Source organism: Agreia pratensis (assembly GCF_900177685.1).
In the GTDB taxonomy this organism is placed as follows: Bacteria; Actinomycetota; Actinomycetes; order Actinomycetales; family Microbacteriaceae; genus Agreia; species Agreia pratensis.
The window spans coordinates 227,554-284,090 of record NZ_FXAY01000004.1; the positions used below are offsets into that span (position 1 = coordinate 227,554).

The window sequence follows — 56,537 nt, forward strand, 5'->3', positions numbered from 1 at the left end:
GCGATGAGCGGGAGTACGAAGCTCTCGAGCGCGTTCTTCGGGCAGTGGTCGGTGTGCAGTGCGACGGTCACCGGGTAGTTCTTGGCGACCTCGTGCGCGAACGCAGCGAACGCGAGGGCTCCCGTGGCGCGGGCGCCGCTGCGGGTGTGGCCGGCGAAGTAGTCTGCGCCGCCCGTGGTCACCTGGATGATTCCGTCGGACTCGGCCTCGGTGAGGCCCTGAAGAACGGCGTTGAGGGTCTGCGACGACGACACGTTGAACGCGGGATAGGCGAATCCCTTCGCCTTCGCGGTGTCGAGCATCTGGGCGTACTGGTCAGGCGTTGCGATGGGCATGATTTCTCCTTGTGTCTACGCGACTTCATCCTAGGGGAGGGTCATCAGATGCCCACCGGTACTCTGGAGGGGCCAGGCGATGACGCGCGACAGGAGCCGTCACGTGGCAACGAATTCTGTGAGGTCTGCAATGACGAATACCGAAAACGACGCTCTCTACCTTCACCCCGACCGCAACCTCGCCATGGAGCTTGTGCGTGCCACCGAAGCCGCCTCCATCCGCGCGTACCCGTTCATCGGTCGCGGTGACAAGCTCGCCGCCGACGGAGCCGCGGTCGACGCGATGCGCGCGTTCCTCACGACGGTCAACTTCGACGGCGTGGTCGTGATCGGCGAGGGCGAGAAAGACGAAGCGCCGATGCTCTTCAACGGCGAGCATGTGGGCAACGGCCGTGGGCCTGCCTGCGACATCGCCGTCGATCCGATCGACGGAACGAGCCTCACCGCGGCGGGCCGCCAGAACGCCCTCTCCGTCATTGCCGTCTCCGACCGAGGCACCATGCTCGACGCATCGAGCGTGTTCTACATGGACAAGATCGTCACCGGTCCTGAGGGCATCGGCGTGATCGACATCGACCGGCCGATCGGCGACAACATCCGCGCACTGGCCAAGGCGAAGGGCAAAGACGTCTCGGACATCAAGGTCGCCGTGCTCGACCGTCCCCGCCATCTCGGCCTTATCGAAGAGATTCGCGCCGCCGGTGCAGGAACCCGCCTGCTGCTGGATGGCGACGTCGCAGGCGGCATCAACGCCGCCCGCTACGAGACCAGAACAGACATGTGCGTCGGAGTCGGTGGCAGCCCGGAGGGCATCGTCACGGCCTGTGCCATCAAGGCGCTCGGCGGGCTCATTCAGGGGCGTCTGCTGCCCAAGACCGACGAGGAGCGCCAGCGTGCGATCGACGCCGGACTCGACGTCGACCGCATCTACGAGGCAGACGACCTGGTGAAGGGCAACAACACCATGTTCGTGGCGACAGGTGTGACGGATGGCGGCCTGGTGGCCGGTGTGCGCAAGAAGGGCCCCGTGATTCGCACAGAGAGCCTGGTTCTGCGCAGCCGTTCGGGCACTATCCGCCGGATCGTGGCCGACCACATCGCCGACAAGTGGTTCTAGGCCTCGACGGTTCTAGCCCTCGACGGTTCTAGCCCTCTACGGTTCTAGGCTGCGGGATCGCTCTTCTCTAATTCGGCGACGAGTTCGTAGCTCGACAGCTCTCGGCGCTGTTCTTCGATCGTGGGGAGCACGCCGAGAACCGTCGATTCGTCGAGAGCGTTGAGCTTTCGCGCGGTCGGGAACACCTGTCGTTCGAGTGAGCCCACGAACGAGTTGTAATCGCGCACACTGCGTTCGATCGAGCGACCGAGCTTCTCAGCATGGGTGGCGGTTGTGGCCAGGCGCGTATACAACTCACGGCTCAAATCGAAGAGCACCTTCGCGTCGTGGGTGAGCACGTCTTGCTGCCAGCTGTAGGCCACCGTCTTCAGCACCGACCACAGCGTGACGGGCGATGCCAGCGCGACTTTGCGCGAGAACGCGAACTCCATGATGCTGGGGTCGGCCTCGAGCGCGCTCGACACGAGCGACTCACTGGGGATGAAGGCGATGACAAGTTCGGGGGAGGCCTCGAGCCCAGTCCAGTAGCCCTTGTTGCTCAGCGTCGTGATGTGGTCTCGCACCGCCTTCACGTGGCGCTTCATCAGTCGGTCTCTCTCGGCGCCGTCGACCCCTGTTGCGGTGGCGGGGATCAGACTCGCCTCGAGGTATGCGTCGAACGGCACCTTCGCGTCGACGGCGATGTTCTTGCCGCCGGGAAGATGCACCACCATATCGGGCCGGCCGGCTCCTGACGTGCCCACGATGCTTGTCTGAACATCGAAGTCGACGCGCTCGATCAGCCCGGCGGCCTCGACAACCCGGCGAAGCTGTGTCTCGCCCCACACGCCGCGCGTGCTGTTCGACCTCAGAGCCGAGGCGAGTGACTCAGCCGTGCTCCTCAGCCTCTCTTCCGACTCGGTCGCGCTGCGCAGCTGTTCGCTGAGTTCGCCGTGCTGCTTCTGTCGCTGCTCCTCGAGCTCGGAGACCTTGCGCTGCACCAGACGCAGGCTCTCGGCGACGGGGCTGAGGGCGACGAGCACACGGCCGTCGGAACTCACCCGCTCGGCCTCGGCCTCGCTCATCTCGCGGATTCGCTGCTGGAACTCGCCGATGCGCCCGACCTGCAACTCGAGCTGTTCGTGCAGACCCGCGATGGTCGCCTCGGCCGCTGCGGAGCGGGCCTGAAGCTCAGCCATGGGCCTGGGGTCGACCTGCGGAATGCGGCTCGCGCGAAGCATCCAGCCGATGGCGCCGCCAAGCGCCACGCCGATGAGCAGACCGAGCACCAGAGCGAATATGGGATCCATGCCGGAAGTCTCGCACCGGCCCCCGACATCGTTGGAAGAATCGGCCGCGCGTCAGCTAACCGGGGCGACGAGCGCCGGTCGCAGCTGCGAGATCTTGACCCCGGCGGCACCGGCAAGCGTCTCGATCGAGTTCACCTCGTGACGTTCGGCCGCATGGATGATGATCGCCGCGCACGCCTCGGCATCCGCCAGCGCATCGTGGTGCCTGAAGTCTTCGAAGCCCGCCGCCATGGCCGCCACGGGCAGACGATACGAGTCGAGTGAGTACGTTTTGCGGGCGATCTGCAGGCTGCAGGCGTAGGCGTTCGGCGGGCATTCCACGCGGGCTGCCGCACTCGCCGCGCGGATGACGGCCATGTCGAACGCCGCATTGTGGGCCACGAAGTGATCGTCTCCGACGAAGTCGACGAGTTCGTCGAGCTGCTCCTCCCAGCCGCGGGCGTCTTGTACGTCTTCGCTGTAGATGCCGTGGATCTTCGTGTTCCAGGGCAAGAACTCGTCGAAGCCGTCTTGCGGCTTGATGAACCACGACGTCTCGTCGACGACCACGCCGTCGCGCACCTTGACCAGACCCACCGAACATGCGGATTCGCGATAGGAGTTGGCGGTCTCGAAGTCGATGGCAGTGAAATTCAGGGGCACATATCGATGCTCTCATGCGGCACCGACCGTCGTTTCGAAGGCAGCCGCGCGCCGGGCAAGTACGATGGATGCTCGTGGCTCTCACTATTGCAATCGTCGGTCTGCCCAATGTCGGCAAGTCCACCCTGTTCAACGCCCTGACCAAGAATCAGGTGCTCGCGGCGAACTACCCGTTCGCGACCATCGAGCCGAACGTGGGTGTCGTCAATCTGCCCGACGCGCGGCTCGCCGCTCTGGCCGAGATCTTCGGAAGCGAGCGCATCCTGCCTGCCCCTGTGTCATTCGTCGACATCGCCGGCATCGTCAAGGGTGCGAGCGAGGGCGAAGGCCTCGGCAACAAGTTCCTCGCGAACATCCGTGAAGCGGATGCGATCGCCCAGGTCGTGCGCGGATTCACCGACGAAGACGTGGTGCACGTCGACGGTAAGGTCGACGCCGCGAGCGACCTCGAGACCATCAACACCGAGCTGATCCTCGCCGATCTCCAGACCCTCGAGAAGGCGGAAGCTCGCTTCGAGAAAGAGGTCAAGGGCAAGAAGGCCGACCCCTCGACTCTCGTCGCCGTCAAGGCTGCGCGCGAGTGGCTCGACACGGGCAAGCCGTTGTCGGCCTCGACGGTCGACCTCGAGCCGATCCGCGAGCTCGGACTGCTGACGGCCAAGCCGTTCATCTACGTGTTCAACATCGACGAGGGTGTTCTGGGCGACAAGGCAAAGCTCGATGAGCTCGCCGCTCTGGTCGCCCCGGCGCACGCGATCTTCCTCGATGCCAAGCTCGAGTCGGAGCTCATCGACCTTGACCCGGCCGACGCTGCTGAGCTGCTCGAGTCGACCGGCCAAGAGGAGAGCGGCCTCGACCAGCTCGCCCGCATCGGCTTCGACACGCTCGGACTGCAGACCTATCTCACCGCTGGCCCGAAAGAGACCCGCGCCTGGACGATTCCGAAGGGCGCGAAGGCGCCTCAGGCCGCCGGCGTGATCCACACCGACTTCGAGAAGGGCTTCATCAAAGCTGAGGTCATCGGCTTCGAAGACCTCGTGGAGACCGGCTCGATCGCCGAGGCCCGCGCGAAGGGCAAGGCCCGCATCGAGGGTAAGGACTACGTGATGCAGGACGGCGACGTGGTGGAGTTCCGCTTCAACGTCTGAGGTTCTGAAGTGACCGAGAACCTCGTGTTTCAGGACATCGAGAGCCCGGTCCTCCTGACACTATGGAGATAATCAAACAGGTCGGGCTGACCTTTCTGCAAGAACGGCTGCGAAGGCCATCCCCGCTGGCATCGGTGTCGTGTTCAGCGGTTCGACCAACTACGTACTGGCGACGGAGTTCCGTCGCCGTCTCAGCGCCATCGAGCTGGGTGGCCTAGCTCGATTGATCGACGTGCCGGAGGATGGAGTTGATAGCGTGGCCCCATGGTTTACGACGTAACGCATCATCGGCAGGAACGACTCCGTGCGATCGCACGATGGACTGAGGTTGGTGTGTTAGAGCGGCGCTCCCAGTTACCGATCGAGAAGGCATTCGCGGATAGGGTTGCAGAGAGGTCCACCACTTTCTTTAAGCCAGTAAATACAAACGACGTCGATTCAGTCACTTTCCATCGTGAGTTGAGCTATCTAATAGACGCCTTCGATTCCCTTCCCTGGCGCGTGGACATTGCTTTCGATTCGACTTGGAAGGCCTTCGAACTTGAGACTAAAGAAGTTTCCAACGGAAACGCCACGGACCGTCTAAAAGCCACCGCCGCGATTCTCGATTCGGAAATAGTCGAGCGGTTGTGCGAGAGCTTCCCAGTCCAGTCTTGTGAGTATCTCTTTGCACGAACCGTTACAGATGTGGTGGATGAAACTGCCGATAATGGGCTTACGAACAGAATGCTCTACTCGACAGACTCGACTATTCGCCAACTCTTGGATCATCTAAAAGGTGCCTACGGGGACGGCGAATTTGATTCGCGCAGGAAGGGTGCGCTTCTCCTCCGGCGTGCTCTGCGAGGTGACACCTTAACTTTGGGCGGCGTCGGTGATTTTCGACTAGATACAACTTCGAGGGCGCGAATCCTGATTTCGCTCTTCCTGTACACCACTCGAAATGAGCGCTTCCACGGCGCCTCTTTTTCACCGTTTCTAAGCAGCGCGGCAAGCCTCCGCACCTACACGCATCCTTTCTTTGCGTTCCTGGCGTCGTACTATCTTCTATTGGCCGTGTGGCTAGAAAAGCGTCCGGAGGCGCTGGGTGTGGATCAGGTTGGCTTGCTGAGGTCGCTCGAAGAGAACTTGAAGACCTCAAACGATGTGTTCGGAGGACATTGGGAAAAGTGACACTGGGAGTGCAACCTGACGCTTTTAGACAAGACGGCTACGTCGTGGAGTTCCGCTTCAACGTCTAGTCGGGGAAGCCCCTCAGTTCCCGAACCGAGCCCCGGTCTCCAGTTCGATGAACCGCCACATCCAGCTGAGGGCGATGGCAGACGTGAGGCCGGGCGCGTGCTGCGACAGCTGTGTGGCCAGGCCATCGCTGTATGCCGCGAGCTTCAGAGCGAGGCCAGCCGGGTCGTCCGTCGCGAAGATGCCCTGGTCGGCGCCGCGCTGCAGGGTGCGGGTGAGGCACGCCTCCCAGATTCGGATGCGCTCCACGTATTCGGCCGCGACCGCCGGCTTGCGGGCTACGGCTGTCCAGTAGTCCGACCACAGGCGCCAGTGGTCGCCGGTCTCTGCCGTTTCGGAGAACAACGGTTCGATGAGAAGCCGTACTCCGATGATGGGGTCGGCCTCGGCGTCGACAGCCTCGATGATCGACGAGTAGAACCGAGCCGTCTCGAGCACGACCACCTCGTTCAGGATCTCGGCGACGCTCTCGAAGTGATAGGTCACCGTGCCGATCGACACGTCTGCCTCACGCGCGATGTCCCGCAGGCGCGTGGCTCCGAGTCCCTCGCGCAGGATCACCCTCCGTGCCGCCTCCACGATAAGCGCTCGGCGTTCCGCGGGCTTTCTGCGTGGTGCGGCGGAACCAGTGTTCGTCATGCCGAGGTCCGAGGCACAATGTCGTCGAAGTGACGCTCGGAGACCAGCTCCACCTCGGCATCCGGACCCCCGTCACGGGCCCACGCGCGCACGGTATTGACGACGCGGAACGTATGCGCATCCGCCGTCACCCGCGAGGTGGTCTCGAGCCAGGCGCGCCAGTCTGGCTTCTCTAGGCCGATCGCCCAGCGCGACTCTGCCGAGGCCGAGAGCGGGTCGCCGTCGATGATGCGGTACGTCTCGCGGCTGTCCTCGGTGAAGACCAGGCCATCGGGGTACTCGCGGCCGCCTCCATAGCCGGGATCGACATCCAGCACCCACTCGCCCGTCTCAACGTCGTAGGAGACGCTGCGTTGGGGCAGTTCTGATGAGTTCGGAAGCCGGTGGATCGCGAGCGGCTCCGCGTGCTCGGGAGGGTCAAACGCGACCCCATCGTCGGTCGCGCGCGTCCATACGGGCAACGAGACCCTGCTGCGTTCCGGCTGCAGCGTGAGGGTCGCCTCGACCGGATGCGGCCAGACCCACGGCCAGTACGCCGACGAGACCGCGATCCGCAGGCGATGCCCGGCCGGGAACCGATGGCCTGTCGAGACCAGGGCGACCCGGGCATCCTCTTCGACGCCCGGCTCGAGGGCGTCGGCCCGGTCGCGACCGTGTCGCTTATCGAGGTTGAGCACGCCGCGGGTGACGAGCGTCGAGCTGCCGTCGGGAGCGACATCGCAGAGCCGCACGATGACGTGTGCGTGAGAGGCGTCGCTCGTCACGGCCAGGTTCACCACCACCGAGCCGAGCACGTCGAACGCCTCGTCGACGGGCAGATCGAAGCAGACGGAGCGGCCATCTTCGGCACGTTGATCGGTGGGCAGATCGGTGGCATTGCCGAACGGAAAGAATCGTCCGGCGTCGAGACCCGTGCTCTGAGGGGACCGAACAATGACGGGTCCGTGAGCGCCTCCGACCAGCGAAGAAAGCGGCACGGCACGATCGCTGGTGGCAGTCGATGGCCAGGCCTCAGCCGCGACCCAGCGGCCAGTTCGTTCGGCGTAGTACGTGGCGGGGGGCTCGGAGTTGTTGATCCAGGCGCGAAGCGCGGGTAGTTCCTCGACCCCGTTCTCGTCGCCGCGGAGCCAGCGGTCCCACCAGCGCAGGCTCTCCTGCAGGAACCCGATGCCGGGTCCCGGGGCGAGACCGCGGTCTGGATACTGGTGCGACCATGGCCCGATGATGCCCTTCACGGGCGCGTCGATATTCTCGACCAGACGCAGCACAGCGTCACGGTAGGGGTCAGCCCAGCCGCCGACGGCCAGGACGGCCGCTCGGATGCTGCCGTAGTCCTCGCAGACGCTCCCGTGCTTCCAGTAGTCGTCGCGCTCCTGGTGGGCGAGCCACACGGGAGTCATCGGCCGGTTGTGTTCGAGGCGCTCGCGCCAGCGCTCGACCCAGTCGGCGCCGACGACCTCCGGCCGCGGTGGCCGCGAGTTGAACGCGAACATGGTTCCACCCCAAGCCGCCATGTCGATGCCGAGAACGGCGCCACCGATGTAATGCACATCGTTGTCGTAGCGGTCGTCGGTCGAACAGACGGTGACGATGGCCTTGAGGGCATCCGGTGCCCGACCAGCGAGTTGCAACGCGTTGAATCCACCCCACGAGATTCCGAACGCGCCCACAGCTCCCGTCGAGAACGGCTGATTCGCGAGCCACTCGATGACCGCGATTCCGTCGTCGAGTTCCTGCACCGAATACTCGTCGTCGAAGAGGCCGTCAGACGAACCGGTGCCACGAATGTCGACGCGCACTGACGCGTATCCGTGGGCCGCGTACCAGGGATGACGCTCGCTGTCGCGGGGAGCAGTCCAGTCGTCGAGCCGGTACGGAAGGTATTCGAGCAGCACCGGCACGGGATGCTCGACGCGAGGCGCCCAGATGCGCGCGTGCAGACGGGTGCCGTCGGGCATCGGGATCCAGTCGTCGCGCACGGACACCTGATGTTGTTCGCGATCGGTCATGCGCTCTCCCATCGCCTGGTTCGGTGCCCGTTGCCGTGGTCGTCCCAGCCGTCTGCGTCTCGCCATGTCTGCTTGGCGTCGTCGACGCCCGGCAGCTCGGTCATGCCCGGATCGAGCGTGGCTTCGAGCAGCTGCCGGGTATACGGATGATTCGGGCTGCGGAAGAGATCCTCGGTCGAGGCGATCTCCACGATCCGGCCGCCGGTCATCACAGCGACCCTGTCGGCGATGCCGCGCACCACAGCGAGGTCATGGCTGATGAAGAGGCAGCTCAGTCCCTTCGCATCGCGCAGCTCGGTGAGCAGGTCGAGCACGCCGGCCTGCACCCTCACGTCGAGAGCTGTTGTGATCTCGTCGGCGATGATGAGGTCGGCGCCTGCGGCGAGGGCCCGCGCGATCCCGACCCTTTGGCGTTGGCCTCCGGAGAGCTGGGCGGGGAGGCGACTGGCGAAATCGGGTGTGAGGCCGACCTCGACGAGCAACTCGGCGACGCGATCCTTGGAGGTGCTGCCGGTGAAGAGCCGCAGTGGTCTCGCGATCGCTGCACCGACGGTGCGGCGAGGGTTCAGCGAGGTGTCGGCGTTCTGAAAAATGAGCTGCACCGAGCGGCGGAGGGCGAGTGAACGGCCCGCGACGGGCTTCGTGAGGTCGCCTTCGAGTCCGTCGGAGCCGTGGAACGCGAAGCTCCCCGACTCTGCCGGGAGGAGCCCGGCCATCGCCATCGCGAGAGTCGACTTTCCGCTGCCCGACTCGCCCACGACCGCGAGCGTCTCCCTCAGGCCGATCTCGAAGGAAACGTGATCGACGGCCGCCGGGAGAGACCGCGCGTAGCGAACCACGAGATCCTGCGCCACGACGACCGGAACGACCTCGGTCTTATCGAGAGTCGTGTCGGCCTCGATCTCGGCGCGACGAGATCGCGGAACGCTCGCCAGCAACTCGCGCGTGTAATCGTGCTGTGGATGAGCGAACAGTTCGGCGGTCGTATTGTGCTCTACGACGATCCCGTCGCGCATCACAGCGATCTCATCGGCCATGGTCGACACCACACCCAGGTCGTGGCTCACGAGCAGGATCGCCATCTCGAGCTCGACCGCGAGATCGCGAATGAGGGTGAGCGCTGCCGCCTGCGTCACGACGTCGAGCGCGGTCGTCGGCTCGTCGAGAACCAGTAATCGGGGCCGGCAGGCGATCGCCATCGCTATGGCGATCCTCTGCTGCTGGCCGCCCGAGAGCTGATGTGGGTAACGGTCGATGATGCTCTCCGGGTCGGGGAGTCGCACGTGGCGAACGAGCTCGAGCACCCTGTCGTGTCCGCCTGGGAGACCATGGCTCTCCAGAGCTTCCCGCAGCTGCCGACCGACGCGCATCGATGGGGTAAGCGCCTGGCCGGCGTTTTGAGCGACGATGGCGGCGGTTCCGCCTCTGAGGGCGCGGCGCTCGCGGTCATTCAGTGAGAAGACGTCTGCGCCGTCGACGGTGACGCTGCCGCCGACGATTGTGGAACCGCGCCGGAGATGCGCCAGCAGGGTGCGTGCAACGGTGGACTTTCCGCTGCCGCTCTCTCCGACGAGCCCGAGCGCCTCTCCGGGCCGGATGGCGAAGCTCACGCCGCGCACGACGGGAACGTCGTGGCGACCGACGGAATAGGAAATAGAGAGGTCGTCGACCTGCACGATGTTCTCGGTGGTGCCGACGGAGATGGCGCTCACGAGACGGCTCCCTTCTGCGCCCGGTCGATGCCGAGCGATTTGCTCAGACCGTCGGCGCTGAGGTTGAGGCCGACTACGAGGGTTGCCAGGGCGACAACGGGTGCAAGGGCGCCCATCGGCACGACAGTCAGCGCTGTCCGGTTCTCCTGCACCATGAGCCCCCAGTCGGGTGTCGGCGGATTGGCGCCGAAGCCGAGAAAGGAGAGGGTCGAGATAAGCAACACGATCCAGGATGCCCGCATCGCGTATTCGACGAGTACGACGTCGGTCACGTTCGGCAGGATTTCGCGAAAGACGATGCTCAGTGGCTTCTCGCCGCGGGCTCGAGCTGCCGTCACGTAGTCCTGCGTGATGACGGTGCGCGCCGCTCCGCGAACGACACGCGTGACCGCCGGCGCGTAGACGACGGTCACGGCGAGCACGATCACCCAGAGGCCGGAGTTGAAGACCGTCACGACGACGAGCAGTGCGAGGATGGAGGGCACCGCCAGCAGAGCATCCACGACGCGCATGACAACCTCATCGAACCAGTTGTCTGCATAGGCAGTGACGCACCCGAGAATGGTGCCGATACTGACGGCGATAGTCGTGGCGAGGAACGTCACGAGCAGCGCGTATCGGCCGCCGTTCAGAGTACGAGACAGGATGTCGCGGCCGTACTGGTCGGTACCGAGCCAGTGCGACCAGGTTGAGCCTGTCAGGGCCACTGAAGGATCGGTCGAGATCGGGTCGTGCCCTGATATCCACGGTGCGACGATCGCGAGAACGATGTGCAGTGCAATGAGGCCGAGGCCGATAGAGAGGGCGGTCGAACCGCTCAGGCTGCTTGTGACGGACGAGGCGATTCCTCGCATCCATCTGGACGGTCTGCCGCGGACCCCGGTCGTGCTTGCCATCATGAGCGGGCCTTCCGTCTGGTGCGGAGTTTCGGATCGAGAGCGAGCGCGATGAGATCGGCCGCCAGATTGCAGACGACATAGACGAGTGCACTTACGACGGCGATGGCTTGGATGGTCGGCAGATCGCGGTTGAATACGGATTCGAGCATGAGCTTGCCCATACCCGGGTAGTTGAAGACGTTCTCCACGACCACCACTCCGCCGAGCAGCCACGCTACGTTCAGCGCGACCACGTTGAGAGTCGGCAGCAGGGCGCTCGGCACGGCGTGACGCCATACGACCTGACGGGTCGTGAGTCCCTTGAGCTCGGCCGTGGTCACGAACTCGCTTGCCATGACGTCGATGGTCGAGGATCTGGCCGTGCGCACGATGTATGCGGCCATGGACAGCGTGAGAACGATGACGGGCAACCAGATGGCGGGCAGGAGCTGGGCTATCGTGGCGCTCTCACCGCGCAGGACCACGGCGGGAAAGATAGGGATGGCGATGGCGAAGAGCAGCACGAGGATGGTGGCGACCATGAACTCCGGCACGCTCATCACTACAAGGCTGACGAGTGAGATCGCGTGGTCGGCGGGGCGCCCGCGACGCACACCGGCGACAACGCCGAGCGTGAGCGAAATGGTCACGCCGATCAGCATGGCGGGCACCGCGATGAGCAGGCTGTTACGGAATGCCACGAGCAGGCCTGGCCCGACGGGATTTCCGCTGACGAGCGATGTGCCGAAGTCGCCGGTGACCGCACCAGACAGCCACTGCACGTAGCGGATCCAGACCTTCTGATCGAGGCCGAGCGTCTCACGAAGCGTCGCCAACGCCTCTGGCGTGGCATTCTGCCCCAGCAGTTGCTGTGCAACGTCGCCCGGCAGAGCCTGAACAGCGAAGAAGACAAAGAACGACGCCAGCAGAACTGTGAGCAGAGCTATTCCGAGGCGCCGGGCGATGAGGAGCATGGCGGGAGCGATCGAGGCCTTCACGCGCGGAGTCCGATCGAGAGGTAGTCGAATTCGAAGCCGTATTCGGAATAGTTGACGACTCGGCGGGAGAGGCCGACGAGCCGGTCCCCGAACATAGGGGTCATATCGGCGGAGTCGTCGATGACGACGCGTTGAGCGTCTTGGTAGAGCATGCGACGCCGGTCATCGTTCATCTCGGCGCGGGCCGAATCGAGGAGCCCATCGAAGGTGGGATTAGACCAGGCGCTTTCGTTGTACGACGATCCCGTGCGGAAGATCTGGTTCAGCAGTTGATCGATCGGCCGGCCGGTGAACCAGTAGCTCACCATGAGCGGTTTCTGCATCCATATCTGCGTGTAATAGGAGTCCGACGAGGCGTTTCGAACCACGAGATCGATGCCTGCATCTTTGACAGCGTCGCGGTACGCGACCGCCAGGGGAGTGAAGACCGACTCGTAACTCGACGTATAGATCTCGGTGCGAAAGCCTTCGCGGCCTGCCTGCTTGAGAAGGAACTTGGCCTTGTCGGGGTCGTACTCGCGTCTCTCATTGAGGAAGACGGACTGGTCGGGTGGCACCGGGTTGTCCCAGCCGGGTGAGCCCGTGCCTTGGAGGGCCGTGTCGACGATGACCTGAGGATCGTAGGCGAGTTTCATTGCCTGCCGCACGCGCTGGTCGCTGAACTCTTCGCTCGTGAAAAGCATAGGGATCGTGTACCACTGGGCGTCGGCTGCGCGAGCGACGGTCGCCGTACTCGACGCCGAGACCACGAGGGCTGTGGCGTAGTCGAGGTTGGTCTGCGAGATGAGGTCGATCTGCCCGGCAAGAAGAGCGTTCACTCGGGCGGTCGTGTCTTGGATCGAGTAGAAGTCGATGCCGTCGAGCACCGGGCGACCCGCGAAATGATCATCGAAAGCCTCGATACTGCCCGTGCCAGCAGGCTCGAACGACGAAAGTCTGAATGGCCCAGTGCCAATCCCTGTACGGCCGATGTCGGCGGCACTGCCCTCGGGAATCATGTAGCACTGATACGCCGTGAGGAGCGAGGGGAATTCGGCGTTGGGTGTGAGGAGGGCGATCCGCAGAGTCAGCGGATCCGGCGCGGTCATTCCGCCGGGGCCGATCATGGCGGCCAGAACCTCGCCCTGCGGTGATGCGGTATCGGGATCGAGGATGTGCTCGATGGAGTAGATCGCGTCGGCGGCAGTGAAGCTGCGGCCGTCGTGAAAAGAGACGCCCGCACGCAGCTTGAATGTCCACACCGTGCCGTCGGCGTTGGCCGACCATTCTGCGGCGAGATCGGGAACCGTCGTTCCGCGCTTGTCGAGCTTGACGAGTCGGTTGTAGAGAGCGCCAAGGTACTCGTAGGCCGATAGAGAACTCGCTGAGTCGAGCGTCTCAGCAGCCGATGCGGCGGGGCGAGCGATCCGGAGGCGCCCACCTCGTGCGGCGGTGCCTACGGCTGCTGACTTGGGGATCGTCGGAGTGCGTCTATCGGGCGCACACCCGGCGAGGGTGAGCAGCCCGAGCCCGGCGAGGCCCGCGGCTCCTGCCAGCACTGCGCGCCGGCTTGCTTCGGGATACTGCGGTGTCATACGGGACGACCTTCCGGATTGTCGTTCACATGAACGATAAGGGAGATGCGCAGCTATGACCAGCTTGTCGATCCGCCCTGAGGGGCGTCCGTTCGGCGGCGAGTGCCTTCGATCAGCCCTGGTACGCGCATCGGTGGACCGATCGATCTGGTCGAGTTTTTACACAGCTGTAACCCGGTATCTCGAATCCTTGCAGCTCGAGTGGCTGCTTTTGACTCGTGATGCTCCGGACCGATCCACACTTTCCATTTCTCACTCCAGTAGGGTGTCGGAGGCGAGCGGGAGCTTCGCCGTCGCACGAAAGGGAGGCCAGACAATGACCGAAAACCAGATCTTCGAACCCGATGCGCACGCGATCTCGTACGCGGTGGAGGGGAACGGACCGACGGTCGTTCTGGTCGCCGACAAGGGGCTTCCCATCGACTATCTCGGCACGCTCGCCCACATCCTCGTCGAAGAAGACTTCCGGGTTCTGCGCATCGCGGCAGGCAGCGCCTCGGTGCACGACCTCGCCAGCTGCGTCGTCGAGATCATGGATGCCGTGGGCATCGAGGATGCATGGCTGGGTGGCCACGGGTTCGGCGGATCCGTTGCTCGCGCCGTGGCCCTGGACTTCCACGACCGCGTCAACGGCGTGCTGCTGCTCGGCGTGGAAGCCGGCGACCCGACGCTGGCCGAGGGTCTGCCCGTTCTGGTCATCCAGGGTTCTGAAGACCAGGTCAACCCGCCTGCGAACGGCGAGGCGCTGCAGGCGGCGGCTCCCGACCGCGTCAGCGTTGTCTCCATCGACGGCGGCGGCCACATGTTCCCCTCCGAGAACGTCGGTGCCACCTCGTGGGCGATCGAGGACTACCTCGACTGGGACTGAGTTCTTCCGCACCGAACGCGGCGGTTCTCGCCGAGAGCGGTGGCCGCACCACCGCGTTCGGCGACAACACCCGCGCTCGACGATGCACTGAAGGAATACCCCATGAGCCTGATCCGCCTGAACGACGTGAGCGTGAAGTTCGAGAACACGCAGATTCTGCGCGAGGCGTTCTTCCGCCTCGAGCCCAAAGACCGCGTCGGTCTCATCGGCCGCAACGGCTCCGGCAAGACCACGCTCCTGAAGCTCGTGCTCGATCAAGTGCAGCCCGACCAGGGAACGGTCACCGTCGAAGCCGGAGTGAAGATCGGCTACTTCTCGCAGTTCTCCGAGCTGAACGGCGAACAGACGATCACCGAGGTGCTGGATGCGCTGTTCGTCGAGGTGCACGCCATTGAAGACGAGCTCGCGTCGATCGACGCGACGATCGCGGTCGAGGCCGCGGCCGGCGGCTCCCTCGACGCGCTCATCGAGCGACAGTCCGAACTCTTCGGCGAGATGGACCGCCTCGACGGCTGGGACTACACCCGCAAGATCGACCAGGCCCTGACGACGCTCGGATTCGACGAAGCGCACCGCACGTGCCCGATCGACGCGCTGTCGGGTGGATGGCGCAACCGCGCTGCGCTGGCGAAGATCCTGCTCGAAGACCCCGACGTGCTGCTGCTCGACGAGCCCACCAACTTCCTCGACGTGGCGGGAGTCGAGTGGCTCGAGTCGTGGTTCCGCGACTTCAAGGGCGCCGCCATCATCGTGTCTCACGACCGGGCATTCCTCGATGTCGTCGTGACCCGCATCATCGAGCTCGAGAACTTTCATCTGCATGAATACCCGGGCAACTTCGCCGAGTACATCATTCAGAAGCAGTTCCGGCTGAAGACGCTCGAGGCACAGTTCGTGCACGAGAACGAGCTGCTGGCCTTCGAGGCCGAGGGCATCTCCGATCGGCGCGAGGCCGCCAAGGCCTCGAGCAAGAAGCTCGACAAGCAGCTGTCGGGAATCAAGAAGTCGCGCGCGCCCCGGCCCGTCGACCAGATCATCACCGAGATCTACGGCGGCCTGCACGTGAAAGACGTTCTCTGCCGCGTCGACGGGCTCGAAAAGGCTTACGGAGAGAAGCTTCTCTTCAGCGGTCTGGGATTCGAGATCCGCCGTGGCAACCGCATCGTGGTGCTCGGCGCAAACGGAAGCGGCAAGAGCACGCTGCTGCGGGTGCTCACGGGCGACGAGAAGCAGGATCACGGCCACGTGGATTGGGCGTCGGGCGCGAAGGTCGTCTCGTACAACCGGATGCTCGATGAGCTCGATCTCGACGATACGGTCACGCACGCCGTCAACGCGCTGCCCGACAGCCTCGCCCTCACGGCCACGCGCAAATCAGTCGGCCGGTTCCTCGCGATGTTCCAGTTCTCCGAGGCCGACCTCAAGAAGCGCATCCGCGAGCTGTCCGGCGGACAACGTGCCCGCGTCGCCATGGCCCAGTGTCTGCTGTCAGGCGCATCCGTTCTTCTGCTCGACGAGCCGACCAACCACCTCGACCTCGCGAGCACCCAGGTCATGGAACGCGCCCTCGTGCACTTTCCCGGCGCCGTCGTCGTAGTGAGCCACGACCGGTTCTTCACTGACAAGATCGCGAACCGGATGCTCGTGTTCGGCGCGACCGGAGCGAGCGCGGGAGAGATCGACGTCACGGCGGCGTAAAGCCCCCGGTGGTGCCGCGCACCGTTCCTGTCGTTAGGTCGTTCTGTTTACCCTGCTGCGTTCTTGAGGAGAAGGGCGTCCGAACCAGATCCAGAGGGCGCGAGCGGTCACGAAGATGATCGCCGCGAACAGGCTTTGACTGACGACTCCGAACACGGAGAGTCCGCCGATCACGACGAAGACGGTCCAGTTCACCGCGATGTCGGCGATGATCACGGCGACGCCGAGTGCGATGCCGGAGCGCCGTCGAAAGATGATCAGCGCAGCGGTGACCGGGTCGAGAAGTGTGAGCGTCACCCAGAACAGCCGGACGCCGAGAGGGAAGCCGCTGTAGATGTCCCATCCGCCGAAGATCAGATCCGCCGTGTGGGTGGTCGTTCCAACGAGAAAGCCGATCACCCACGCCGCTTGGAACGCTCTGGGCGCTCGTGTGGATGCGCTGAGGGCGATCATCCGCTCATCATAACGAGCCGAACTCACTACGCTGTGTAGCACTACGCGCGATTCGACAGAGCTGTCCGAAAGGCTGACCATGAAAGCGTCCCGACCTCGCCTCCGCGATCGTGCCGGCACAACCGCCCTTCTCCTTGCCGTGGTCCTCGCACTGTCGGCGTGCTCGACGACGGCCGACGCACCTGCCGTGACGGCCTCCGAATCGCCCACCGAGTCGCATGCTCCCGTCGAGGCCGTTGATCTCGCGGCGGGTGAACAGGATGCGCCGGTCGAGGTCTCCGTATCCGGTGACGACGGGGTGGGGGTCACCTTTCGCGAGATCACCCTGGCGCCAGGCGCATCCACCGGGGTGCACTGCCACTACGGGCAGCTGGTCGCCGTGGTATCCGAGGGAACGCTCACGCACTATGCCGACATCTATCCGAGTGGCGTGCACGTCTACAAGGCCGGAGACAGCATTATCGAAGGAGTTGGCTATCGTCACGAGGGGCGGAACGAAGGCGACGAGAACGTCGTTCTCTGGGTGACCTACATCATTCCGGAGGGCAAGCCTCTCGCCGAGACCGACCTCTCGCACTGCGACGCGTAGCCCGAGGTGCCCAGCTAGAGAGAACAGTCCAGGGGGAGTACGAACGATGACGCGCCATCCGCACAGAAAGCTCATGCCCGATGTGAGGCTGTGGACGGGAATCGCCGCCGTCGCGGTCGCGTTGCTCACGGTCACCGAGTTCTCGGTGCAGGTCTTCGTCGTGGGCGCACGGCCGAGCCTCGACGACGAGCTGGCCCTCGTCGACTTCATGACGAGAACGAGCAATGGCACACTCCTCACGATTCTCATCGACACCATGCTCATGGCGGCGCTCATCGTCTTTCTCGCGGGCTTCCGTCAGCTGATCACGCACGCCGAGGTCGCCCTGCAGTGGGTCGCCGACCTGGCATACGGCGCCGGGCTCGTCTTCGTGGCGGTGACGCTCGTCGGCGATGCTATGGAGGCGGGCACGGCTCTCGACGTGACCGGAATGGCGGGCGACTACTCCGTTCTGCGTGCCCTGACCGTAGGCCATACCGTTCTCTTCGGGTCGATCGGATGCGTGTTGACGGCTCTGGTCGCGGCCGCAAGCGCCTATGTGACGCTCGGCTCCGAGGCCCTGCCTCGCTGGACTGGATGGCTCGCCTACGCGGTGGCGGCGCTGAACCTGCTCGCCGTTCCGACGATGTTCGGGGGAACCGATCCCGCATCGTTCTTCGCCGCAGGGGGAGCGGGAACAGCTCTGTTCGCCACCTTCCCGTGGCTGGTGTGGGTCACGGCGATCGGAGTCGTGACGATTCGCGATCGGCGCCGACCCTATGACGTTCCCGCCGACGGTGCCGTTGCGGCGACCTGATGTGTTGTATGAACTCGGTGCACTGAGCGGCCAGGCACGTGGCCGCCCAGAAGACCCGCGGTTCTAGACCGAGGTCGTGGAATGACGTCTCACATAGGTGCAGTCGAAGTTCGTTCCGATCACCGTTCCGTCGTCGTAGTACTCGGCGACATCGAGCATGAAGTCGACGGTCTCGTCGATCATCTCGTCGGCCTCGTGCGGCGACAGAGATCGCAGCCACCCGCCGTCAGAGAGACTCGACTCGACAGCCAGTCGCACGTCGTCTTCGCTCAGCGCTGTGTCGCGTACGAGCGCCGTGGTTGTCGCGCGATGCGACGCAAGGCCCGAGAAACCTCGGCTGCACCCGCATCCGTTCTCGGGATCGAGTCGATCTCGATCGCAGATGATTCCGAAGGTGACGATCTCGCCCTCGATGCACCAGTTGTAGTCGTCGCCACGCGCCCCATTGTCGAGACTCGTCGCACGCAGTATTTTCATTCGGCATCCTTTCAATCGATGTGCTGAGACCGTAGACGCACCCTCCGACACCGCGCGCTCGCAGGCCGTCGGCTATCGTGGGGCGCGTGACTCGACGCCTCTTCGCCCTGCCCTCCGCGCTTGCCGCGACCGCCCTTCTCGGCGCGGCCCTCGTGCTTGCCGGCGCATCGAGTGCCTCTGCGCATGACGCGCTCGAGTCGTCGACTCCGGCCGCCGGCGAGGTCGTCACGGCCGATCCGACCGTGGTCTCACTGACCTACAGCGACGAACTCATCACTCTCGGCGGCGACACGAGCGCGTTCGCGATTCAGGTGACGGATGCGTCGGGCGCGTTCCACGAGAACGGGTGCGTCGTCGTCGACGGGACCGTCGCATCCACGGGAGTCGCTCTGGGTGACCCCGGAACGTACACCGCCACGTGGCAGGTCGTCTCGAGCGATGGACACCCCACATCGGGCAGCTACACCTTCGAGTACCAGCCCGTGGACACGGGCAACTCGCTGCCCGGCATGGCGGCTGCCCCCGCCTGCGGTGCGCAGTGGGCTGGCTCGCCGAAAGAGGACTCCGCTCCGGCGCCCGAGGCGACGCCGGAGCCCTCGATGACCACGATGTCCGAAGCGCCCGTACCGGCACTCACCGCGACGGCCGACCCCGCGGGTGACGGCGAACAGGGCGACGATGCCAGCCGAATCGGCGTCGCAATAGCGGTCTCGATCGCCGGCCTTGCGCTGATCGTGACCGTGATTGTGCTCACGGTGCGACGAATCCGGCGAGACCCGTTCGAGAAGCCGCAGGCGCCGAAGGGCGACGACGGAGATTCCGAGCAGTAGTCGGAGCCGGTCACTCCCGTCTGGAGAAGGTGATGACAGGGTGGCCGCGGCGCGCATCACGCGTGATCGAGGCAACGACTCCGTAGACCTCGGAGATGAGGTCTGCGGTGAGTACGTCGCTCGGTGCACCCGCGGCGACCACGCGGCCCTCCTGCAGCACGACGACGACGTCGCAGTACATGGCAGCGAGGTTCAGGTCGTGGATCGCTATGACGGTGGTGACCGGAAGAGCGCACACGAGCTCGAGAAGCTCGAGCTGGTGGCGCACGTCGAGGTGGTTTGTCGGCTCGTCGAGAAGCAGTTCGCGCGGTTCCTGCGCGAGGGCCCTCGCGATCTGAGCGCGCTGGCGCTCGCCGCCCGACAGCGTGTGCCAGAGGCGCCCGGCTTGATCGAGCAGGCCAACGTGTGCCAGAGCGCTGTCTACGGCGTCTTCATCGGCGCTGGTGCCTCCTCCGAGCGCGGTCCGGTGCGGGATGCGGCCGAGCCTCACGATGTCGCGCACGGTGATGTCGACCTCGGTATCGGCGTGCTGTGTGACGGATGCGACCGATCGTGCGACATGGCGACGACCAACGGAGGCGAGGTCGACGCCGTCGAGCGTGACGAACCCCGACGTCGGTCTGACGAGACCGTGCAGCACCCTCAACAGAGAGGACTTGCCCGAACCATTCGGCCCGAGCAGACCGACGGTCTGTCCAGGCTCGGGATGCAGGGTCGCGCCGTCTACGACGAGCACGCCATTGCGGCTCCAGGTCACCTGCTCGGCGTGGAGCGTCATGTGCGCCTCCTCCGCCGGGCCAGCAACGCTATGAACACGGGAACGCCGACGAGAGCTGTGCCGACGCCGACCGGCAGCGGGGTCGGCGAGAAGGCGACCCTCGACCCGGCATCGACCCAGACCATGAAGATCGCGCCGATGATCGCGGTCGCGGGAACGAGCCGCGCGTGCCGAGGGCCGACGAGCAGCCGAGCGGCGTGCGGCAGGACGAGCCCCACGAAGCCGACGGCGCCGGCCACACTCACGAGCGTGGCCGTGATGAGGGCGGTCGCGACCAGCAGCACGGCACGGGTGCGGGTGACGTGGATGCCGAGCGAGGCCGCAACGTCGTCGCCGAACGCGAACGCATCGAGTGCGTGGGCGTACCGCAGGCACACGATAGAACCGACGACGACCACGATCGCGCAGAGTGCGACGTCGTCCCATCGCATTCCCTCAAGCGAGCCCAACAGCCAGAACATCACACCGCGCGTCTCGTCCGAGTCGGCGAAGGCGAAGATGATCAGCGAGGTGACGGCCGAAAAGAGCTGAGTGCTCGCGACCCCGGCGAGCACCACGCGATCTGTGCCGCCGCCAGACAGTCGCGCCAGCAGCAGAACGAGGCCGAACGCGATCAGTGCTCCGATGAACGCGCCGCCCGAGAGTCCTATCGCCGCGCCGCCCAGTCCCAGCACACCGATCACCACGGCGCCCGTCGATGCGCCCGACGAGATACCGAGGATGAACGGATCAGCCAGAGGGTTGCGCAGCAGCGACTGCATGATGACGCCGCAGAGTCCCAGGCCGGCGCCGCACGCGGCGGCGACGAAGGCGCGGGGCAGACGTTCCTCCCAGACGATCGCGTTCTTCGATACCTTGACCGCGATGTCCGTGAACCCGAGATGGTTGGTGACGATATCCCGCACGTTCACGAGCAGGATGTCCGCCGGTCCGAGCGTGATCGCCACACCGACCGAGACCAGCAGGAGAGCCAGTCCGGCAAGCACGAGCATCGCTGCGATCACCGCCCTGCGCGAGCGTGAGGCCGACCGCGTCACGGGCGTCGTCGCGTCGTCGAGTGCCGGAGGCGGGGCGGTGCTCAGAGTTCGTCCTTGTGCTCGCGCAGCCAGGACTGGATCTTCTCGAGGCCGTCGACGAACCGGATCGACGGATTCAGTTCGGCGCCGTGAAGCACGATGTATCGCTTATTGCGCACGGCATCGATCGTCTGGGTGAGCGGGTCCGATTCGAGGAAGCTGATCTTGTCGTCGAGACGGTCGCCGGGAAAACGGTCGCGCTGCAGATCACCGAGCACGAGGACATGTGGATCCCTGTCGGCGACGGCCTCCCAGGTGGTGGCGGGCCAGTCCTCGGGAGAGCTCGAGAACACGTTGTCGAGGTCGACGGTCTTCGCGAGCAGGCCGGCCGCACTGAGTCCGCCGGCCATGTAGGGGGTCTTCGTGTCGGCAAACCAGAAAGCGACCGTCGCGCCGGCGAAATCGACGCCTTCCGTCGCCGCGGCGGCCCGGGTCTTCAACCCGTCGATGAGTGTCGCGGCACGGTCGGGAACGTCGAAGATCGCGCCCAGTTCAGTGATCTCCTCATACAGTGCATCGATCGTGAGCGCATGGGTTCGGGTGCCACCGCCGTTGATGCTGATGCCGTTGTCGCAGTCTGTCGGAGAGAGGTAGCTGCCGATGCCGGTCTCGGCGAAGCGCTCACGGCTGGCGACACCTCCCTGGGCGAAGTGCCGGCCGAACGAGGCGGTCACGAAGTCCGGATCCGTGCCCAGCACGACCTCGTAGCTCGGAGCGTTATCAGACAGACGCGGAACCCCTGAGTTCGCGGCAGCGAGTGAATCGAGCACGGGGTCGGTCCATGAGGCTGTTCCGACCAGGTGATCGGCGAGTCCCAGCGAGAGCAGGATCTCGGTGGAGTCCTGGTCGAGGGAGACGACGCGCTGCGGGGGCGCTGTGACGACGGTCTGGGTGCCGCAATTGTCGATGGTGAGTGGGTAGGTGGTCGATCCTTGTCCGGAGGTAGAGGTCGGGCTGGTCTCGACGGCCTCGGATGCGCCACACCCCGAGAGGCCGATGGCGAGAAGTGATGCGAGGGCAAGGGTGATGGCGGCGCGCTGCTGCACGTCGGGCTCCTTCGTTCGGGTGGGGGAGTCAGGTCAGGGGCCGTATCGAACAACGACGCCCGGCGAGATAAGGATAGCCTTACCTGACTCACCACGCAGAACTCAGCGAGATTGGCGGCGTTTCCCCACCCTCGGGGCTCCCTTGACGACGGGGGTTCGCCCCTTGCCCTTCGAGGCCTTCGCCTTTCCGCCCGCCTGGGGAGCCGTGATGGTGGAGTTTCCCGTCGATTTTGCGAGGTCTGCCGCTGCCTTCTCGGCGAATGCCACGCCCTCGGGGGTCAGAACAGTCGAGTCGGCGTCGTAGTCGAACAGCGGGTAGCCGAGGTTCTGCTCGAGCTGCTTGACCGCGGCGATCATGCTCGAGCGTGGAATGCCCTCGATCTTGGCTGCTCTCGCGAAATGCAGCTCTTTCGCCGCCGTGATGAAGAGCTTGTTCAATCGATGGTCCACGAAATCCGTTCTGACCGCGCGCATCACCCGGTCGCTCCCAGATTACGCGTTGGCGCTTCACAACGCGGGAGTCGTATGTTGCTAGGCTGGCCGCACAAACGAATATCGGGCCGACATCACGCGATGCGGGAGAGCCCGCCGATCATCTCGGCAGGCACCGAAGGAGCAATTCTCCCCACCAATCTCTCAGGTACGTGTACCGCATCGAACAGGCCACTCTGAAAAGCGATTCGCGGAGCGAATCGGATCGAGTAGGCCGCCCGCGGCCGTATAGAGATCTGATAGCGAAGCGAATCCGCCCACGGTGAAAGCCGCTGCCATGCAGCGTCGAAACTCTCAGGCACAGATGACAGAGGGGGAGTTCTTGACTGCTCGGGTCCGCGCCCGGGTCCGCAATGCCCACTGCGCCTTGGAGAACTCGTGACCGATAGACATTCCCCGCTCAACCGCATCCATGTCGCGGCCGGAGCCAGCTTCACCGACTTCGCCGGCTGGCAGATGCCCGTGCGCTACTCGAGCGACCTCGCCGAGCATCACGCAGTGCGCACGGCCGCGGGCATCTTCGACCTCTCTCACATGGGCGAGATCTTCGTCGTGGGACCCGAGGCGTCAGACGCTCTCGACTACGCGCTCGCCGGCAAGCTGTCGGCGACGACGGTCGGGCAGGCGAAATACAGCATGCTGCTCGACCGCTCGGGCGGAATCATCGACGATGTGGTCGTCTATCGCACGGGTGACGACCGCTTCATGGTCGTGGCCAATGCCTCGAATAGAGAGGTCGTCGCCGCAGAGTTGCTCGAGCGCACTTCGCCGTTCGAGTGCGAGGTCTTCGATGAGAGCGACGAGCTCGCCCTCATCGCCGTTCAGGGTCCGCGCTCGCGCGAGATCCTCGTCGCCACAGACGGCTTCGCCATCGAAGGCAGCCACCCTGACGGCCGCGACGTCGGCGAGAAGCTCGGCGAGCTCAAGTACTACAGGGCTCTGTCTGGATCGTTCCGCACGCAGCCCGTGCTGATCGCCCGCACCGGCTACACCGGTGAAGACGGCTTCGAGCTCTACGTCAGCCCGGATCACGCCGAAGAGCTCTGGAACGCGCTCACCGAAGCCGGAACGCCGCTCGGACTCGTTCCCGCCGGGCTCGCGAGCCGCGACACGCTTCGCCTCGAAGCGGGCATGCCGCTCTACGGTCACGAACTCGGAACCGAGACATTCCCCGTGCAGGCGGGCCTCGGCCGCGTCGTCGCCACGGCGACGAAGGGCGACTTCGTCGGTCGCGAGGCGGTCGAGGCCGGCCCCGCTCCGGATGCGCGCACGCTGGTCGGCCTGGTCGCCGACGGCAAGCGGGCCGCGCGTGCAGACTACGAGATCTTCGCCTCCGACGACTCCACCGATGCCATCGGCGTCGTGACGAGCGGCGCCCTGTCGCCGACCCTCGGCATCCCGATCGCCATGGCGTATGTCGACGCGTCGTTCGCGACGCCCGACACTGTGGTCAGTATCGACATCCGCGGCAAGCGCCTGAGCTACCGCGTCACTTCCCTCCCGTTCTACCGCGCGAAGAAAGACTGAACCCATGGCTACCGAAAACGAACTGCAGTACACCAGCGAGCACGAATGGGTGCTCGTCGAGGGCACCACCGCCACCGTCGGCATCACCGCTTATGCGGCCGAGAAGCTGGGTGACGTCGTCTTCGTCGACCTGCCCGACGTGGGAACGTCGCTGGCGAACGGCTCGATCGTCGGCGAGATCGAGTCGACGAAGTCGGTGGGCGAACTCTTCGCTCCCGTCGACGGCACGGTGCTCGAGAAGAACTCCGCCGTCGAAGACACTCCCGAGCTCGTCAATAGCGACCCGCTCGGCGAGGGCTGGCTCATCAAGATCGAATTCACCGAACTGCCGCCGCTGCTGTCGTTCGACGAGTACACCGCACTGCTGGGGGAGTAGCACACCGATGTCGCTTCCTTTCACCGCGCGTCACATCGGTATCGATGACAGCGCGCAAGCCGTCATGCTCGCCCGCCTCGGCTACGACTCGGTCGACGCGCTCGTGCGCGCCGCGATCCCCGGTTCGATCCAGCTGAGCGAGACCCACCGCGCCGAGGCCATCCCTGCCGCCGCTACCGAGCGCGAGACCATCGCCGAGCTGCGCGCGCTGGCATCGCACAACACCGTGAACCGCTCGATGATCGGGCTCGGCTACTACGACACGATCACGCCGGCCGTGATCCGCCGCAATGTGCTCGAGAACCCCAGCTGGTACACGGCATACACCCCGTACCAGCCGGAGATCTCGCAGGGTCGCCTCGAGGCGCTCATCAACTTCCAGACCATGGTGGCCGATCTCACAGGCCTGTCGACGGCCAACGCCTCCATGCTCGACGAGGCGACGGCCGTGGTCGAGGGCATGCTGCTCGCGCGGCGCGCCTCCAAGTCGACCTCCAATATCTTCCTGGTCGACGCCGACGCGCTCCCGCAGACGAAGGCGCTGCTGCGCTCGCGCGCCGACGCCGTGGGCATCGAGATCGTCGAGCTCACCCTCGACCGTGTAGATCACCCGGCGTCGCACGACCACCCTCTCGCCACCGGTTTCGGTGCCTTCATCCAGTACCCCGGCGCATCCGGCCGCGTGTGGGACCCGCGCGACGTGATCGAGGCGGTGCACGCATCCGGTGGTCTCGCGGTCGTGGCCGCCGATCTGCTGGCCCTGACCCTCATCACCTCCCCGGGCGAGCTCGGGGCCGACGTCGCCGTCGGCACGAGCCAGCGCTTCGGTGTTCCGATGGGCTTCGGAGGGCCTCACGCGGGCTACATGGCCGTGCGTAAGGGTCTCGAGCGCCAGCTTCCCGGTCGTCTCGTCGGTGTGAGCCAGGATGCCTCGGGGCACCCCGCCTACCGGCTCAGCCTGCAGGCACGCGAGCAGCACATTCGGCGAGAGAAGGCCACGTCGAACATCTGCACAGCCCAGGTGCTTCTCGCCGTGATGGCCGGCATGTACGCGGTGTATCACGGCCCAGAAGGTCTGCAGCGTATCGCCCTCGACGTCAACGACACCGCGAGGCGACTCGCCAGTGCGCTCGAGGCAGCTGGAGCAGAGCTCGTGCACGAGGACTTCTTCGACACGATCCAGGTGCGGGTGCCCGGCCGTGCCGCCGAGATCGCCGCTCAGGCCCACGCGGGCGGTTACCTGCTGAACGTTGCCGACGACGACACGATCGGCGTCTCTGTCGACGAGACCACGACCTCGGCGGACATCGACACGGTGCTCGGTCTCTTCGGTGTATCACCGGCGAGCGATGCCGAGCAGCTCGCCGAGAGCCTGCCCGAGCACATCCTGCGCACCAGCGACTACCTCACGCACGAGGTGTTCAACACACACCGCTCGGAGACGAGCATGATGCGCTACCTCAAGCGCCTCGCCGACTACGACTACGCGCTCGACCGAGGCATGATCCCGCTCGGCTCGTGCACCATGAAGCTGAACGCTGCCACCGAGATGGAGGCCGTCACCTGGCCCGAGTTCGGTGCCCTGCACCCGTTCGCACCGCGCGCGGATGTCGAGGGTTACCTCACGCTCATCGCGCAGCTCGAGACCTGGCTGGCCGAGGTCACGGGCTACGACTCCGTGTCGTTGCAGCCGAATGCCGGAAGCCAGGGTGAACTCGCGGGCCTGCTCGCGATTCGTGGCTACCACCACGCGAACGGATCGTTCGAGCGCACCGTCTGCCTCATTCCCTCGAGCGCTCACGGCACCAACGCCGCCTCGGCAGTGCTCGCCGGCATGAAGGTCGTGGTCGTCGCGTGCGACGAGAACGGCAACGTCGACGTCGACGACCTGCGGGCGAAGATCGAGCTGCACGCCGAGTCGCTGGCTGCCCTCATGATCACCTACCCGTCGACCCACGGGGTGTACGAGCACGAGGTCGCAGAGATCTGCCGCCTGGTGCACGCCGCCGGTGGGCAGGTCTACGTCGACGGAGCCAACCTCAACGCGCTGCTGGGCTTCGCGCGCTTCGGCGACTTCGGCGGCGACGTGTCGCACCTCAACCTGCACAAGACCTTCTGCATCCCGCACGGTGGTGGCGGCCCTGGCGTCGGCCCGGTCGCGGCGAAGGCCCATCTGGCCCCCTTCCTGCCGGGCCATGCGCAGGCGCAGAACCCATCGCATCCGCTCGCCGACGGCGGCACCGTGGTGCACGCCGGCGGCCCGATCTCGGCCGCGCCGTACGGCAGCCCGAGCATCCTGCCGATCAGCTGGTCGTACGTGCGCATGATGGGCTCGCAGGGTCTCGCGGATGCGACGGGTGCGGCCGTTCTGTCGGCCAATTATGTCGCGGCCCGGCTCTCGGAGCACTTCCCTGTGCTGTACGCGGGGGACAACGGCCTCGTGGCGCACGAGTGCATCATCGACATCCGTCCCCTCACAGCGTCGACCGGAGTGTCGGTCGACGACGTGGCGAAGCGCCTGATCGACTACGGATTCCATGCGCCGACCATGAGCTTCCCGGTGGCCGGAACGCTGATGGTCGAGCCGACCGAAAGCGAAGACCTGACCGAGATCGACCGTTTCATCGACGCGATGATCGCGATCAAGGGCGAGGCGATGCAGGTCGCTGAGGGCGTCTGGCCGGCCGATGACAACCCGCTGCACAATGCGCCGCACACGGCGCAGTCCGTCGTCGAGGGTGAGTGGACGCATCCCTACGACCGCGAGACCGCGGTGTACCCGGTGCGATCGCTGATTCGTTCGAAGTACTGGCCGCCCGTGCGGCGCATCGACCAGGCCTGGGGCGACCGCAATCTCGTGTGCTCGTGCCCGCCGCCGGAGGCGTTCGAGTAAGAGACGGCGTCAGTTTCGAGACGTGCGGTAGCCTCTCAGCATGGCGAGACGATTTGCGATACAACGCGGCCGGATTTCGATGATGGCAGCGGTGGCGCTGGGCTCTCTCGCCCTCGTCATCGCTCCGGCGACGGTCGCAAACGCCGAAGTCTTCTATGACGAGGGCGGGTGTGTGGTGCAGCAGGTCACAGACGGTGCGCCCGCGGGTGGCAGCCAGTGCCCGGGAGTCGACTTCGGTGGAACGAGCATGGGGCAGGCCGCTTTTATGGGTGCCAACCTCGCCGGGGCCAACCTGTCGGGATCGAAGCTGCAGGCCGCGAACTTCACGGGTGCGAACATCGAGGGCGCCGATTTCACCGACGCCCAGATCGAAGGTGCCGATTTCACCGACTCCGGCATCCTGCCCGGAACGATCACCGTCGAGGCGGCCGACGCGAGCGGTGCTCCTGTCGATTTCGCACCGGTGGTGCCGGCCGGTCTGACCGCGGGAGACTGTTTGATCGTCGACGTTCCGGTCGTTTCGGGCACCGTGTTTCCGGTTGGTGATTCCGGCATGGTCTGCAAGTTCTCGTCGTCGAACGGCACCGCGATCGCCGTCGTCAAGATCCAAGTGACTCCCCATCCCGAGCAGACCGAGGCGCCCACGCCGCTCTTCACCGATGAGCCGGGCGCGACGGGGTCTACTGGCCCCGCAGGCACCGCGGCTTCGACGAGGCAGCCGACAGACTGGGGGCTCATCGCCGCAGTCGGTGGAGGCGCCATCGTGGTACTCGCGCTCGGTGTCGCGGCTATGATCATCTCGCGACGCAGACCCGCTGTCGCGACCGGTGACGACGGCGTCGAGTCAGACGAAGACAACGACGAGCCGAAGACGCCCGGAGCCTAGCTCAGCCGAAAGAGTCCCGGAAAGGTCGAGAGCGCCCACGCGTAGCCGACGAACGAGGCGATGTCGATGATCCAGTGGGCGATGACGAGCGGCATCGTGCGGCCCCAACGCGTGTAGCACCAGCCGAAGACGATTCCCATGACGACGTTGCCGAAGAACGGTCCGATGCCCTGGTAGAGGTGATAACTGCCTCGCAGCACCGCCGCCGACAGGATGATCTGCCATTGGCCCCATCCGAGCTGCCTCAGTCGGGTGAAGAGGTAGCCCACGACGATCAACTCTTCCGTGAGCGCTGCCCTGAGTGCTGAGGCGATCAGCACAGGAACCGTCCACCAGTATGCGTCGATGGGAGCGGGAACGACATTGACGGTGATGCCCGCGGCTCGACCGATGAAGTAGAGCGCTATCCCTGGCACTCCGATGACGAGAACGAGCAGAAGCCCGCGGGCGGAGTCTCGAGCGGGAGTGCGGAGATCGAAGCCGATCCGCCGGAACGGGTTCGGTCCGGAGATCGCCAGCAGATACAAGACGAGGGCCACGGGCACCAGGTCGAAAAATATGGCGAGCGACTGGTACGTGAAGTCGAGCCATTCGCGGGTGCTCTGCGCCGAGTTCAGGGCCGTCGACTGGCTCGCTAGCGGGGTGTCGTCGGTGAGTTTGGCGACAAGACTCACGATCGAGTACACGGCGGATGCTCCGAGCGACAGCCCGAGAACGATCGCGATCTCCCAGGTCAGGCGTCGTCGGCGCGTGATACGCCACGGGCGGGGAATCGGTTGAGGCACACGTGCTCTTTCTTGCGTCGGCTGGCCCAGATGGAGGGAAAATTGTGCGTGCGGCACAAAGAATGCCGATTTCACGTTTCTAGTGTGTAACTTTTTCCTGCTGGATTTGGCAGGAACCCAGCCCCCTTTTAGGGTACTGGGTAGTCAGCCACGCGACTGATCACCTTTCGGGTGCCTCCGAGAACGTCGGGCGGGCATCCGGTAGCCCAAGAAAGTCCTCAGGAGGAAAATTGAAAATCAGACGCATTGGCATCGGGGCTATCGCCCTCGCCGCGGCCAGCGCCCTTGTGCTGTCCGGTTGTGCCACGGGTGGAGACACGCCCAGCACGAGCTCCAGCGGTGACAGCTCGGCGATCGTTTCGACCAACGGATCAGAGCCGCAGAACCCCTTGATCCCCACCAACACGACGGAGACAGGCGGCGGCAAGATCGTCGATGCCCTCTTTGCAGGACTGGTCTACTACGACGAGAAGGGTGCGCCCGTCAATGACGTCGCGGAGTCCATCGAGTCAACCGATGCCCAGAACTACACGGTGAAGATCAAGTCCGGCCTGAAATTCACTAACGGTGACCCCGTCGATGCGGCTTCGTTCGTCGATGCATGGCAGTACGGTGCTCTCCTCAGCAATGCGCAGGGAAGCAGCTACTTCTTCGCTGACATCGAAGGCTACAGCGACTCGGCTGACAGCCCCCTGACCGGACTGGTCGTCGTCGACGACACCACGTTCACGATCAAGCTCAGCACCCCGCAGTCCGACTTCCCGCTGCGGCTCGGCTACTCGGCCTTCTACCCGCTGCCCAAGTCGGCCTATGCCGACATGAAGGCGTTCGGCGAGAACCCGATCGGCAACGGACCTTACAAGTTCGCATCCGACACCGCCTGGCAGCACAACGTGCAGGTCGACCTCGTCGCGAACCCCGACTACACGGGAGGACGGGCAGCCAAGAACGGCGGCCTGAAGATCGTCTTCTACGCGAACCAGGATGCCGCGTACTCTGACCTGCTCGGTGGAAACCTCGACGTTCTCGATGCCATCCCTGACAGCCAGTTCGCCAACTACAAGACCGACCTCGGTGACCGTGCGGTCAACCAGCCGGCCGCGATCTTCCAGTCGTTCACGATCCCGAACCGTCTTGCCCACCTCGGTGGCAAAGAGGGACAGCTGCGTCGAGCGGCCATCTCGATGGCTATCGACCGTGAAGAGATCACCAAGGTGATCTTCGAGGGAACGCGCACCCCCGCGTCTGACTTCACCTCTCCCGTCATCGACGGTTGGACCGACTCGCTCAAGGGCGCCGACGTTCTGAAGTTCGACCCGGACGAGGCCAAGAAGCTGTGGGCCGAGGCCGACAAGATCTCCCCGTGGGAGGGCTCGTTCCAGATCGGCTACAACTCCGATGGCGGACACGCGGGATGGGTCGACGCTGTTACACAGGGTCTCAAGAACAACCTGGGAATCGACGCCACAGGGGCGCCGTACCCGACGTTCAAGGAACTGCTGACCGATGAAGACAACCGCACCATTCAGACTGCATTCCGCAGCGGATGGCAGGCTGACTACCCGGGTCTGTTCAACTTCCTCAGCCCGCTCTACCAGACCGGTGCCGGATCGAACTACGGCGACTACTCCAACCCCGACTTCGACGCACTTCTGAAGAAGGGCGCGTCGGAGACGGACGCGGATGCAGCCAACAAGGACTACGAGGCGGCTCAGGAGATTCTCCTGACTGACCTTCCTGTCATCCCGTTGTGGTACTCCAACGTCGTTGGCGGACACAGCGAGCAGGTGTCGAACGTGAAGTTCGGCTGGAACTCGGTGCCCCTCTACTACGAGGTCACCAAGAAATAAGTCTGCTCATCGTGTGGGGCGGCAGCGTTTGCGCTGCCGCCCCACACGCAAGCTGTACCCTTGCTTCGACGTGTGCGGCGACGCACCAGTTAGGTGACTCAACTCGAATGTGCACAATGCCCGAACCGGGGATGTAGCGAAACATGACCGGCTATATCTTCAGACGCGTTCTTCAAGCGATTCCTGTTTTCTTCGGAACCACTTTTCTCATCTACTTCATGGTGTTCGCCATGCCGGGGGATCCCGTACTCGCTCTTTTCGGCGACAAGACACCCAGCCCCGCGGTGATCGAGCAGCTGCGACAGCAGTACCACCTCGATCAGCCCTTTATCGTTCAATACTTCATCTACATCGGGGGAATCTTCCGCGGCGATCTCGGAGTCTCCTTCTCAGGACAGCCGGTCGCGGACATCCTCGCCCGCACCTTCCCTGTGACTATCAGGCTGGCGATTCTGGCCCTCCTCTTCGAGACGGTTGCGGGAATCCTCGTCGGTCTCATCTCGGGTCTGCGCAAGGGCAAGCTCTTCGATGCAAGTGCCCTGACGATCAGCCTCATCCTGATCTCGCTTCCGATCTTCGTCATCGCATTCGTCGCCCAGTTCGTGTTCGGTGTGCAGCTCGGATGGGCGCGCACGACGGTCGGGCCTGGAGCGCCGATCCAAGACCTGGTGCTTCCTGCCTTGGTGTTGGCGAGCATCAGCTTCGCCCAGATCGTTCGTTTGACTCGGTCATCGGTGATCGAGACCAGCGGACTCGACTTTGTTCGCACCGCCTATTCCAAGGGTCTGAGTCGCAAGCGCATCATTCCCGTGCACATCCTTCGCAACTCGCTGATCCCGGTGATCACGTACCTTGCAACCGACTTCGGGGTCCTCCTCGTTGGCGCCACTGTCACAGAGGGTATTTTCAACGTTCCTGGAGTCGGAAACACGCTCTACCAGGCAATCATTCGAGGTGAAGGGCCTACGGTCGTTTCGTTCGTCACCGTGATGGTTTTGCTCTACCTCGTCGTCAATCTGGTTGTAGACCTCTTGTACGGCCTACTCGATCCAAGGATCCGTTTTGTCAAATAACATCTCCGATTCCGGAAGCCCCATGCGGTCAGCCGGACACTTCGTCGCCCCGCTCGAGGAAACCCCGATTGCGGCTATCGATGATGTCAAGGTCGCCGAGAAGCCCAGCAACCTCTGGATCGATGCGTGGCGCGATGCGCGGCGTCGGCCGATCTTCTGGATCTCGGGTGGGCTGATCTTGCTCGTCCTTGTCGTCGCGCTCTTCCCGTGGATATTCACCCAAACTCCGCCCAACGATCAGTGCTTCCTCTCGAACAGCAACGGGGGGCCCGACTCCGGTCACCCGTTGGGGTACACGAAGCTCGGATGCGATGTCTACTCGCGCATCATCAACGGCACCTCGACGTCGCTGTCTGTAGGCCTGCTCGTGATCGTCCTCACGACGGTCCTCGGTGTCTTCTTCGGCGCCTTTGCTGGTTTCTACGGTGGCTGGGTCGACGCGACTCTCTCCCGCCTGGGTGACATCTTCTTCTCGATTCCCTACATCCTCGCGGCGGTCGTGATCATGTCGGTGCTGTCGCAGTACCGCAGTATCTGGACGATCTCACTGGCGATCGGACTCTTCGCCTGGCCTTCGACGGCTCGGGTGCTGAGAGCCGAAATCCTGAGGGTGAAACAGGCTGACTACATCACGGCGTCGGAAGCCCTCGGCGTCTCCAAGCTCAAGATCCTGTTCCGGCATGTGCTGCCGAACTCCATCGCTCCGGTCATCGCGATTACGACGATCTCGCTTGCCGGCGCCATCGTCGCCGAGGCGACCCTGTCGTTCCTCGGTGTGGGCCTCGGCAGTGACGTCATGTCGTGGGGCAACGACATCAACCGTGCCCAGAGCGATCTGCGAACGAACCCCATGACCCTGATCTACCCGTCGGCCGCCCTGTCGATCACCGTGTTCAGCTTCATCCTCTTGGGTGAAGTCGTGCGAGACGCACTCGACCCGAAAGCGAGGGCACTCCGTTGAGCGCCACAGATGCAACTCCCGCGAAGTCGGCAGAGACACCCCTTCTCGAGATCAAGAATCTGCAGGTGGGATTCCAGACTCAACGGGGCATGGTCACCGCCGTCAACGGTGTGAATATCACGCTCATGCCGGGCAAGACGCTTGCCATCGTGGGCGAGTCTGGCTCCGGCAAATCGACCACCGCGCACGCCATCATCAATCTCCTCCCGGGGTCCGGGCGAATCACGGGGGGCGAGGTCCTTTTCGAGGGCCGCAACATCGCCGCTCTCGATGAGGGCCAGATGGAGAAGATTCGCGGTCGCATGATCGGTTTTGTTCCTCAAGACCCGATGTCGAATCTCAACCCCGTCTGGAGCGTCGGTTTCCAGGTCGAGGAAGCGATCCGGGCGAATGGAATCGCGACGGGCAAGCAAGACGTCAAGAAGCGTGCGATCCAGGTGCTTTCCGAGGCCGGGCTGTCGGATGCCGACAAGCGGCTCAAGCAGTTTCCGCACCAGTTCTCCGGAGGCATGCGTCAGCGTGTTCTCATCGGAATGGGGCTGAGTTCCAACCCGAAGCTGCTTATTGCGGATGAGCCCACCTCAGCGCTCGACGTCACCGTGCAGCGACGCATCCTCGACCACCTCGAGAAGCTCACGAGGGAGTCGGGCACCGCTTTGGTATTCATCACGCACGACCTGGGGCTCGCTGCCGAGCGCGCAGAGCAGCTCGTCGTTATGTACAAGGGCAAGGTCGTCGAGTCCGGTCCGTCTCGTGAGATCCTCCAGAACCCGGTGCATCCTTACACTCAGCGTCTCGTCGCCGCAGCGCCGAGCCTGGCATCACGCCGCATCCAGTCAGCATCGAAGCCACTCGAAGACCTCGGCTACGAGGCTACGAGGGTGACCGAAGGTGTCGACCTGATCGCTGCTGCAGAGTCGAGGGTCGATGCCCATGCGGCGGCGGCCACGGCGCCTATCGCCATCGCTGTCAAAGATCTCTCCAAGGTCTACAAGATTCGCGGCGGCAAGGGATCGGCTTCGACCCTGAATGCGGTCGACGGTGTCAGCTTCGAGATCCCACGGGGCACAACGATGGCGCTGGTGGGGGAGTCCGGTTCAGGAAAGTCCACCGTCGCCAAGCTGCTGTTGCGTCTCGAAGACTCGACCAGCGGTGAGATCCGTATCGATGGAACCGACACGGCTCCGCTGAAGGGCAAGAGCCTTCTCGCTCTCCGCCGCAAGATGCAGCCGGTCTTCCAAGACCCCTATGGCTCGCTCGATCCTCTTCGAAACATCGGCAACACCATCGCCGAGCCTCTCGGGGTCTTCAACGTAGGTGACAAGAAGAGCCGTCGGGCCCGCGTCGACGAACTGCTCGACCAGGTCGCGCTGCCCAAGTCGCTGGTCACGCGCTACCCGAACGAGCTGTCGGGAGGCCAGCGCCAGCGTGTGGCCATCGCGCGAGCTCTGGCGCTGAAACCCGAGATCGTCATTCTCGACGAGGCGGTGTCGGCGCTCGACGTGCTCGTGCAAGCTCAAATCTTGCAGCTGCTGAGTGACTTGCAGGCAGAGTTGGGGCTCACCTACCTCTTCATCACGCACGACCTGGCGGTGGTCAGAGTGATCGCCGACAACGTCAGTGTGATGAAGTCGGGGCGCATCGTCGAGGCCGCTACAACAGATGAGGTGTTCGGAAACCCGCGCGAGGAATATACTAAAGAGTTGCTTGATGCCATTCCCGGGGCCAACATACCCCTGGGCGTCTAGCCGTTCAGGGCGTTGTCGCCCGATATCCCACGCTAATAAGAGCCCGTCGAGATTCGGGTTCATCCCGATCCTCAAGGACTTTCTCCATGGCTGAAGCCACCCGCGCCGATCTGCGCAACGTCGCAATCGTCGCTCACGTCGACCACGGCAAGACAACCCTCGTCGACGCCATGCTCAAGCAGACCAACTCGTTCGATGCCCACTTCGAGGGCGACGACCGAATGATGGACTCGAACGACCTCGAGCGCGAAAAGGGCATTACGATCCTCGCGAAGAACACCGCTGTCACGTACAACGGTATTCACGCAGCCGAGCACGGTGCCGGCGGACCCATCGTCATCAACGTGATCGACACCCCGGGTCACGCCGACTTCGGTGGCGAGGTCGAGCGCGGCCTCTCCATGGTCGACGGAGTCGTTCTGCTCGTTGACGCCAGTGAGGGTCCGCTGCCGCAGACCCGTTTCGTGCTGCGCAAGGCCCTCGAGGCCAAGCTTCCCGTGATTCTGCTCGTCAACAAGACCGACCGCCCCGATGCGCGCATCGACGAGGTCGTCGCCGAGAGCCAGGACCTGCTCCTGGGCCTCGCGAGCGACATGGCAGACGACGTTCCCGACCTCGACCTCGACGCCATCCTCGACGTTCCTGTCGTCTACGCCTCGGGCCGCAACGGTGCCGCGTCGATCAACAAGCCGGCGAACGGCGAGCTGCCCGACAACGACGACCTCGAGCCGCTGTTCGAGGCCATCCTCACCCACGTGCCGGCCCCGAAGTACGACGACGAGCACCCGCTGCAGGCGCACGTCACCAACCTCGACGCATCGCCGTTCCTCGGCCGTCTCGCTCTGCTGCGTATCTTCAACGGAAACATCAAGAAGGGCCAGCAGGTCGCCTGGGTTCGTCACGACGGCTCCGTGCAGAACGTGAAGCTCACCGAGCTCCTGATGACCAAGGCGCTCACGCGTTACCCTGTCGACAGCGCCGGCCCCGGTGACATCGTCGCCGTCGCCGGCATCGAGGAGATCACCATCGGTGAGACCCTCGCCGACCCCGACGATGTTCGCCCGCTGCCGACCATCACGGTCGACGACCCGGCCATCTCCATGACCATCGGAACCAACACCTCGCCGCTCGTCGGCAAGGTCAAGGGCCACAAGCTCACCGCCCGCATGGTTAAGGACCGTCTCGACCGCGAGCTCGTCGGTAACGTCTCGCTCAAGATCGTCGACATCGGAAACCCCGCAGCCTGGGAGGTGCAGGGTCGTGGAGAACTCGCCCTCGCCATCCTGGTCGAGCAGATGCGTCGCGAAGGCTACGAGCTCACCGTCGGCAAGCCGCAGGTCGTCACCAAGCAGGTTGACGGCAAGACCTACGAGCCGATGGAGCACCTCACCATCGACGCTCCGGAGGAGTACCTCGGCGCCATCACGCAGCTGCTCGCCGCGCGCAAGGGCGTCATGGACGGCATGTCCAACCACGGCACCGGCTGGGTGCGCATGGAGTTCATCGTGCCGTCGCGTGGCCTGATCGGCTTCCGCACCGAGTTCCTCACCACCACCCGCGGCACCGGAATCGCCAACGCGATCTCGCACGGCTACGGCCCCTGGACCGGACCGATCGTCACGCGTAACAACGGCTCGATCGTGGCCGACCGTTCGGGTGTCGTTACTCCCTTCTCCATCGTCAACCTGCAGGAGCGCATGAGCTTCTTCGTGGAGCCGACGCAGGAGGTCTACGAGGGTATGGTCATCGGCGAGAACTCGCGCGCCGACGACATGGACGTGAACATCACGAAAGAGAAGCAGCTCACCAACATGCGCCAGTCGACGTCTGACACGTTCGAGCGCATGACCCCGTCGCGCAAGCTGACGCTGGAGGAGAGCCTCGAGTTCGCCCGTGAAGACGAGTGCGTCGAGGTCACCCCCGAGTTCGTGCGCATCCGCAAGGTCGAGCTCGACTCGAACGCCCGTGCTCGTGCCACGGCGAACCTGAAGCGCGCCAACCAGGGCAAGAACTAGTCATACAAGAACGAAGCGGGGCAACAGAGTTCGACTCTGTTGCCCCGCTTCGTTGTTGTGCGCGCGTGGCACGAAGCTCGTCTAGACGAACAGCGCAGCTCCGACGTATGAGCCCTGTTTGGCTCCGGCCGGAACAGCGAACAATCCCGACCCCACGTGCCTGATGTACTCGTTCATCAGATCGTTCTTCGCCAGGTTCATCTGAATATCGATGAACTGGGCGGGGGAGCGCTGGTAGCTGATGAAGAACAGACCGGCCTCGAGACGCCCGAGACTATCGTTGCCGTCGACGAAGTTGTAGCCGCGTCGCAGAATCTCGGTACCCGCGTTCGACTCCGGATGCGCGAGACGCACGTGCGAATCGGCGTCGATGAGCGGCTTGTCGGCCCGGCCGAGCACGGCGAAGTCGGGGGCGGTGAATTCGGTGCCTCCCGACAGCGGCGAGCCTTCGCCCTTTGTGCGGCCGATGATCCGCTCCTGCTCGCTGAGCGCCGTTCTGTCCCATGTCTCGATGGTCATGCGGATGCGTCGGGCGACCATATAGGAACCTCCCGCGAGCCAGGAGGGTGTGGCCGAGGCGGGAACCCACACGGAGTTCATGACCTTGCCGAGTTGCTCGGCCTTGATGTTCGCTGTTCCGTCTTTGAATCCGAAAAGGTTGCGTGGTGTGACCTGGGAGGTGCTGGTCGATGACGTTCGCCCGAACCCGAGCTGCGACCAGCGCAGGCTGGCACGGCCGAACGCGATGCGCGACAGGTTGCGGATCGCGTGCACGGCGATCTGGGGATCGTCGGAACAGGCCTGGATGCAGAGGTCTCCGCCCGTTCTCTGGGGATCGAGATCGTCGGCGGGAAAATGCGGAAGCTCGCGCAGTTCGGCGGGCTGCTGGGAGGCGATACCGAAGCGATCGGCTCCTGACGCGTCGACGAACAGACTCGGGCCGAAGCCGAAGGTGATGGTCAGGCCACCGGTGGGCAGGTCGAGCGCCTCGCCGGTGTCTTCTGGCGGAGCGTCGTACGGGCCGTCGACCGCGCCGAACTCTCCTACGGGCTTGCCCTGGCACATCAGTGCCGCCGCGGAGCTCCAGTCCTGCAGGAGCTCGATGAGATCGGCTCTCGAGGCTGTCGACGACATGTCGAAAGCGGCAAAGTGAAGGCGGTCTTGGGCAGGGGTGACGATGCCGGACTGATGAGTGCCGTGGAACGGGTAGCTGGCGTTGCTCGTAGTGGACCCGCTCGTCGACATGGAGTCGGCAGCGGCGAGCACTCCGCGGTCGCCCACGACGCCGACACCCAAGCCCACCACACCGGCCCCGGCCAGCCCGAGCAGTCCTCGTCGTGAGAGCTTCTGCGGGGTGGCCGGGGCTTTCTCCTCGGCGGAGTGTTCGTCGGTCATCGTCTGTTACGCGACGAGAGTAGCGGTGAGCTTGCTGAGCGGCTCGCTCAGGGCGTTGACGCCGTCGGCGAGCTCTTTGACCTGCGCCTGCGTGAGCTCGTTGTAGTAGACGAAGCCACTGTCGAGGCTGCCATACGAAGCGAGCTGCTTCTCAAGGTCGCCGAAGCGTGTATCGAGTGTCTTCACGAGCTCGGGGTCTTTCGCCTCCACGATGTCGCGAACGCCTTCATAGGCGACGCGGGCTCCTTCGAGGTTGGCCTGGAAATCCCACAGATCGGTGTGAGACCAGATCTCCTCTTCGCCCGTGATCTTGCCGCTGGCCACCTCTTCGAGAAGGCCGATCGCTCCGTTCGAGATGGCGTCGATCGACACGGTGTAGTCGCTCGCGTGAACGGCGTCGTAGAGCTGCTGCGTGTTCTCGGCGAGCTTGTCTGCGTAGTACGTGCGCTGGTCGGGGGTGAGGGCTACATAATCGACGCCTCCGTTCTCGGCGGCCGCCGGCGGAAAGAGATCTTTCTCTATACGGTGCCAGCCGGTCCATTCCTTGTCGGGCGCGACGTCGGCCTCACGGAAGTCGATCTCGGGGTCGAGGTCGCCGAACGACTCCGCGACCGGCTCGATTCGCTCGTAATTGGCGCGAGCCGTGGCATAGCTTGCGCGGGCGGTCTCGTCATCGCCGGACTTGTAGGCGGCGAGGAACGCGTCGGTTCCCGTCACCAGCTGGGCGACCTGGTCTTTGACGTAAGCCACGTAGTTGGTGGCTGCGGCGTCGACCTGCTCCTGCTCGTCGCCAGCAAGCTTGACTTTGTCGCCTGTCACAGAGAAGGCGGCATTTCCGACGCCGTCTCCGACCATTCCCGGCTTGCAGACGGTGAAGTAGTCGCCCGGCTGAGCCTGCACGACGAGGTCACGTGAGATGCCGGGTCCGACGTTCTCGACCTCGCCGATGATGCGCAGCCCGTCGTCGGCGAGCAGGTAGAACTCGGTGACCTTGTCGCCGGAGTTCGTGACCTTGAAGCGCAGAGTCCCGCTCGACGCGCTGTTCGTGCTGACCGAGCACGCGTCGGCGCTGGAGTCGACCGCGATGGCCGAGGCATCCGACGACGTGGCGTTCGGAACGCATCCGGTGAGTGCCAGCAGAGTCGCTGCGGCGCCGATCGTCGTGATTACTGCTCTGGCTTTCACCGGGCTCCTTGGGGGGTTGAACGTGCTGTGTTGCTGTCAGACGTGCGTGTCTGGGGGGAGGGCGCCTTTCGGACGACGGCGCGGAGGAAGATGACCATCGTCGGAACGACGTACAGCGTCCACGCCGCCGCTTCGAGCCAGGTCGTGGCCGGCGAGAAGTTGACGGTGCCCTTCAGGAGAGTTCCGTACCAGCTGTCGGGCGGAACAGCGGCCGAGACATCGAATGCGAGGGCGTTCAAGCCGGGCAGGATTCCTGCTTCTTGCAGATCATGAACGCCATACGACAGCACCCCGGCCGCCACGACGATGAGGAACGCGCCCGACCAGGCGAAGAACTTCGCGAGGTTGATGCGCACCAGTCCGCGATTGATGAGCCACCCGAGTATCACGGCGACGATGATGCCGAGGGCAGCTCCCACCAACGGCAGTGTGGTCGAGCCTGTGGCCTGCACCGCGGCCCAGATGAACAGAGCGGTCTCGATTCCTTCGCGACCCACGGCCAGGAAAGCGACGAGGACGAGGCCCCATCCAGCGCCGGCGAGATGCTGATCGACGTCGTTCTGCAGGTGATGCTTGAGGTTCTTCGACGTGCGGAGCATCCAGAAGACCATCCACGTGACGAAGATCGTGGCGACGATCGAGAGCGATCCACCGATCGCCTCCTGAGCCTCGAATGACAGACCATAGGTGCCGAAGGTCAAGATCGCGCCGAGTGACAACGAGACCAGAATTGCGAGGCCGACGCCGAGCCAGATGCGCTTCAGAACATCGGGGCGCTTGATCTTGACGACATAAGCGATGAGGATTCCGACGACGAGAGCTGCTTCGAGTCCTTCGCGCAGGCCGATGAGAAAGTTCGCGAGCACGGGTGAGGGCCTTCGGGTGAGGCGGCGCGGAATGGCGCCGGGGCAGAGAGGCGGCCCACACTGGTCGTCTCGTATATTCGGTAAGGCTTGCCTTACCGAATCTGACTGTAACCCAGCGGTGTCGTCGTGTCCAGTTACTTCGGCTGCGGATTGACGGTGACTTCTCGCCCCGGACTCACCAGACGAAGAGCGACCGCGATCACAGCGGCGGTCAGGGTGAGCAGCAGCAGACTCAACCCCCACTGGATCTCAGCCGCGAAGACGGCGAACGCGAGAAGTGCGGCGACTCGGATGCGCACCGCCCCCGGGGTGCGAGCGCCGTCGAGTGCGGCTTTCGATGGGCGTTCCCAGCGAACGACGGCCAGACTCAGCGCCGCGAGAATCAGCCAGACCGCCAAAACGAAGGGCGGTCGGGTCGCCCACCAGGCGCCGCTGCCCGGCACGCTGTCAACCCATCCGCTGAGGAACAGGCCCCCGCTCAGCGCCACGATGATGGGCAGGTGCCATAGATAGATGGTCATCGCTCTGCTGCCCACGAAGAATGTCGCGATGAGAACGGGTTTGAGAGTCATCGCAATCCGCAGCAGCGGATAGAGGAGATGGAGGATGCAGACCTGCGCGACGCCCAACAGGATCAAAGGCACGGTCGCGGGGTTGAGGTTGGTCAGCATGTCGACCGGATAGACATGGAGCGTGTAGGTGAGTACGGCGAGCAGCGCGTAGCTCACGGCGGCTCCCGCGGCGAGTTGCCAGCGCGGGCGGCGTGCGAACCATCCGTCTGCGTACATGAACCCGAGCTGCTGCACCGCGAGCCAGACGAACACGAGGTTGAGCAGCCCGATCTCCTGAATGCCACTCGTGATTCGTGCAGCATCGACGATCACAGACAGGGCGATGAGCGCCGCGATGGTCGAAGCAGGACGAGAGGTATGCCAGCGGTGCACGACAGGAAGAAATGCCTGGCACGAGATGAACGCCGCGAGGAACCACAACGGCATGCCCACGCCGGCGGCGACGATGTCGACGAGTCCCCGGTCGACACCGCAGGCGACGAGCACCCACAGCACGACCGTCAGGAAGAGGAGCAGGGGGAGTGCTGGTCGAAGGAGGCGCACGAGCCGCGACCGAAGGAACTCGGACGGTGACGTTCCCCGTCGCATCGCGCTTCTCCAGGAGACCGCTCCGGCGAAGCCGCCCACCACGAAGAAGAGCGGCATGATCTGGCCGACCCATGTGGCGAGCGCGAACCAGTCCTGCGTCTGCAACGGGTTGATCTGGCCGATCGTGTCGCCGTCGCGATAAAGGCCCACCATCAGGGAGTGCATCATCACGACGGCGAAGACGCAGAACACCCGTGCGAGGTCGACGACGAGGTCGCGCTTGCTGCTAGCGGCGATTGCGACGATGTCGGCTGGCTCGTCGCCGGTGGTCGCGGCCGTTCGGCTGGATCGGTTCGGCACTGAATCATTCCCTCCGGGTGGTATCGAACATGATAGCGAGGGCCGGGCATGGGCCGGTGCCCCGCCTGACGCAGATAGTCTGGAGTGGTGATCGAGCAGACAAGAGAACCGCGCAGGGAAGCATCCCCGGAGTCTCTGTCGTCGAGGGCCGTGTCATGGGTGGTCGGCTTAGGGCTCGGCGTGCTGTTCGGCGTCATGGGGACGGCGGTCAGCCAGTCGACGTGGACCATCGTGGCCGGATTCAGCCTGCCCGTCGGGATCATCATCGCTCTTCTGGCAGTCACCCTCCTTCTCCTCGGACTTCGACTGGTGCTGCGTACCCGCACGGCAGCCATCCTTGCCGCATTCGGCATCGTCGTCGCGATCTTCCTGCTCTCTCAGCCGAGCTCGGGCGGCTCGATTCTGGTTCCAGGCAACGCTCTCGGGGTCACCTGGACCTTCGCCCCTACGGTCATCGCGCTGCTGGTGCTCGCATGGCCACGCTTTTCGAAGAATTAGACTTGTCCAGTCGCACCATATTCTGTGCGGCATGAAGGGAACGAACGCACTGTGACCTACGTCATCGCCCTGCCCTGTGTCGATGTCAAAGACCGGGCCTGTATCGACGAATGTCCGGTCGACTGCATCTACGAGGGCGAACGCTCGCTGTACATCCACCCCGACGAATGCGTCGACTGTGGCGCGTGCGAGCCTGTCTGCCCCGTCGAGGCCATCTACTACGAAGACGATCTGCCCGAAGAGTGGGCCGACTACTACAAGGCCAACGTCGAGTTCTTCGACGACATCGGGTCTCCCGGTGGCGCGGCCAAGATCGGTGTGATCGCCAAGGATCACCCCGTGATCTCGGCTCTGCCTCCGCAGTCGCACGGCGAGAAGTAAGTGACCCTCGCGCTTCTTCCCGACTACCCGTGGGACGCGATGAGGCCATACGCGCAGATCGCGCGTCGGCACTCCGGCGGCATCGTCGACCTCTCGATCGGCTCGCCGGTCGATGAGACGCCGCGCCTCGTCCGTGAAGCGCTCGCCTCGGCGACAGACGCGCATTCGTACCCGCAGACTGCGGGAACCCCGGCGCTCAGGGCGGCGGTCGCCGACTGGTTCGCGCGCCGCCGCAACGTGCCGGATGTGCGCGACGACGAGGTGCTGCCGACGATCGGATCCAAGGAGCTCGTCGCATGGCTCCCGCTCATGCTCGGGCTCGGCGACGGCGATGTCGTCGTGCACCCCCGTGCGGCATATCCGACGTATGCGGTCGGCGCGACGATCGCCGGTGCCCGGCCCGTCGCATCCGACGACCCGGCCGACTGGCCGGAGAACACACGCCTCGTGTGGCTGAACTCGCCGGGCAACCCCGACGGCTCGGTTCTGGATGTCGCCGGCCTTTCGCGTGCGGTGGCCCGTGCGCGCGAGCTCGGGGCGATCGTCGCAAGCGACGAGTGCTACGCCGAACTCGGATGGGACGGACCCTGGGGGAACGAGCCTGTGCCCAGTGTGCTCGATCCTCGCGTCACCGGAGGAGACCGCACGGGCCTGCTCGCGGTGTACTCACTCAGCAAGCAGTCCAACCTCGCCGGTTACCGCGCGGCCTTCGTCGCCGGCGATTCTCGCCTCATCGACCGCCTTCTGACGGTGCGCAAGCACGCTGGGATGATGCCACCTGCGCCTGTGCAGGCCGCGATGGCGGTCGCGCTCGCAGACGACGCCCATGTCGCCGCGCAGAAGAGCCTCTACCGTGCACGTCGCGATGCGCTGCGCCCGGCCCTCGAGAACTTCGGAGTGCGCATCGATCGGAGCGAGGCCGGCCTCTACCTGTGGGGAACCAAGGGCGTCGACGCCTGGCAGACCATCGCGGAGCTGGCCGAGCTGGGCATTCTCGCCGGCCCCGGCCCGTTCTACGGTGATCATTTTCCCCACCATGTGCGGGTGTCGCTCACCGCGACCGATGAACGGATCGCGGCCGCCGTCTCGCGTCTTTCCTGAGTTCGCGCATTGTCGGCAACCTCCAATGAGACCCGTCGGTTGCGGGCGAATGTCATAGTTGCCAGCATTTCGCCCTAGGCTGTAGGAGGGTCAACGCGGTCCGGGGTCACCAATCCTGTGTCTAGCGTCCCGCCACTTACCATCAGGCAGGAACACTCGTCAGGAGGCGCCGTGACCGACGTCGGGCAGCACACATCAGCATCAGAACCCGAAGCAACTGAACCGGGAAAGGCGACACTCTCCTACCCGGGGGGCACAGCCGAGTTCCCTATTCTCGACAGCGTCGACGGGGCATCCTCGATCGATCTCTCGACGTTCACCAAGCAGACCGGTATGACCACCCTCGACTACGGGTTCGTCAACACCGCGGCCACCAAGTCGAACATCACGTACATCGACGGAGACCAGGGCATTCTGCGTTATCGCGGATACCCGATCGAGCAGGTAGCCAAGGGGCTCAGCTTCCTCGAGGTCGCCTGGCTTCTGATCTACGGCGAGATTCCCACCGAGAGCGAACTCGAAGACTTCGATCGGCGAATCCGTCGTCACACACTGCTCCACGAAGACCTCAAGCGCTTCTTCGACGGACTGCCGCACCAGGCGCATCCGATGTCGGTGCTGTCGAGTGGCGTATCCGCCCTGTCGACGTACTACCAGGACTCCCTCGATCCGACCAACCCCGAACACGTCGAGATCTCGACGCTTCGTCTTCTCGCGAAGATGCCCGTCATGGCGGCCTACGCGCACAAGAAGAGCGTGGGGCAGGCGTTCCTCTATCCAGACAACACCCTGAGCTTCGTCGACAACTTCCTGCGGCTCAACTTCGGCACCATGGCCGAGCCCTACGAGGTGAACCCGGTCGTGTCGAGTGCACTCGAGCGACTGCTCATCCTCCACGCCGACCACGAGCAGAACGCGTCGACGTCGACCGTTCGCCTCGTCGGTTCCACCCAGGCCAACATGTTCGCCTCGATCTCCGCTGGCATCAATGCTCTCTTCGGGCCCCTGCACGGCGGCGCCAACGAGGCCGTGCTCAGCATGCTCGGCGACATCCAGGCATCCGGCGAGGGTGTAGCGAAATACGTGGAGCGCGTCAAGAACAAAGAGGCGGGGGTCAAGCTCATGGGCTTCGGGCACCGCGTCTACAAGAACTACGACCCGCGCGCCAAACTCGTCAAAGAGAGCGCCGACGAGGTGCTCGAAGCGCTGGGTGTTCACGACGACCTGCTCGAGATCGCGAAAGAACTCGAGCAGATCGCTCTCGCCGACGACTACTTCAAGGAGCGTCGTCTGTACCCGAACGTCGACTTCTACACGGGAGTCATCTACAAGGCGATGGGGTTCCCCACCCGCATGTTCACGGTGCTCTTCGCGATCGGGCGTCTGCCGGGGTGGATCGCGCACTGGCGCGAGATGACCAGCGACCCGCAGACGAAGATCGGTCGCCCGCAGCAGCTGTACTTAGGCCACGCTGCGCGCGACCTGCCGACCGGCCGCTAGCTGTACCAGCGGCCGGCGCGGTCTCAGTAGCCTCCGTCGCCCATCGCCGGGGCGCCGGAGAGCACCTGCCGCGAACTCGACACACCCAGACGGGTAGCCCCGGCCTCGATCATGGCCACGGCGTCATCGTAGCTGCGGATGCCGCCGGATGCCTTGACTCCCAGACGGGTGCCGACGGTCTCGGCCATCAGCCGAACGGCGTGCACGGTCGCGCCGCCCGACGGGTGGAAGCCCGTCGAGGTCTTGACGAAGTCGGCGCCGGCGCTCTCCGCTGCGCGGCAGGCGGACACGATCTCATCGTCGGTCAACGCTGCCGACTCGATGATGACCTTCAGGATGCGCGGAGCCGGGATGACGGCGCGCACGGCGGCGATGTCGGCCTCGACGCGATCGAACGCTCCGGCCTTGGCGGCACCGATGTCGATCACCATGTCGACCTCATCGGCACCCTGCTCCACTGAGAGGGCAGCCTCTGCCGCCTTGATAGAGGAATGATGCTTTCCCGAGGGGAAGCCGCAGACGACGGCGACCTTGAGCGACGATCCCTGCGGGAGTTCGAGGGGGAGCATCGAGGGGGAGACGCAGACGGAGTACGCCCACAGATCGTCGGCCTCGACGATGAGGGCCGCGACGTCGGCCTCGGTGGCCTCTGGCTTCAGCAGGGTGTGGTCGAAGTACCGCGCAAGCTGCTCGGTGGTGATGGGCGTGCTGTCGGAGGGGGTCATGAGTGGGTCCTTTTGTCGGGAGTCGGCGGGGGAGAGTAGTCAGCTCAGGCGTGCAGCATCGCGTTGAGTTCGACGCCTGCACCGTTTCGAGGGAGAACCTCGACGGCCCCCGTGAGCGAGTTGCGGCGGAACAGCAGATTGGGAACCCCGGAGAGCTCGACCGCCTTTGCCGTACGTCGTGCGCCGTCTGCAGTCGGGGTGGAGTCGAGGAGAACCACCTTGGTGCCCGCGGTCACATAGAGCCCGGCCTCGACGACCGAATCGTCGCCGATCGAGATACCGATTCCGGAGTTGGCGCCGAGAAGGGCACGCGCGCCGATCGAAACGCGCTGGGTGCCGCCGCCCGATAGGGTGCCCATGATGGATGCGCCGCCGCCGATATCGGAGCCGTCGCCGACCACGACGCCCTGGGAGATACGCCCCTCGACCATGGAGGTGCCGAGCGTTCCCGCGTTGAAGTTCACGAAGCCCTCGTGCATGACGGTGGTGCCCGGGGTGAGGTGGGCGCCGAGTCGAACGCGCGAGGCGTCGGCGATGCGGACACCGGTGGGACTCACGTAGTCGAGCAGGCGGGGGAACTTGTCGATGCCGGTGCTGGCGATGCCGTGCCGCTGAAGCGACGGACGGAGGCGTGAGAAGTCGTCTGGATGCACGGGGCCGGCGTTCGTCCACACCACGATCGGGAGGTGTCCGAAGATTCCGTCGAGATTGATGGTGTTGGGGCGCACGAGGAGGTGCGACAGAAGGTGGAGTCGCAGGTAGGCATCCGGCGTGGAAGCGGGAGGCTCGCGCAGATCGATCTGGGTGGTCACGATCTCGACCGTGACATTGCGCCTGGCATCGGGCTGGGCGTGGGCATCGAGAGAAGCGTCCGCGAGCTGTGGATCGCCGCCCTCTGGTGCACGTCCCAGCGCCGGGCTCGGGTACCAGGTGTCGAGGACGACGCCGCTGCCGGAGATGGTGGCAAGACCGGTAGCCCAGGCGAATTCGGGCGTTGCTGGGCTGGCAAATGTCTCAGAACTCATGCACTGAGCCTACCGAGTCAGTCGTTGTCGCCGGCCGTGTGCGGCTCTGGCATCTATGCTGGGCGGCATGACGGATACCGCCCCCGCCCCGCTGCCGCCACTCGACCTCTCCGCCACATCGGTCGCCTTGACGAAGCAGCTGTGCGACATGCCGTCTGTCTCTGGAGATGAAGTGGCGATCGCCGACGCGATCGTCGCCAGCCTCAGCGGATTCGACCACCTCGAACTGCATAGAGACGGCGACACGGTTGTTGCGAGAACTAACCTCGGTCGCCCCGCACGCGTGGTGATTGCGGGTCACATCGATACCGTGCCGATCAACGACAACCTGCCGACGCGCTACGAGACCCTCGACGAGGGATCGACCGCGGGCACTCCGGGGGATTACCTGTGGGGGCGCGGAACCGTCGATATGAAGGGTGGGGTCGCGGTGCAGCTGAAGCTCGCTGCGGAGCTGACCGCCCCCTCGGTCGACATCACCTGGATGTGGTACGACAACGAGGAGGTGTCGAGCGATCTGAACGGCCTGGGACGACTGGCGCGAAACTCTCCGGAGATGTTCGCCGGGGACTTCGCCATTCTCGGAGAGCCGACCAATTCACTCATCGAAGGCGGCTGCAACGGAACGCTGCGGGCGCAGATCCGAACGCATGGTCTGCGCGCTCATTCCGCGCGCAGCTGGGTGGGCGACAACGCGATCCACTCTCTGTCGCCGGTGCTCGCGACATTGGCGACATACGAGCCCCGCCAGGTCGAGGTCGAAGGACTCGTGTTCCGAGAGGGTCTGAATGCCGTCGGCATCAGCGGCGGGGTGGCCGGCAACGTGATTCCGGATGCGGCCGCCGTCGAGGTCAACTACAGATTCGCGCCGTCGCGCTCCGGCGCAGAGGCAGAGGCCCACATTCGCGAACTCTTCGACGGCTTCGATGTGACGATCGTCGATGTCGCCGAGGGAGCTCGGCCCGGGCTCGACGCTCCCGTGGCGCGACAGTTCATCGAGGCGGTCGGTGGAGTCCCCCTTCCCAAATACGGATGGACCGACGTGGCGCGCTTTTCAGCGCTCGGAGTTCCCGCCGTCAACTACGGGCCGGGCGACCCGCTCAAAGCACACGCAGACGATGAGCGTGTGCTCCTCAGTCAGATCACGGCCTGCGAAGACGGCCTTCGACGGTGGCTGAACGGAACAGCCGCCTCAGACGAATGATCACGCGTAGGCGCGCCGCCCTCGTGCGCTACCGGATGCTTCCCTGGTGGGGGCGTGTGACCCTCGTCTACGCGGCGGCACGCATCGTGAGCACCGTCATCATCATGGCGATCGCCGCTGTCCAGGGGCCCAACCCGTGGACGGGCGCGCATCCGTCGTATTTCGACTTCGCCACCATCTGGGACGGTCACTGGTACTACATCGTCGCGATGACGGGATATCCGGAGCAGCTGCCCCTCACCGTCGACGGGCACATCGGGGAGAACGCCTGGGCGTTCATGCCGGTCTACCCGTTTCTGGTCAGGGGACTCATGATCGTCACGACACTGTCGTGGCCCGTCGTGTCCGTCGTCGTCTCGGTGGTCGCGGGGCTCGGGGCCGCTCTTGTGTTCTTCAAGCTGATGGTGCGCGTGCTCGGCGACTCCCAGACGGCGATGTTCTCGGTCGTGTTGTTCTGCGTAGCCCCGGTCTCCGCGCTCTTCCAGCTGTCGTACGCGGAATCGCTCTACACCTTCCTCCTCGTTCTCGGGCTCTATCTCGTGGTGCAGCGGCGATACGGATGGCTGATTCCGCTCATCGCCGTCATGGCGCTGACCCGCCCGTCGGGGCTGGCGTTCGCGCTGTTCCTCGGACTCCACGTGATCGTACGTTTCGTCACACGACGCACCGATCCGTTCCCCTGGGGCGAGCGGATCACCGTGAGCCTGATCGCCGTCTTCAGTGCTGCGATGGGACTTCTCTGGCCGGCGATCGCGGGTGTGGTCACGGGAGATCCGACGGCGTATACCGACACCGAGCTGGCCTGGCGGTCGGTCTACATCGGATATCAGCACCTCGTTCCCTTCGCGCCATGGTTCCAGGGGGCCAACTGGTGGCTCAATTCGCAGTCCGGGTTCCCGACGGGGGGAGTCGTGGTCCTGCTGCTGATCATCGCGTTCGGCCTGAGCCTGTTCCTTCGACCGGTGCGCCGGCTCGGAACCGAACTGCGGCTCTGGGTGCTGAGCTACGGCGTCTATCTTCTGGCCGTCTTCTTTCCCCAATCGAGCACGTTCCGTCTACTGATGCCGATGTTCCCCTTGCTCGGGGCGGTCGCGCAGCCTAAATCATTGGTATATCGGGTCTCGATGGTTCTCGTCTTCATCGCGGCCCAGACGGGATGGCTGCTGCTCTGCTGGGGCGTCGACGGAGCGGACTGGACTCCGCCGTAGACGTCGCGTCCCGAGAGGCGGCGGTGGAAGCTCCGTGAAATAGCGGATAATAGAAGTTCACGACGAAAGGGAGCCGCATGGCCGCCATGAAGCCCAGGACCGGAGACGGACCAATGGAGGCTGTCAAAGAAGGACGCCTCATTATCGTGCGAGTGCCACTCGAAGGAGGCGGTCGCCTCGTGGTTTCGGTGAACGATGCCGAGGCGAAAGAGTTGCACGATGCTCTCGCGGGGGTTGTCACCCCCGCCTGACCTGGTTGCGCGCAACACGAGGCGCACCACACAGCGAAGCTCGGCGGCTGATCTGACGGGAGAACGGGTATCCACCCATTCTCCCCGACGGTCAGTCGCCGACTTTTGTTATCTGGAGCAGCCCGTCGCCGGCGGGCGAGAGGGCGACCAGCACCGCGCTCGACTTCGAGAGCTCGGTGATGAGGGTCCTGAAATCGGTCGCCGTGTCATCGCGCTGTGCCGGATCGGCCACACGGTCGCGCCACAGTGCGTGAGGAACAGCGACTGTTCCCCCCTTGCGTACGAGTCGGAGACCGTGCTCGACGTATTCGATCACGTTCTCTGCATCGGCATCGATCAGCACCAGGTCGTAGGAGTCCTCGTTCATTCGCGGCAAGACGTCGACGGCGCGACCCGCGATGAGTCGGAATCGATTTGCCGGGATGCCCTCCGCGAGAAATGCGGCGCGAGCCGCCTGCTGATACTCGACCTCCGTGTCGATCGACGTGATCGACGCGTGGGGCGCACCCCGGAGCATCCACAAGCCTGAGACGCCCGCGCCGGTGCCGACCTCGATGATCGCCTGGGCACCGGATGCCGCGGCGAGAACGCCGAGCTGCGCTCCGACCGCGGGCGACACGGGGTCGATACCTAGTTCGAGCGAGTGCGCGCGAGCCTGCGCAAGCCCAGCCGGCTCCAGGACGACGTCCTCGGAGTACTTCCAGTTCATTTCTTTACCTGACACGTCACTCTCCCGAAGGCAAGCATAGGTACTGGGCGCCCTGTCAGACGCGAGCCACGCGGCGGAGGTAGTCTGTCAGGGTGTTCAACGGGTTGTCGTTCGAGAAGCTGCTGCTCGTAGGGGTGATAGCTGTCTTCCTGCTCGGCCCCGACAAGCTCCCGAGCTACGCCGCCAAGCTGGGGCGGCTCGTGAGAACTCTGCGCGACTACGCCAACGGGGCCAAGGTGCGCATGAAAGAGGAGATGGGCCCCGAGTTCGACGACGTCGACTGGAAAAAGCTCGATCCCCGCCAATACGACCCCCGACGCATCATCCGCGAAGCTCTGCTCGATGATGCTCCGGCAGCCGCCGTCCCCGTGATCAAGCCCGTTTCGCGACCCGAACCGGCGTATCTCTCTCGCCAAAAAGACGCGGTTCCCTCGCAAGCGCACGATGACTCGGCCACGCCGTTCGACTCGGAATCAACGTGATTGCGCCCTCGTGGGCGCTAGATTGACATCATGACAAGCGACGTCGACGGCACTGACCCGGTCACTTCTCTCTTCTCTGGCGCTGACGGTGTTGTCGTCACGAACGATACGGTGTCCGCCGATTGGACGTCGTCGCCGTGGACGCTGGCAGGGCTCGTACTCGTCGGATGTGTCGCGGTCAGCGCCTTGTTCGCCGTCGTCATTCCTGTGCTTGCGGATCTGGTCTTCGGCTGGATGCCCGCGATCTTCTTGTTCTGACGCTGTCAGAACGTGATTCGCCAGAGATACTCAGAGCCGTCGGGGCGGAACCAGCGAACGACGACGATGCCCCGTCGCGGGAGTTCTTGACCTGAGACCAGGAGCCTCACCTGTCGACCAGGGTCGAGGATCAGAGGGGCGCTCGTGCGCAGGAGGCCGGCTCCGAGCACGCTGAACGACAGGGCTGTCAGGCGTTCTGGGCTGCGGTTGGTGAGCACCACGGCGCGGGGCGCACGGCGCCGCTCGATGGTGAAGGGAACGGGATACGCTTCGTCGATCATGCGGGCAGGCTAGGGGCAGCGACCGACTCCAGAGGGGCTCTCCTGGCCCGTGGGCGGCTGCGCTGTGGAGAGATCATGGGTACGAACCGTCGGGGAGGACAGGCGGGTATCCGGCCGCGCCCGCGGCGGCGGGAGCGGGGTTCAGCGGGGCGATACACCCAATGGTCGACCGGCGAGATCTCGTCCCCGGGTGGCGATGCGGTCGGCCACGGATTGAATCGCGATGCTCGCCGCATCCGCCGGGTCTGCGATCACGAGGGGTTCGCCCGCATCTCCTCCGCGTCGAAGCGCGAGGCTCAGGGGCACGGAAGCGAGAAGAGGTACGGGTGAATCCTGGCCGGCCGTCAGTCGACGCGCCACTTCATCTCCGCCGCCAGAGCCGAACAGGTCGAGCACCGAGCCGTCGGCCTGCACAAGTGGCGCCATGTTCTCGATGACCCCGAAGATGCGTTGGCCGGTCTGCCTGGCCACGATCCCCGAGCGCTCGGCGACATCTGCTGCGGCGGGTTGGGGGGTCGTCACGACGATGACTTCGGCGTTCGGAAGCAACTGGCCGATAGAGATGGCGACATCGCCGGTCCCGGGCGGCAGATCGAGCAGGAGCACATCGAGATCACCGAAGAACACGTCGGTGAGAAACTGCTGGATGGTCCGGTGCAGCATCGGGCCACGCCATGCCACTGCACCGCCAGAAGAGCCCGATCCCGGGGCAGAGTCGATGAACATGCCGATCGAGATGACCTTCACATCTCGACCCACAGGAGGCAGGATCATGTCTCCGACGCGAGTGGGCTTCACAGCCAGCCCGTCGTCGTCGACCAGGCCGAGGATCGCGGGAATGGAGAAGCCGTACACGTCGGCGTCGACGATGCCGACTCGCAGCCCTCGGGCGGCGAGGGCCACCGCGAGATTTGCGGTCAGAGTCGACTTGCCCACCCCGCCCTTGCCGCTGGTGACCGCGTACACGCGGGTCAATGAGTCGGGTCCGAACTGAATCGAGCGGTGCGCGGCCGACCCTCGGAGCTTTTCGACGAGCGCTCGGCGCTCGGCCGAGCTCATGACGGAGACATCGACGTCGACCGAGTTCACGCCCGGCACCCCCGATGCCGCGGCCCGTACGTCGCGCTCGATCGTGTCGGCGGCCGGGCATCCGACGATGGTGAGCTTGAGATCGACAGACGCGCGGCCGGTCTCGTCGACCGCGATGCCGCCGATCATGTCGAGGTCGGTGATCGGTTTGCGGATCTCCGGGTCGATGACGCGCGACAAAGCCTGCCGAACAGCCTGGCCGAGCTGTGTGTCGGACGCCTCAGGCACCGGATGTTCCGGCTGCACGGCGGCCCTCGGCATCCGGCTCAGCATCGCGGTCGAGTTCGTCGAGGAATGCCCGCAACTCCGTTCGGATGAAGTCCTTGCTGGCAAGGTCTTTCATGGCGAGTCGCAGCGCGACGACCTCCCGAGCCAGGTACTCGGTGTCGGCCAGATTGCGCTCGGCGCGCTGCCTGTCTTGTTCGATCTGCACGCGGTCGCGGTCATCCTGTCGGTTCTGCGCCAACAGGATCAGCGGCGCGGCGTAGGACGCTTGCAGCGACAGGATCAGCGTGAGCGCCGTGAATCCGATCGCCGCGTCGTCGAAGCGGAGGCCCTCGGGCGCCGTGGTGTTGTAGAACATCCAGGCCACGACGAACACCGTGAGGATGACGAGAAACCAGGGAGTTCCCATGCCTCGTGCGATGGCCTCGGTTCCGCGGCCGAATCGGTCGCGGCTCTGGCGGTTGCGTCGGGGAATGACATTGCTGCGCAGACCCTTGGGCGCGTCGAGGCGAACGTCTGAGCGGTTATTGCGTGCCATTGCCGGCCCTCCTTCGTGCGCCTATGCGTACTGGTCTCTTCGTGGGAACGGGGACTGTTCGTTCGGGGAAACGCGTCGGAGTGCGTTTCTCGTCGTCGCCGTCGTGACTTCGCCAGTCATCGGGCAGCAGATAGTCGAGGACATCGTCAATGGTCACCACCCCGACGAGTCGGTGGTTGTCGTCGACAACCGGAACGGACACGAGGTTGTAGCTGGCGAGAATGCGCGAGACCTCTGCGGCCGAGGTATCGGCGGTCACCGGGTCGAGACTCGAGTCGAGCAGCGTGCCCAGGCGTTCGTGCGGGGGATAGCGGAGCATGCGCTGGAAGTGCACCATACCGAGGAACCGGCCTGTGGGCGGCTCGTACGGGGGGAGCGTGACGCAGATGGCGGCGCCCAGCGCCGGTGCCATCTCTTGGCGACGGATGAGTGCGAGACCTTCGGCAACGGTCGCATCGGCCGACACGATGATGGGTTCGGTGGTCATGAGTCCACCGGCAGTGTCGGGCTCGTACGACAGCAGCATGCGCACGTCATCGGCCTCTTCGGGCTGCATCAGACTGAGCAGGGCCTCGCCGCGCTCGCCCGAAAGCTGTGCGATCAGGTCGGCGGCATCGTCGGGCTGCATCTGGTCGAGCACATCTGCAGCGCGGTCGTCGCCGAGCTGGCCGAGAATCTCGACCTGCTCGCTCTCGGGCATCTCCTCGAGCACGTCTGCGAGTCGCGCATCGGGCAGTTCTTCGGCAACCTCGAGCATGCGCGCTTGAGGAAGATCCATCAGCGTCGATGCGAGGTCTGCAGGCTTGAGGTCGGAGTAGGTCGCGATCAGCTGTTCGGCCGACTGCGCCTCGCCGCCCTTGGTCTGCTCGACGACGTCGCGCCACAGAGCAAAGGATGTTGCCCCCTTGGCGAAAGGCGAACCCCCTGTCTTCGGTCGACGCACGAAGAGCTGGGCCACCTGCCATTCACCGGGGCCGACCTCTTCGATCGCGACGTCTTCGACGGTGGCCTCACCACTGCCGTCATTGAAGTCGAGTTTGCGACCGAGCATCTCGGCAATGACTCGCACTTCGCCGCCGCGCTGTTCGAATCGACGTACGTTGATGAGTCCGGTCGTGATGATCTGCCCGCTGCCGATCGAAGTGACACGCCCGATCGAGAGAAACACACGACGTTTGCCGGGGATCTCGACGATCAGTCCGACGACGCGGGGCGACTCGGTTCTGCGGTACACCACGAGCACGTCGCGAACCTTACCGAGACGGTCGCCGGCGGGGTCGAAGACGGTGCACCCGGCCAAACGGGCGACGAAGACTCTGGTGGCACTCACACGTCTAACTTAGACCTTCCACATGAGGGCCATGGGAGGATGGTCCTGTGAGTAATCAGATGCCATTCGGCGGCCGTACGCCGAGCAATTCCGCGACGATGCCCCGTGGCGAGATCGTTGCGACCTACGACTCGTACGTCGAGGCCCAGACCGCGGTCGACCGCCTCGCGCACGCCGATTTTCCGGTCGCCGAGGTGTCGATCGTGGGCAGCGATCTGAAGACTGTGGAGCGAGTGTTGGCTAAGCAGAGCTACGCCAGGGCGGCCATCTCCGGTGCTCTGAGCGGCCTGTGGCTCGGCCTGTTCTTCGGCTTCTTCCTCGTGATCCTGCAGCCGACGGGCACGTCGCTTCCGTTCATCGCCGCCGCCAGCCTCATCGGTGCGGGGTTCGGAATGCTCTTCCGCATCGTCACCTATTCGATCTCGCGGCGCCGCCGCGACTTCACGTCGACGATGCAGGTCATCGCAACGAGCTACTCACTCGTCGTGAGCCCGGACGTCGCAAATAAGGCGAGAAACCTGCTCGAGGCGCCCGCCGTCTGACAGGCGGGCGCACTCTTGCGCTAGCTCAGGCGTGCGATCCACGCCTCGACATCGTCGGCTGTGCGCGGGATGCCGGCCGAAAGGTTCTCTGCTCCATCGTTCGTTACGAGGATGTCGTCTTCGATGCGAACGCCGATACCCCGGAACGACTCGGGAACCGTCAGGTCATCCGGCTGGAAGTAGAGCCCCGGCTCGATCGTGAAGACCATGCCCTCCTCCACGATTCCGTCGAGATACATTTCGCGGCGCGCCTGGGCGCAGTCGTGCACATCGATGCCGAGGTGATGGCTCGTGCCGTGCACCATGTAGCGGCGGTGCTGCTGGTTGTCGGCCTCGAGCGCCTCTTCGGCGGAGACGGGCAGCAGACCCCACTCGGCAGTGCGCTGGGCGATCGCGGTCATGGCGGTCGCGTGAATCTCGCGAAACCGGATGCCCGGGCGCACGATCGCGAAGGCCGCATCGGCGGCCTCGCGCACGGCCTCGTAGATATCTCTCTGAACGGGCGAGAAGGTGCCCGAGATCGGCAGTGTGCGCGTGATGTCGGCGGTGTAGAGAGTGTCGACTTCGACGCCCGCGTCGAGCAGCATGAGGTCGCCGGGCACGACGGGTCCATCGTTGGTCGTCCAGTGGAGGATGCAGGCGTGCGGTCCTGAGGCGGCGATGGTGTCGTAGCCCACGGCGTTGCCGTCGACTCGGGCGCGGGTGTTGAACACGCCCTCGACGATCCGCTCGCCGCGCTGGTGGGCCGAGATCTTCGGCAGGTCGCGAATGACGTCATCGAAACCTCGAGCGGTGGCCGCGACGGCGAGTCTCATCTGTTCGACCTCGAACGAGTCCTTCACCAGCCGCAACTCCGACAGATCGCGAGCGAAGGCATCGTCGAGCTCTTCGTCCGAGGTCTTCAGGAGATCGCCGGAGGCCTCACGAACGACCCGGGTCGACGCATCCGCCGACTGTCGAATTCTGTCGAAGTCGGCGATGCCGCGAGTCGCGATTCCCAGGTCTCCGGCGACCTGGGCCAACGACGGCCGAGCGCCTATCCAGAACTCGCCGATCTCGGAGTTCGCATAGAACTCGTCAGAGTCGCGTCCCGCGCGTTCGCGGAAGTACAGGGTCGCGTCGTGACCACCCTCAGCTCGAGGCTCGAGCACCAGTACAGCCCCGGGCTCACTGTCGGAGCCCCAACCCGTGAGCCACGAGAACGCAGAATGGGCGCGGAAGGGATAGTCGGTGTCGTTGGAGCGCTGTTTGCGATCGCCCGCGGGTATGACGAGGGTCTCGTCGGGGTGCAGAGCCGAGATGGCCTCGCGGCGCGCCGCGGCGAAGGATGCCTCGGGCCGGGCCGGCGGAACGATGTCGGTTCGATCGGCCCACCCGCTGGCGATGAAATCGCGGAACGTCGTCGAGCCCGGTGTCGTGCTTCTATTGCCCGCCGCCGCTTCTGTGGGGGCGTCGGAGTGGTCTGTCTTCTGTGCGTCGGCCATACG

At 64.7% G+C, this 56,537-nt stretch carries 54 protein-coding genes, 1 pseudogene and 1 riboswitch (1 of these 56 running past the window's edge); of the genes and pseudogenes, 27 read left to right on the forward strand and 28 right to left on the reverse strand.

What is annotated here, in order from left to right; genetic code table 11:
* A protein-coding gene (gene fbaA, locus B9Y86_RS13195) for a class II fructose-bisphosphate aldolase (protein ID WP_085486795.1) crosses the window boundary here: on the reverse strand, positions 1-335 show its 5' end (the start). It extends 694 nt beyond the left edge of the window; only the first 335 of its 1,029 coding nucleotides appear in the window; its start codon is at positions 333-335; the stop codon falls past the left edge of the window.
* Positions 336-465: 130 nt separating this feature from the next.
* On the opposite strand from fbaA, the gene glpX reads away from it, so the two are divergent.
* Entirely contained in the window at positions 466-1,452 is a 987-nt protein-coding gene (glpX, locus tag B9Y86_RS13200; RefSeq protein ID WP_085486797.1) for a class II fructose-bisphosphatase, read from the forward strand.
* Positions 1,453-1,496: 44 nt separating this feature from the next.
* Here glpX and B9Y86_RS13205 read toward each other — a convergent pair whose 3' ends face one another.
* Both B9Y86_RS13205 and B9Y86_RS13210 read right to left on the reverse strand, forming a co-directional pair.
* Positions 1,497-2,741, reverse strand: coding sequence for a DNA recombination protein RmuC (locus B9Y86_RS13205; protein ID WP_085486799.1), 1,245 nt, complete (start codon positions 2,739-2,741; stop codon positions 1,497-1,499).
* Positions 2,742-2,792: 51 nt separating this feature from the next.
* Positions 2,793-3,383 carry an exonuclease domain-containing protein gene (locus B9Y86_RS13210; protein WP_085486801.1) on the reverse strand — a complete coding sequence of 197 codons (591 nt, stop codon included), beginning with the start codon at positions 3,381-3,383 and terminating at the stop codon, positions 2,793-2,795.
* 74 nt (positions 3,384-3,457) lie between these two features.
* On the opposite strand from B9Y86_RS13210, the gene ychF reads away from it, so the two are divergent.
* Positions 3,458-4,531 (forward strand): redox-regulated ATPase YchF, encoded by a 1,074-nt coding sequence (gene ychF, locus B9Y86_RS13215; protein ID WP_085486950.1) that lies wholly within the window; start codon positions 3,458-3,460, stop codon positions 4,529-4,531.
* 264 nt (positions 4,532-4,795) lie between these two features.
* A complete protein-coding gene (locus tag B9Y86_RS13220) occupies positions 4,796-5,704 on the forward strand; it encodes a hypothetical protein (protein WP_139824892.1) in 909 nt (302 codons plus the stop codon).
* A gap of 81 nt (positions 5,705-5,785) precedes the next feature.
* On the opposite strand, the gene B9Y86_RS13225 is transcribed toward B9Y86_RS13220, so the two are convergent.
* From B9Y86_RS13225 to B9Y86_RS13250, 6 genes are read right to left on the reverse strand one after another with little or no spacing between them, the layout of a single operon-like run.
* Positions 5,786-6,409 carry a TetR/AcrR family transcriptional regulator gene (locus tag B9Y86_RS13225; RefSeq protein ID WP_085486805.1) on the reverse strand — a complete coding sequence of 208 codons (624 nt, stop codon included), beginning with the start codon at positions 6,407-6,409 and terminating at the stop codon, positions 5,786-5,788.
* Positions 6,406-8,418 (reverse strand): CocE/NonD family hydrolase, encoded by a 2,013-nt coding sequence (locus B9Y86_RS13230; RefSeq protein ID WP_085486952.1) that lies wholly within the window; start codon positions 8,416-8,418, stop codon positions 6,406-6,408. Before B9Y86_RS13230 ends, B9Y86_RS13225 begins: the two co-directional genes overlap by 4 nt.
* On the reverse strand, positions 8,415-10,130 hold the full coding sequence (locus B9Y86_RS13235) for a dipeptide ABC transporter ATP-binding protein (protein ID WP_085486807.1): 1,716 nt from the start codon (positions 10,128-10,130) through the stop codon (positions 8,415-8,417). Before B9Y86_RS13235 ends, B9Y86_RS13230 begins: the two co-directional genes overlap by 4 nt.
* Complete coding sequence (locus B9Y86_RS13240) at positions 10,127-10,984, reverse strand: ABC transporter permease (protein WP_139824909.1); 858 nt, start codon at positions 10,982-10,984, stop codon at positions 10,127-10,129. Before B9Y86_RS13240 ends, B9Y86_RS13235 begins: the two co-directional genes overlap by 4 nt.
* Before the next feature lie 41 nt (positions 10,985-11,025).
* Positions 11,026-12,006 carry an ABC transporter permease gene (locus tag B9Y86_RS13245; RefSeq protein ID WP_244894755.1) on the reverse strand — a complete coding sequence of 327 codons (981 nt, stop codon included), beginning with the start codon at positions 12,004-12,006 and terminating at the stop codon, positions 11,026-11,028.
* Positions 12,003-13,580: an ABC transporter substrate-binding protein gene (locus B9Y86_RS13250; protein ID WP_085486809.1), complete on the reverse strand. Its 1,578-nt coding sequence runs from the start codon at positions 13,578-13,580 to the stop codon at positions 12,003-12,005. Before B9Y86_RS13250 ends, B9Y86_RS13245 begins: the two co-directional genes overlap by 4 nt.
* A gap of 316 nt (positions 13,581-13,896) precedes the next feature.
* Between B9Y86_RS13250 and B9Y86_RS13255 the strand changes: the two genes are divergently transcribed.
* Together B9Y86_RS13255 and B9Y86_RS13260 are read left to right on the forward strand one after the other, a co-directional pair.
* A complete protein-coding gene (locus tag B9Y86_RS13255; RefSeq protein ID WP_085486811.1) occupies positions 13,897-14,448 on the forward strand; it encodes an alpha/beta fold hydrolase in 552 nt (183 codons plus the stop codon).
* Positions 14,449-14,550: 102 nt separating this feature from the next.
* Positions 14,551-16,146 (forward strand): ABC-F family ATP-binding cassette domain-containing protein, encoded by a 1,596-nt coding sequence (locus tag B9Y86_RS13260; protein WP_085486813.1) that lies wholly within the window; start codon positions 14,551-14,553, stop codon positions 16,144-16,146.
* A 33-nt stretch (positions 16,147-16,179) separates the two neighbouring features.
* On the opposite strand, the gene B9Y86_RS13265 is transcribed toward B9Y86_RS13260, so the two are convergent.
* Complete coding sequence (locus B9Y86_RS13265) at positions 16,180-16,599, reverse strand: hypothetical protein (RefSeq protein ID WP_085486815.1); 420 nt, start codon at positions 16,597-16,599, stop codon at positions 16,180-16,182.
* Between the two features lie 79 nt (positions 16,600-16,678).
* Here B9Y86_RS13265 and B9Y86_RS13270 point away from each other — a divergent pair, with 79 nt between their 5' ends.
* Positions 16,679-17,188, forward strand: coding sequence for a cupin domain-containing protein (locus tag B9Y86_RS13270; protein WP_085486817.1), 510 nt, complete (start codon positions 16,679-16,681; stop codon positions 17,186-17,188).
* Between the two features lie 73 nt (positions 17,189-17,261).
* A complete protein-coding gene (locus B9Y86_RS13275; protein ID WP_085486819.1) occupies positions 17,262-17,984 on the forward strand; it encodes a hypothetical protein in 723 nt (240 codons plus the stop codon).
* Positions 17,985-18,047: 63 nt separating this feature from the next.
* Here the strand turns inward: B9Y86_RS13275 and B9Y86_RS13280 are convergent, their stop codons facing one another.
* Positions 18,048-18,461, reverse strand: a complete 414-nt coding sequence (locus B9Y86_RS13280; protein ID WP_085486821.1) for a DUF7715 family protein — start codon at positions 18,459-18,461, stop codon at positions 18,048-18,050.
* An 86-nt stretch (positions 18,462-18,547) separates the two neighbouring features.
* On the opposite strand from B9Y86_RS13280, the gene B9Y86_RS13285 reads away from it, so the two are divergent.
* Positions 18,548-19,291 (forward strand): copper resistance CopC family protein, encoded by a 744-nt coding sequence (locus B9Y86_RS13285; protein ID WP_139824893.1) that lies wholly within the window; start codon positions 18,548-18,550, stop codon positions 19,289-19,291.
* A 10-nt stretch (positions 19,292-19,301) separates the two neighbouring features.
* Here B9Y86_RS13285 and B9Y86_RS13290 read toward each other — a convergent pair whose 3' ends face one another.
* The 4 genes from B9Y86_RS13290 to B9Y86_RS13305 form a co-directional block, all read right to left on the reverse strand.
* The gene (locus B9Y86_RS13290) at positions 19,302-20,069 is read right to left on the reverse strand and encodes an ABC transporter ATP-binding protein (RefSeq protein WP_085486825.1); all 768 of its coding nucleotides are present in this window, start codon (positions 20,067-20,069) and stop codon (positions 19,302-19,304) included.
* Positions 20,066-21,061: a FecCD family ABC transporter permease gene (locus B9Y86_RS13295; RefSeq protein ID WP_085486958.1), complete on the reverse strand. Its 996-nt coding sequence runs from the start codon at positions 21,059-21,061 to the stop codon at positions 20,066-20,068. The genes B9Y86_RS13290 and B9Y86_RS13295 overlap by 4 nt, the downstream gene beginning before the upstream one ends.
* An 86-nt stretch (positions 21,062-21,147) precedes the next feature.
* Positions 21,148-22,191: an ABC transporter substrate-binding protein gene (locus B9Y86_RS13300; RefSeq protein WP_085486827.1), complete on the reverse strand. Its 1,044-nt coding sequence runs from the start codon at positions 22,189-22,191 to the stop codon at positions 21,148-21,150.
* 102 nt (positions 22,192-22,293) lie between these two features.
* On the reverse strand, positions 22,294-22,641 hold the full coding sequence (locus tag B9Y86_RS13305; protein WP_085486960.1) for a LysR family transcriptional regulator: 348 nt from the start codon (positions 22,639-22,641) through the stop codon (positions 22,294-22,296).
* 116 nt (positions 22,642-22,757) lie between these two features.
* Positions 22,758-22,853: riboswitch (glycine riboswitch) on the forward strand.
* A 208-nt stretch (positions 22,854-23,061) separates the two neighbouring features.
* Between B9Y86_RS13305 and gcvT the strand changes: the two genes are divergently transcribed.
* Genes gcvT through B9Y86_RS13325 form a run of 4 tightly spaced genes read left to right on the forward strand, consistent with a single transcriptional unit; the run spans position 23,062 to position 28,365 of the window.
* Positions 23,062-24,210 carry a glycine cleavage system aminomethyltransferase GcvT gene (gene gcvT / locus B9Y86_RS13310; RefSeq protein WP_244894756.1) on the forward strand — a complete coding sequence of 383 codons (1,149 nt, stop codon included), beginning with the start codon at positions 23,062-23,064 and terminating at the stop codon, positions 24,208-24,210.
* 4 nt (positions 24,211-24,214) lie between these two features.
* On the forward strand, positions 24,215-24,586 hold the full coding sequence (gcvH, locus tag B9Y86_RS13315) for a glycine cleavage system protein GcvH (protein ID WP_085486831.1): 372 nt from the start codon (positions 24,215-24,217) through the stop codon (positions 24,584-24,586).
* Between the two features lie 7 nt (positions 24,587-24,593).
* Positions 24,594-27,479 (forward strand): aminomethyl-transferring glycine dehydrogenase, encoded by a 2,886-nt coding sequence (gcvP, locus tag B9Y86_RS13320; protein ID WP_085486833.1) that lies wholly within the window; start codon positions 24,594-24,596, stop codon positions 27,477-27,479.
* A 40-nt stretch (positions 27,480-27,519) separates the two neighbouring features.
* A complete protein-coding gene (locus B9Y86_RS13325; RefSeq protein WP_085486835.1) occupies positions 27,520-28,365 on the forward strand; it encodes a pentapeptide repeat-containing protein in 846 nt (281 codons plus the stop codon).
* On the opposite strand, the gene B9Y86_RS13330 is transcribed toward B9Y86_RS13325, so the two are convergent.
* Positions 28,362-29,150: a CPBP family intramembrane glutamic endopeptidase gene (locus B9Y86_RS13330; RefSeq protein WP_139824894.1), complete on the reverse strand. Its 789-nt coding sequence runs from the start codon at positions 29,148-29,150 to the stop codon at positions 28,362-28,364. The genes B9Y86_RS13325 and B9Y86_RS13330 overlap by 4 nt on opposite strands.
* Before the next feature lie 230 nt (positions 29,151-29,380).
* Between B9Y86_RS13330 and B9Y86_RS13335 the strand changes: the two genes are divergently transcribed.
* The 5 genes from B9Y86_RS13335 (at position 29,381) to typA (ending at position 36,797) form a co-directional block, all read left to right on the forward strand.
* Positions 29,381-31,000, forward strand: a complete 1,620-nt coding sequence (locus B9Y86_RS13335; RefSeq protein WP_085486837.1) for a peptide ABC transporter substrate-binding protein — start codon at positions 29,381-29,383, stop codon at positions 30,998-31,000.
* Positions 31,001-31,143: 143 nt separating this feature from the next.
* Positions 31,144-32,073 (forward strand): ABC transporter permease, encoded by a 930-nt coding sequence (locus B9Y86_RS13340; protein WP_085486839.1) that lies wholly within the window; start codon positions 31,144-31,146, stop codon positions 32,071-32,073.
* Between the two features lie 22 nt (positions 32,074-32,095).
* Positions 32,096-33,034: an ABC transporter permease gene (locus tag B9Y86_RS13345; RefSeq protein ID WP_085486841.1), complete on the forward strand. Its 939-nt coding sequence runs from the start codon at positions 32,096-32,098 to the stop codon at positions 33,032-33,034.
* Positions 33,031-34,782 (forward strand): dipeptide ABC transporter ATP-binding protein, encoded by a 1,752-nt coding sequence (locus B9Y86_RS13350; RefSeq protein ID WP_085486843.1) that lies wholly within the window; start codon positions 33,031-33,033, stop codon positions 34,780-34,782. The genes B9Y86_RS13345 and B9Y86_RS13350 overlap by 4 nt, the downstream gene beginning before the upstream one ends.
* 86 nt (positions 34,783-34,868) lie before the next feature.
* The gene (gene typA, locus B9Y86_RS13355; protein ID WP_044438920.1) at positions 34,869-36,797 is read left to right on the forward strand and encodes a translational GTPase TypA; all 1,929 of its coding nucleotides are present in this window, start codon (positions 34,869-34,871) and stop codon (positions 36,795-36,797) included.
* An 81-nt stretch (positions 36,798-36,878) separates the two neighbouring features.
* On the opposite strand, the gene efeB is transcribed toward typA, so the two are convergent.
* The 4 genes and pseudogenes from efeB to B9Y86_RS13375 all read right to left on the reverse strand — a co-directional run.
* The gene (efeB, locus tag B9Y86_RS13360; RefSeq protein WP_085486845.1) at positions 36,879-38,192 is read right to left on the reverse strand and encodes an iron uptake transporter deferrochelatase/peroxidase subunit; all 1,314 of its coding nucleotides are present in this window, start codon (positions 38,190-38,192) and stop codon (positions 36,879-36,881) included.
* 6 nt (positions 38,193-38,198) lie between these two features.
* On the reverse strand, positions 38,199-39,377 hold the full coding sequence (efeO, locus tag B9Y86_RS13365) for an iron uptake system protein EfeO (protein WP_085486847.1): 1,179 nt from the start codon (positions 39,375-39,377) through the stop codon (positions 38,199-38,201).
* The gene (gene efeU / locus B9Y86_RS13370; RefSeq protein WP_085486849.1) at positions 39,374-40,243 is read right to left on the reverse strand and encodes an iron uptake transporter permease EfeU; all 870 of its coding nucleotides are present in this window, start codon (positions 40,241-40,243) and stop codon (positions 39,374-39,376) included. Before efeU ends, efeO begins: the two co-directional genes overlap by 4 nt.
* 377 nt (positions 40,244-40,620) lie before the next feature.
* Positions 40,621-41,703 (reverse strand): annotated as a pseudogene (locus B9Y86_RS13375) (acyltransferase family protein); the annotation flags it as partial.
* 87 nt (positions 41,704-41,790) lie between these two features.
* On the opposite strand from B9Y86_RS13375, the gene B9Y86_RS13380 reads away from it, so the two are divergent.
* The 4 genes from B9Y86_RS13380 (at position 41,791) to B9Y86_RS13395 (ending at position 45,183) form a co-directional block, all read left to right on the forward strand.
* Positions 41,791-42,201 carry a DUF6113 family protein gene (locus tag B9Y86_RS13380; RefSeq protein ID WP_139824895.1) on the forward strand — a complete coding sequence of 137 codons (411 nt, stop codon included), beginning with the start codon at positions 41,791-41,793 and terminating at the stop codon, positions 42,199-42,201.
* A 51-nt stretch (positions 42,202-42,252) separates the two neighbouring features.
* Positions 42,253-42,582: a ferredoxin gene (gene fdxA, locus B9Y86_RS13385; RefSeq protein ID WP_085486855.1), complete on the forward strand. Its 330-nt coding sequence runs from the start codon at positions 42,253-42,255 to the stop codon at positions 42,580-42,582.
* Positions 42,583-43,683, forward strand: coding sequence for a succinyldiaminopimelate transaminase (dapC, locus tag B9Y86_RS13390; RefSeq protein ID WP_085486857.1), 1,101 nt, complete (start codon positions 42,583-42,585; stop codon positions 43,681-43,683). It abuts the gene before it with no gap.
* A gap of 171 nt (positions 43,684-43,854) precedes the next feature.
* A complete protein-coding gene (locus tag B9Y86_RS13395; RefSeq protein WP_085486859.1) occupies positions 43,855-45,183 on the forward strand; it encodes a citrate synthase in 1,329 nt (442 codons plus the stop codon).
* Between the two features lie 23 nt (positions 45,184-45,206).
* Here the strand turns inward: B9Y86_RS13395 and deoC are convergent, their stop codons facing one another.
* A complete protein-coding gene (gene deoC, locus B9Y86_RS13400; RefSeq protein WP_085486861.1) occupies positions 45,207-45,908 on the reverse strand; it encodes a deoxyribose-phosphate aldolase in 702 nt (233 codons plus the stop codon).
* A gap of 44 nt (positions 45,909-45,952) precedes the next feature.
* Positions 45,953-46,933, reverse strand: coding sequence for a 2,3,4,5-tetrahydropyridine-2,6-dicarboxylate N-succinyltransferase (dapD, locus tag B9Y86_RS13405; RefSeq protein ID WP_085486863.1), 981 nt, complete (start codon positions 46,931-46,933; stop codon positions 45,953-45,955).
* Positions 46,934-47,000: 67 nt separating this feature from the next.
* On the opposite strand from dapD, the gene dapE reads away from it, so the two are divergent.
* From dapE to B9Y86_RS13420, 3 genes are all read left to right on the forward strand, one after another.
* Positions 47,001-48,137 (forward strand): succinyl-diaminopimelate desuccinylase, encoded by a 1,137-nt coding sequence (gene dapE / locus B9Y86_RS13410; protein WP_228515479.1) that lies wholly within the window; start codon positions 47,001-47,003, stop codon positions 48,135-48,137.
* Complete coding sequence (locus B9Y86_RS13415) at positions 48,134-49,345, forward strand: mannosyltransferase family protein (RefSeq protein WP_085486867.1); 1,212 nt, start codon at positions 48,134-48,136, stop codon at positions 49,343-49,345. The genes dapE and B9Y86_RS13415 overlap by 4 nt, the downstream gene beginning before the upstream one ends.
* Positions 49,346-49,422: 77 nt before the next feature.
* Positions 49,423-49,596: a DUF3117 domain-containing protein gene (locus tag B9Y86_RS13420; protein WP_078714890.1), complete on the forward strand. Its 174-nt coding sequence runs from the start codon at positions 49,423-49,425 to the stop codon at positions 49,594-49,596.
* A 91-nt stretch (positions 49,597-49,687) separates the two neighbouring features.
* Here B9Y86_RS13420 and B9Y86_RS13425 read toward each other — a convergent pair whose 3' ends face one another.
* Complete coding sequence (locus tag B9Y86_RS13425) at positions 49,688-50,320, reverse strand: O-methyltransferase (RefSeq protein WP_085486869.1); 633 nt, start codon at positions 50,318-50,320, stop codon at positions 49,688-49,690.
* A 77-nt stretch (positions 50,321-50,397) separates the two neighbouring features.
* On the opposite strand from B9Y86_RS13425, the gene B9Y86_RS13430 reads away from it, so the two are divergent.
* Positions 50,398-50,787 carry a twin-arginine translocase TatA/TatE family subunit gene (locus B9Y86_RS13430; RefSeq protein ID WP_085486871.1) on the forward strand — a complete coding sequence of 130 codons (390 nt, stop codon included), beginning with the start codon at positions 50,398-50,400 and terminating at the stop codon, positions 50,785-50,787.
* A 30-nt stretch (positions 50,788-50,817) separates the two neighbouring features.
* Positions 50,818-51,045: a hypothetical protein gene (locus B9Y86_RS13435; protein ID WP_085486873.1), complete on the forward strand. Its 228-nt coding sequence runs from the start codon at positions 50,818-50,820 to the stop codon at positions 51,043-51,045.
* Positions 51,046-51,050: 5 nt separating this feature from the next.
* Here B9Y86_RS13435 and B9Y86_RS13440 read toward each other — a convergent pair whose 3' ends face one another.
* The 4 genes from B9Y86_RS13440 to B9Y86_RS13455 form a co-directional block, all read right to left on the reverse strand.
* Positions 51,051-51,326: a hypothetical protein gene (locus tag B9Y86_RS13440; RefSeq protein ID WP_085486875.1), complete on the reverse strand. Its 276-nt coding sequence runs from the start codon at positions 51,324-51,326 to the stop codon at positions 51,051-51,053.
* A 141-nt stretch (positions 51,327-51,467) separates the two neighbouring features.
* Positions 51,468-52,676 carry a P-loop NTPase gene (locus tag B9Y86_RS13445; RefSeq protein ID WP_139824896.1) on the reverse strand — a complete coding sequence of 403 codons (1,209 nt, stop codon included), beginning with the start codon at positions 52,674-52,676 and terminating at the stop codon, positions 51,468-51,470.
* The gene (locus tag B9Y86_RS13450) at positions 52,636-53,178 is read right to left on the reverse strand and encodes a DUF1003 domain-containing protein (RefSeq protein WP_085486879.1); all 543 of its coding nucleotides are present in this window, start codon (positions 53,176-53,178) and stop codon (positions 52,636-52,638) included. The genes B9Y86_RS13445 and B9Y86_RS13450 overlap by 41 nt, the downstream gene beginning before the upstream one ends.
* Positions 53,165-54,508: a magnesium transporter MgtE N-terminal domain-containing protein gene (locus B9Y86_RS13455; RefSeq protein WP_085486881.1), complete on the reverse strand. Its 1,344-nt coding sequence runs from the start codon at positions 54,506-54,508 to the stop codon at positions 53,165-53,167. Before B9Y86_RS13455 ends, B9Y86_RS13450 begins: the two co-directional genes overlap by 14 nt.
* A gap of 47 nt (positions 54,509-54,555) precedes the next feature.
* On the opposite strand from B9Y86_RS13455, the gene B9Y86_RS13460 reads away from it, so the two are divergent.
* The gene (locus tag B9Y86_RS13460) at positions 54,556-55,050 is read left to right on the forward strand and encodes a YflT domain-containing protein (protein WP_244894757.1); all 495 of its coding nucleotides are present in this window, start codon (positions 54,556-54,558) and stop codon (positions 55,048-55,050) included.
* Positions 55,051-55,070: 20 nt separating this feature from the next.
* Here B9Y86_RS13460 and B9Y86_RS13465 read toward each other — a convergent pair whose 3' ends face one another.
* A complete protein-coding gene (locus B9Y86_RS13465) occupies positions 55,071-56,534 on the reverse strand; it encodes an aminopeptidase P family protein (protein ID WP_085486883.1) in 1,464 nt (487 codons plus the stop codon).
* Between the last annotated feature and the right edge of the window lie 3 nt (positions 56,535-56,537).

Bases quoted from the DNA above. Each gene is read 5' to 3' on its own strand.
- glpX (WP_085486797.1), top strand. From the start codon at position 466: ATGACGAATACCGAAAACGACGCTCTCTACCTTCACCCCGACCGCAAC.
- B9Y86_RS13205 (WP_085486799.1), bottom strand. From the start codon at position 2,741: ATGGATCCCATATTCGCTCTGGTGCTCGGTCTGCTCATCGGCGTGGCG.
- B9Y86_RS13220 (WP_139824892.1), top strand. From the start codon at position 4,796: ATGGTTTACGACGTAACGCATCATCGGCAGGAACGACTCCGTGCGATC.
- B9Y86_RS13225 (WP_085486805.1), bottom strand. From the start codon at position 6,409: ATGACGAACACTGGTTCCGCCGCACCACGCAGAAAGCCCGCGGAACGC.
- B9Y86_RS13230 (WP_085486952.1), bottom strand. From the start codon at position 8,418: ATGACCGATCGCGAACAACATCAGGTGTCCGTGCGCGACGACTGGATC.
- B9Y86_RS13240 (WP_139824909.1), bottom strand. From the start codon at position 10,984: ATGCGAGGAATCGCCTCGTCCGTCACAAGCAGCCTGAGCGGTTCGACC.
- B9Y86_RS13250 (WP_085486809.1), bottom strand. From the start codon at position 13,580: ATGACACCGCAGTATCCCGAAGCAAGCCGGCGCGCAGTGCTGGCAGGA.
- B9Y86_RS13255 (WP_085486811.1), top strand. From the start codon at position 13,897: ATGACCGAAAACCAGATCTTCGAACCCGATGCGCACGCGATCTCGTAC.
- B9Y86_RS13260 (WP_085486813.1), top strand. From the start codon at position 14,551: ATGAGCCTGATCCGCCTGAACGACGTGAGCGTGAAGTTCGAGAACACG.
- B9Y86_RS13265 (WP_085486815.1), bottom strand. From the start codon at position 16,599: ATGATCGCCCTCAGCGCATCCACACGAGCGCCCAGAGCGTTCCAAGCG.
- B9Y86_RS13270 (WP_085486817.1), top strand. From the start codon at position 16,679: ATGAAAGCGTCCCGACCTCGCCTCCGCGATCGTGCCGGCACAACCGCC.
- B9Y86_RS13275 (WP_085486819.1), top strand. From the start codon at position 17,262: ATGCCCGATGTGAGGCTGTGGACGGGAATCGCCGCCGTCGCGGTCGCG.
- B9Y86_RS13280 (WP_085486821.1), bottom strand. From the start codon at position 18,461: ATGAAAATACTGCGTGCGACGAGTCTCGACAATGGGGCGCGTGGCGAC.
- B9Y86_RS13290 (WP_085486825.1), bottom strand. From the start codon at position 20,069: ATGACGCTCCACGCCGAGCAGGTGACCTGGAGCCGCAATGGCGTGCTC.
- B9Y86_RS13295 (WP_085486958.1), bottom strand. From the start codon at position 21,061: ATGCTCGTGCTTGCCGGACTGGCTCTCCTGCTGGTCTCGGTCGGTGTG.
- gcvH (WP_085486831.1), top strand. From the start codon at position 24,215: ATGGCTACCGAAAACGAACTGCAGTACACCAGCGAGCACGAATGGGTG.
- gcvP (WP_085486833.1), top strand. From the start codon at position 24,594: ATGTCGCTTCCTTTCACCGCGCGTCACATCGGTATCGATGACAGCGCG.
- B9Y86_RS13325 (WP_085486835.1), top strand. From the start codon at position 27,520: ATGGCGAGACGATTTGCGATACAACGCGGCCGGATTTCGATGATGGCA.
- B9Y86_RS13340 (WP_085486839.1), top strand. From the start codon at position 31,144: ATGACCGGCTATATCTTCAGACGCGTTCTTCAAGCGATTCCTGTTTTC.
- B9Y86_RS13345 (WP_085486841.1), top strand. From the start codon at position 32,096: ATGCGGTCAGCCGGACACTTCGTCGCCCCGCTCGAGGAAACCCCGATT.
- typA (WP_044438920.1), top strand. From the start codon at position 34,869: ATGGCTGAAGCCACCCGCGCCGATCTGCGCAACGTCGCAATCGTCGCT.
- efeB (WP_085486845.1), bottom strand. From the start codon at position 38,192: ATGACCGACGAACACTCCGCCGAGGAGAAAGCCCCGGCCACCCCGCAG.
- deoC (WP_085486861.1), bottom strand. From the start codon at position 45,908: ATGACCCCCTCCGACAGCACGCCCATCACCACCGAGCAGCTTGCGCGG.
- dapD (WP_085486863.1), bottom strand. From the start codon at position 46,933: ATGAGTTCTGAGACATTTGCCAGCCCAGCAACGCCCGAATTCGCCTGG.
- dapE (WP_228515479.1), top strand. From the start codon at position 47,001: ATGACGGATACCGCCCCCGCCCCGCTGCCGCCACTCGACCTCTCCGCC.
- B9Y86_RS13415 (WP_085486867.1), top strand. From the start codon at position 48,134: ATGATCACGCGTAGGCGCGCCGCCCTCGTGCGCTACCGGATGCTTCCC.
- B9Y86_RS13420 (WP_078714890.1), top strand. From the start codon at position 49,423: ATGGCCGCCATGAAGCCCAGGACCGGAGACGGACCAATGGAGGCTGTC.
- B9Y86_RS13435 (WP_085486873.1), top strand. From the start codon at position 50,818: ATGACAAGCGACGTCGACGGCACTGACCCGGTCACTTCTCTCTTCTCT.
- B9Y86_RS13440 (WP_085486875.1), bottom strand. From the start codon at position 51,326: ATGATCGACGAAGCGTATCCCGTTCCCTTCACCATCGAGCGGCGCCGT.
- B9Y86_RS13445 (WP_139824896.1), bottom strand. From the start codon at position 52,676: ATGCCGAGGGCCGCCGTGCAGCCGGAACATCCGGTGCCTGAGGCGTCC.
- B9Y86_RS13450 (WP_085486879.1), bottom strand. From the start codon at position 53,178: ATGGCACGCAATAACCGCTCAGACGTTCGCCTCGACGCGCCCAAGGGT.
- B9Y86_RS13465 (WP_085486883.1), bottom strand. From the start codon at position 56,534: ATGGCCGACGCACAGAAGACAGACCACTCCGACGCCCCCACAGAAGCG.